Below are 57,671 nucleotides of genomic sequence, written 5' to 3' on the forward strand. Positions count from 1 at the left end.
GAATTTTTTAGAAGAAAGAGTTTTTTAGAAGAAAGAATTTTTTAGAAGAAAGAATTTTTTAGAAGAAAGAGTTTTTTAGAAGAAAGAGTTTTTTAGAAGAAAGAGTTTTTTAGAAGAAAGAATTTTTAGAAGAAAGAATTTTTTAGAAGAAAGAGTTTTTTAAGAAAGAGTTTTTATGAAAGATTTTCTGAGAAGAAAGAACTTCTGAGAAGTTAGTAATATAAAGAAGCGGAATTAGAAAGAAATTAAAATGTGAATAGCTCATAATGAGGGGAAAACAAATAGCTTTCAGAGAACAGGTATACATCTTATAAATACAAAAGGAAAATAAGGAGATAAAACTATGATAAGAGGAGTAATTTTTGATTTGGATGGAGTATTGGTATCAACGGATGAACTTCATTTTGAAGCCTGGAAGATGCTTGCTGTCGAGCTTGGTATCGATAAATTTACCAGAGAAGATAATAAGAAGCAAAAGGGTGTCAGCAGAATGGAATCCCTGGAGGTAGTATTAAGCAAGGGCAGTAAGATCTACAGTCAGGAAATGAAAGAAGAGTTTGCAGAGAGAAAGAATAATTACTACAAGAAATTGCTAGAGGAACTGGATGAAAGAGCAATCCTTCCGGGCGTGACGGAATGCCTTCGGATGCTTAAAAGCAATGGAAACCTTATTGGTATAGGTTCTGTAAGTAAAAACGCTCCACTTATACTTGAGAAAACCGGACTAATAAAATACATAGACAAGGTAAGCTGCGGGCTAGATATTACAAGGTCCAAACCTGATCCCGAAGTTTTTGAAGTAGCCGCTAATAAACTGGGACTCAAATATGAGGACTGTCTGGTAGTTGAGGATTCCCTGGCAGGTATCGTAGCCGGTAAGGCAGCCCATATGAAGACTCTTGGAGTGGGAAGTGAATATGAGCTGTTACGGGCAGATTACGAAGCAACAGGTCTTGATGCGGAGATAGATTGGAAAGCAATTCTTGAGGCTTAATTGAATGCTGGATTATGTGAATTATGGAAAAGCTTAATAAAACATAAAACTCGGCAAGGTAAAAACCTGGCAAACGAAATAGTTTATAAATTAATAGCTAAATAAACTTAACAGGCCAAAAATAGAGAAGGGTAAGCTAAAAGAAAATCTAAGAAAAGGTGCCACACATAATCTTTTGGCGAAAATTTGTGGCAGGGAGAGAGAATCTTCCTTAGGGGTGTCCAGATGGATAAGAAGAAAGGAATAGCTCTGGTACAATGGTTAGTAATTTTTGTTTTGGTTATTACAGCCGGAGTGGCAGGAAAAAACTTAAGAGACAGAAGTCTAGAGGTCAGTAGGATGATGAATTACGAGAATACAAAGCTGGTGCTTTATGAGGGGCCTGAATCCTTAAAAGATGCAACCGCTAAAGACCTGGTCAGTGCCAGCGAAAAGGAGAGAAATTATGCACTGCTGCATTGTACGGATACAGAGGTAAAGGTTAATGGCAATGACTGTTACGTATATGACACCAATGTGAATCATTCCAGAAAATGGTATCAGAATTATATGCCGCCCCAGTCCAGAACACCTATCACATATTTTGATTTTGAAGGTGTCGTTGAAATACAGGTCAGTCTTAAAGCCATGGAGTTGCAATCAGCAAAAATAAGTCCTTTAAGCAGTAATATAACACCTGTGGTAAACAAGCAGGAAGGAACGGTTACCTTCTCTGTGACAGAACCGGGCAATTATACTGTTACATATAATGACTCACCGGAACGTGCACTTCATATCTTTGCCAATCCCATAGATACAGAAGCTCCTACGGAGAGTACGGATACCATCAAGTACATAGGACCAGGGGAATGGAATATAGAAAATATCATCTTAGAGGATAACCAGACGTTATATCTGGCAGGAGGTGCAGTTGTACATGGCATTATCAATGCCAATTACGCAAAGAATGTCAAGGTAGCCGGCAGAGGTATCTTAGACGGCTCCGGTTTTGAGGGCTGGATGGGAAAGACGGCTTATGTGCCATTAAAATTCGATAACTGTGATGGTGTAACCCTTAAAGATATCATTGTCTTGAATCCCAATGCCTGGGTTTGTTCTGCAAAAAGTTCTACCAATGGAATTATCGATGGCATAAGAATCATATCTTCAAGACCAAACGGAGATGGAATAACACTGCAGTCCTGTACCAATTACCAGGTATCCAATTGCTTTGTAAGAAGCTGGGATGATTCATTGGTTGTGAAGAATTATGAAGGAAGCTCCTCTGACATAACCTTTCAGAATATGCAGCTATGGACGGATTTTGCCCAGTCAATGGAAATTGGTTATGAGACCAACAAAGGACAGGTAGAAGGGGTATCCATTACCAATATCAAATTTGATGGTATTACCATTCTGAACAATTTCCATAAGCCTGTTATATCAGTACATAATGCAGACGATGCAGCAGTGAAAGCTGTTACCTTTCAGAATATAACCGTTGAAAATGCGCAGATGGGATCAGGAGATGGAGATGAGATGCCGTATCTCATAGATCTGCATATACCAAAGACCTCAAATTGGACGTCAACTAAAGAAAGAGGGGTAATAGAGGGAGTAACTATTGATAATGTCAAAGTGCTTTCCGGAAAATTCAGTCCTTCCAGAATAGAAGGTTATGATGAAAACCATAAGATCAGCAATATTTCCATTCATAATCTTGAAATCCTGGGAGAGAAAATACTCAATTTTGAACAGGGTAACTTTGAGATAGATACTGCTACTACAGAAAATTTGACAATTCGGTAAGAGGTTCATAAGAATCCAGAAAGGTATGGTTACTAAGATGAAGATTGTACGTCCTGTATTAATAGTTCTGTTATTGACAGTCAACATTTATCTGATTGGTTTTGCACCTGACAGTATAAAAGAGCCGTCAAAGGAATTATCACCGGAAAATATCACCGTAAGAAACACCATAGAACAGACTGAGAGTATGGAGCATCCGGAGTTTAAGAAAGCAGAATATACATTGGTGCTTCCAGAAGGCACCAATATAGCCCTGAAAAAGAAAGTAATTGCCAGCAGCTTTGCAGATGTGTATACGCCCAGAAAGACAACAGATGGGATCGCAGTAGGAGTATCTTATTGGGAAGGTAAACCGGATTACCCCAATTACCTTACAGTGGATTTGGAAAAGAAAGAGAAGTTTCAGGCAATCAGATTAGCGCTGAGCCCGATGGCAGTATGGGGGAAAAGAACACAGACCATAGCTGTCAATATCAGTAAGGATGGAGAGACTTTCACACCTTTGGCAGAAGCAAAGCAGTATACCTTTGATCCGGATTTGGGTAATGAAGCACAATTGTTCTTTGACAATGCAGAAGCCAGATACATACAGCTTGTTTTTACAGAAAATACAGGATCAGGCGGAGGCCAGCTGGCGGAATTTGAAATCTACCAGAAATAAAGCACAAAGGGATATAACCCGTTGTGTTTATAATTTTATTAGGAGTGGTGAGCTTTTGGCTGGCATCCAGAGGTATGGTATCCAGTTATATTGACTCCAGTAAAGTAAGCCTGAACTATCAAAAAATCAGCAGATAAAGACCAAAAGGCATAAGAAGTCCAATCCAGTGAATATTTTGCTCCTGACATTATGAAACAGATGAATAGCAGCTCAAGTAATCTGTTTTAGGATAAAGCAACAAAATCCAGAGAAAAGGACTTCTAGTGCCTTTTCACACGCATTCATGCTTTAGCTAAACTGCAATTACGGTAATTCTTAGAGAAACTGTATATTTTGCTAATGAGATTATTTCTCAGATAAGTACTTGACAGATGAAGAAGAATGATGTATTTTTATCCTGTAGACACCCCACGGGGGTGTGGTAGTGAAATTTATCCGGAATAAAATAAACTATAAAAGCCCAAGGTTTTTATATCATGCTTTGTGAGATTCCGGGAATAATAAAAAGAAAGGACATCGCAGCAACCTGCGACAGGAGAGGTTTTATTATGAGTCAAAAATTTACTGTTACGGGAATGACCTGTTCGGCCTGCTCAGCAGCAGTTGAGAAGAGTGTTAAGAATGTGCAGGGGGTAAGCTCTGTAGTTGTTAATCTTCTTGGTAACAGCATGCTGGTAGACTACGATAAGGAGGTCACCAACGAAAATACCATAATTCAGTCTGTCGAGAATGCGGGCTACCATGCTTCTCTGTATGTAAAAGGACAGGAGGCGGCAGGCACCGAGAAAACGGAGAACAGAGTGCAGTCAGAACTTAAGGAAATGAAATTTCGAATCATTGTTTCTGCAATCTTTCTGATTCCTTTGCTTTATATTGCAATGGGACATATGTTTAAGTTTCCTCTGCCAGGTTTTCTACATGGAGATAAGAATGCAGTAACCTTTGCATTTATACAGTTTCTGCTGACCCTGCCTATTCTGTACGTTAACCGGAAATATTTTCAGGTGGGCTTTAAGACGCTCTTTAAGGGACACCCCAATATGGACTCCCTCATTGCCATTGGCTCCGGTGCAGCGGTGGTATATGGAGTATTTGCTATATTTATGATTGGCTATGGCCTTGGACATATGGATATGGATGCCGTTATGAAATATTCCATGGACCTTTATTTTGAGTCAGCCGCAACCATCTTAACCCTTATAACCCTTGGTAAATTCCTTGAAGCAAGATCGAAAGGCAAGACCTCTGAGGCAATCAGTAAACTGATGGATTTGTCACCTAAGACAGCAATGGTCATAAGAAATGGGGAAGAGAAAGAAATTCCCATTGAAGAAGTAGTAATCGGCGATATCCTGGCTGTTCGTCCGGGACAGAGCGTACCTGTAGATGGTGTTATCACAGAAGGCAGTACAGCGATTGATCAGTCAGCCCTCACCGGTGAAAGTATACCCGTGGAAAAGCTTCCCGGCGATAAGGTTATCGGTGCTACCATAAACAAGACCGGCTTCTTTAAATTCCGGGCAGAAAAAGTTGGAAATGACACAACACTGGCGCAGATTATCCAGCTTGTGGAAGACGCTAATTCCTCAAAGGCACCCATTGCCAAACTGGCTGATAAAATCAGCGGAATCTTTGTTCCGGTAGTAATCAGTATTGCGGTTCTATCGACTATTATCTGGCTGTTAACGGGTGAATCCTTTGAATTTGCATTATCTATAGGTATTGCAGTATTGGTTATATCCTGCCCCTGTGCCCTTGGTCTTGCAACTCCCGTTGCTATCATGGTAGGAACCGGAAAAGGAGCCACTAACGGAATATTAATCAAATCAGCAGAAGCCCTGGAAATCGCACATAAGGTCAATACGGTAATCCTTGATAAGACCGGTACCATTACAGAAGGGAAACCAAGAGTTACAGATATAGTTACGGCAGCAGGAATTACAGAAGAAGAACTGCTACAGGCAGCAGCAGCCATTGAGAAGCCCTCAGAACATCCATTAGCAGAAGCTATCTTGGAAAAAGCCAAAGAAAAAGGCATTAAATACGAGGATGTCAATGAATTCAAAGCTGTATCTGGAAGAGGTATTCTGGCTAAAATAGGCGGTGAAAATTATTATTCCGGAAACCTTGCATTAATGAAGGAACAGGGAATTGATATTTCTAAGCTTGAACAGAAAGCAGATGCTTTTTCTGAAAATGGTAAAACACCTCTTTATTTTGCTAAGGAAAACACGCTTCTGGGAGTTATCGCAGTAGCGGATGTTGTGAAACCCACCAGTAAGGCAGCCATAGAGGAATTAAAAGCTCTGGGCATTGATGTTGTAATGCTTACCGGCGATAACAAGAAGACCGCTGAAGCAATCAGAAAACAGCTTCATATAGACCGTGTAGTTGCAGAGGTACTTCCTCAGGACAAAGAAAGTGAAGTCAGAAAGCTTCAGGAAAAAGGGAAAAAAGTAGCCATGATAGGTGATGGTATCAACGATGCTCCAGCCCTTGCAAGAGCGGACGTAGGTATTGCTATTGGTGCCGGTACAGATATTGCCATTGAATCAGCAGATATCGTATTAATGAAAAGTGATCTGCTGGATGCAGTTACTGCCATTGAGCTTAGTAAAGCAACTATTAAGAATATCAAAGAGAATCTATTCTGGGCATTTTTCTACAATACTATTGGCATACCATTGGCAGCAGGTGTATTTTATGGTATACTGGAGTGGAAACTAAATCCTATGTTTGCAGCAGCAGCTATGAGTTTAAGCTCCGTTTGTGTTGTGACCAATGCTTTAAGGCTTCGTTTCTTTAAGCCTAAGAGAAGAAAGATTGGTGAAAGGAATAACCCGTAAGCTTTGCATATAAATTATTACATCCAATTTTATCTGAAATAGTCAGAATTTAAAGAATAAGAAAGGTACACCGCCATTGGTCCGTATACCAATAGTAAGCGGCATAGGTATAAGAATATGAAAAAAGTTATGAAAATTGAAGGTATGTCCTGTGGTCATTGTCAGGCAAGAGTAGAGAAGGCATTAGGTGCCATTAACGGAGTAAATGCTAAAGTTAATCTTGGAAAGAAAGAAGCCGTAATTGAATTTTCTTCCGATATCAGCGATGATGTATTTATCAATGCGGTAACAGAAGCAGGATATGAAGTAGTATCCGTAGCTGAGAAAAAAGGACTTTTTGGCAGATAAGAAAGAGGTTGTTATGAAAGCTGATAAAGATAAGATTACACGTCTGTTAAAAACTGCCAGGGGGCAGATAGACGGCCTTTTAAAGATGGTGGATGACGACAGATATTGTATAGATATCTCAAACCAGCTGTCGGCTACCCAAGCTATCTTGCAAAAGGTTAACAATGAAATCATCCAATCCCATTTAAAGAGCTGCGTCAAAGACAGCTTTGACACAGGCTCGGAAGAAGATAAGGATGAAAAAATCGAGGAAATCGTAAAATTACTGGATAAACTATCAAAATAGAAGATATTATTAATACTGTAAATAACAGGGCCATTCAATAGGATTATTCTATATTGAATGACCCTGATTCTCTGAAAAAAATATGTTTTAATCAGTTACTCACAATAAGATTTCCGTATCAGGTGGTATAATTCTTATCTGTCAAATATCGGTGTTATCATTTGCTCACTCCAGATCATAAGTTTTATTAGACGAGCTAGTTTTTTTGATTTTCAAGTACAGGCAATGTGGATAAATTGAAGCATGAATTCTTCTATTTATCCACATTGCCGTCCCTTGTTAAATAAAAATTTTCTTTTACAATTCTATTATTATTTAACATTAATTTTCTTGCATGATTCTTAAGGAAACAACAAATTATAAGGAATATAATACGTATTCATTAAGTTATTCTTAAATTTAAAAAATCCATTTTCTTTTTACAAAAAGCTGTGATATAATTGTTCGAGATTTACAAAAAACTTAACTAATCTAAATATTCCGTTTTCAGTTCATCGAAAACAGAATATCATTATGTTTCATACAGGAGTGTAGGGATGGATAATCAGGAGAAAGCCGACGATCAGGGGAAAAAGATTACTGCAAATAACAATTGGGATAATTATTCCGGGGGGCTGAACACTGCGGCCAGTTATAATGAGGAAGATGATTTTATGCAGGAAATAAAAGATTCTTTGGCACAGCAGATCAGTACGGAGATGGAGGATAACGATACGGATACTACAAATAATATAACGAAAAAAGGAAAATTTCCAAAGGGACTTAAGATATTTGCAATAGTGTTTTCAACCATTATGTTAGCACTGTTATTATTGGTACTGACACCGGGAGGACAAAAGCTTTTATTTACGATTGCAGGTAATTATATATATAATAAGCTGGATTACGAAGATATTAACCAACCAGTGGACAATAATACGAATACCAATGTAGTACCTACACAAGCTCCGATCAAAGTAGAAAAAGACGTTATAAATATTCTTCTTATTGGTGTAGAGGAGATCGGTGGTGCTTCTAATACAGATTCCTTGATGATTGCTTCCATGAATACAAAAGATAAATCTGTAAAACTTACCTCTATCATGAGAGATTTATATGTTGAGATACCGGGACATGATAATAATAAGATCAATGCCACTTATGCAATTGGTGGAATGGAGCTTTTATATCAGACGATCAGCAGAGATTTCGGAATTGACATTGACGGCTATGTAAAAGTCAACTTTGAAGCTTTCGAGAAAATAGTTGATCTGGTTGGCGGAGTTGATGTAACCCTTACTTCGAAGGAGGCATATTACCTTAACACTACCAATTACATTTCTAATCCTGCATATCGTAATGTCCATGAAGGAACGCAGACGATGAACGGTAATCAGGCGCTTGGTTACTGCAGAGTTCGTAAGGTATCAACAGGTACAGAAAATAATGACTTTGGAAGAACACAAAGGCAAAGAGCAGTCCTTAATAGTATTTTTGATAAAGTAAAAAATATGGATGTATTTAGTCTGGTAGGTTTAATGGATAAGTTTCTGACACAAGTTGATATCGACACGGATATAACAAATTCAGAATTTAATAATTATTTGCAATTAGGTGTCAGCTTAAAGTTAAAAGAACTTGAGAATTATAGAATACCTTCCGATGGTAATTACGGCTCTCAGCGTGTTCAGATTGGTAAATATAATGTGGATGTATTGGTTCCTACAGATTGGGAAGCAACCAGAGCAGAAATCCATGAGTTCATCTATGGAAGTGACAGCAGTGATACTGCAGATAACAGCACTACCGGGACCGGTGATGCCAATTCAGTGGAAGCTACCCCTACAGAATAATAAATAATAATATTATATTAGTGTCATGGAAATACCGTTGTAACGTTTCTGAGAATGAAAGGTTATGACGGTATTTTTCAATCAAAATTTAGGTTATTGAATTATTACAGAGACTTGTAATAAAAGGTTTATCAAAGCTTAAGAAAAGAGTGTGCTGGCTGTAATAACAGAACAAACGGAGGGATTATATGAGCATAACAGGTATATACAGACATTTTAAAGGCAACTATTATGAGGTTTTGGGAGAGGCAATTAATGATTCCAAGGAAACACTTGTATTCTACAGGCAAATGTATGAGCCATTTGGCTTTTGGCTGCGACCGAAGGATATGTTCTTTGAGAAGAAAGATACCGAACAAGGGAAAGTAGAGAGATTTATAAAAATAGGTGAGAGTTCGGAAAATATTATGGGTAAGATTGATGTAAGGAGTTTAAGGATAAGACACTCTGAAAAGGAGGAAATATATCAAATCCGCAGTTGGAAGGAGGAGGATGGGAGCTTTGAAGTAAGTAAAATAGAGTGAGAGAAAAGAACGGTGCTTAAATTTACCGCCATATTGAATAATTTCGTGATTATTATATAGTAAAACCGAAACAGTTACATAGAGTGGCAGAAAAAATAAATACAATTGTATTTATATGGAATATGCTAACGAAATCTGCAATACGATTTTGTTTGACTATCGGAATAAATGCAATTAAAATCATAGTCGAAGACAAGTTCTTCCGGTTTGGCGCTAACTGCATCTTTACTTAATCGATTAAGTCTTTTTAAGAGGGAATTATAAATAATTATTGAAAGGAGAGTTGTAGATGTTTCATAACAAAATAATTAAATTGTTCAGTACGGTAGGGCTCATATTCGTATTTGTCCTAACTGCGCTGTTTGGTATCAAGAACTCCGCTAAGGCAGACAGTTTGTGGAGTGACATCTATAGTCCCAGCAATTATGAGAATCCTTATGCTAAAGACAGGATCATTGTTGCATTAAAGAAGGGCGCCGACTACATGGTAATGCAGGAGAAAGAGGGATTGACTTTCGAGCGTAATTTATCCTCTGAGGACAGCCAATATGAAATTGTTCTGTATTCTGTCAAGGATAAGTCTGCTGAAGGTGTAATTGAAGCAATTAATGCAGTAAGGAGTGATTCTTCTGTTGTTTACGCAGAGCCGGATTACTATGTGACCGCAATAGGAACAGTTCCTAACGACCCTGGTTATTCCAAACTCTATGGAATGACGAAAATCAGTGCTCCTACTGCATGGGATACCCACACAGGGGCAAAAAATGTTGTGGTTGGTGTCATCGATTCCGGTGTTCAGTACACACATCCGGATCTTGCTTCTAATATATGGGTAAATCCTGGTGAAATCGCAGGAAATGGAATAGATGATGACAACAATGGATATGTGGATGATGTATATGGTTGGAATTTTGTAAATAACAATAACAATCCATTAGATGATAATGGACATGGAACACATGTAGCAGGGACCATCGGCGCTGTTGGTAATAACGGAACTGGTGTTGTTGGCGTTACATGGAACACACAGATTGCTGCCTTAAAGTTCCTTGATTCAACCGGTGGCGGTTATACCTCTGATGCCATTTTGGCAATCAATTATGCAAAGAAAATGGGATTTGCTATCCTGAATAACAGTTGGGGCGGCGGCGGTTACAGCTCAAGTCTGAAAAGTGCAATTGATGCTTACAGCGGTTTGTTTGTAGCAGCTGCAGGTAATACTGGTACCAATAATGACAGTACTGCTTCTTATCCTGCAAGCTATACTTCAGCTAATATCATTGCAGTAGCGGCTACTACCAGTACAGATGCCAGAGCAAGCTACAGTAATTACGGAAAGACAAGCGTTGACTTAGGTGCACCGGGAGATGCTATCTATAGTACCTATATGGGAAGCAGCTATGCAACCCTTAATGGCACTTCAATGGCGACTCCCCATGTTGCAGGAGCAGCTGCATTGCTCAAATCTTATAAAACATCGCTTACCACAGCACAGCTAAAAGCAGCTATTTTAAATAATGTAGATGCTGTTACCAGCTTGAAGAATCTTACAGTGACGGGTGGAAGATTAAACGTTGCTAAGAGTTTAGCATCCGTTAAGTAACTGCTGTTATCAATTTATGAAGAAAAATCCGGCAAGAATTTGCCGGATTTTTTTCGCTGATTTAAAAGAGATAAATAGGCACTGGACTATGATTTCAGATAAGTACATCAGTAGAAGATGCAGTTGACTTGGAGGAATATATAGTGTATGATGAAATAGATATTTAGATAATTATCTAAATATCTATTTTGTCTGAAAGGAGACAATAGTATGCTTCAGATTATTCATTTCAGTAAAAGCTATAATGGTGTCAAACAGGCAGTTGAGGATCTTACGCTTACGGTGAATTCCGGTGATATCTACGGTTTCATAGGGCATAACGGGGCAGGTAAAACAACAACACTTAAGGCTGTTTCAGGAATTCTAGACTTTGAAGGCGGAGATATCGTGATAGATGGTACATCTATCAAGAAGGATGCTTATACCTGTAAGAAAAAGATGGCATATATACCGGATAACCCGGATATTTACGAACACCTGACAGGAGAAGGTTATTTGAATTTCATAGGAGATATCTATGAAGTTCCTAAAGAATTACGAGTAAAGCGTATAGAAAAATATGGAGAGGCGTTTGAACTGTTACCGGTTTTAGGCGATTCCATCAGTTCGTATTCCCATGGTATGAAGCAAAAGCTGGTATTAATATCTGCATTCCTTCATAAACCTAAGCTACTGCTTTTAGATGAACCTTTTGTTGGATTGGACCCTAAAGCAGCTCATACCCTGAAAAAGCTTATGAAAGAGCTGTGTGAGGAAGGCAGTGCAATATTTTTTTCCACCCACGTTCTGGAAGTGGCTGAAAAACTGTGTAATAACATAGCAGTAATAAAAGGTGGAAAGCTAATAGCCAGTGGAAATACAGAAGAAGTAAAAGGAACTAACAGTCTAGAAGAGGTATTCCTTGAAATGACCAAGGAATAAGGGAGGACTTATTATGAAAGAATTTAAGATCTTAATAAGGCTTGTCTTAACGCAGTTCCCTAATGTCTTTGATTTGTCCTTTGCGAAAATAGGTAAAAATAAGAAAAATATAAGCAAAGCCTTTAAGTTCATAATACCAGTTGCATTCCTGCTATTATGCCTGTTTTCCTTTATATACAGTTATGGTGTGGGATTGGGATTACAAATGGCAGGAAGAGTTGAGATGCTTATGGAACTGGCGGCTTTAACAGCATCTGTAGCAATTTTCTTTACCAGCATATATAAGATCAGAGGTATACTTTTTGATTTTAAAGATTTTGATTTTGTTATGTCACTGCCGTTGAAATTTACTACGGTTGTACTCAGCAGATTACTTTTACTTTACTTAATAAATCTTCCGACAGCTCTGATAATAATGGGACCGGCAGGAGTTGCCTATTGTATGTTGACAGGATGGGATGGTATATCCTTATTCATGAATCTTGCGGGAGCACTTCTTTTACCATTCCTGCCAATTACCGGTGCAGCGGCAGTGGGTACGATAATCGCCTTTATTTCACAGGGATTTCGAAAGAGCAAGGTCATAAACATAATATTGATGTTTGCTGCACTCATTGGAATTATGGCTGCTTCTTTTTCTTTGAGTTCTGCAGGAAACAGATCTGCTCTGGCAGCCGCAGCTGGGAGCATAAGCAGTATTTATCCACCGGCAGATTTTTACGAGAAGGGAATATGGGAGAAGGACTTGGTATATTTGTTGTTGTTTCTGTTCGTATCACTTGGAAGCTTTCTCTTATTTCTTCTGGTATCCACAAAATACTTCCTGAGGTTGAATACACTGCTTCTTAAAAAGGCACCGTCCAGAGGTTATAAAACCGGTAAGATCAAAGGAGGAACACCCTTTCAAGCTTTGTTTATAAAGGAACTTAAGAGATATTTTGCATCTGTTAATTATGTTCTGAATACCGGTTTCGGACCGGTGTTGCTGACGGTTATGTGTATTGTACAGCTGTTTTTAAAACCAGAGCAGTTGGATGGATTCCTTGGTATGGATGGAGCTCTTGATTATCTTAGACATTTTCTTCCTCAGTTTATGGCATTTTGCATTGCTATGACATGTATCAGTGCAAGCTCCCTATCACTTGAAGGAAAGAATTTATGGCTGATGAAATCCCTGCCGGTTACAGCAAAAACTATCTTTAACAGTAAGATAGCCTTAAATCTGGTTATGACGATACCTTTTTGTATGCTTGATGGAATATTGCTGGCAATTGGCTTGAAACTGGGAACATCAGAAGTTTTGGCACTGCTGATGCTGCCCATAGCCATAAGCTTTTATACCTCAGTAGCAGGCTTATATTTTAATCTGTTATTACCTAAGTTTGACTGGAGTACAGAAATTACTGTAATTAAGCAGAGCATAGCGGTTCTGGTAACTATGTTCACCGGAGGTGGTTTGCTGATGCTTCCTGTAGCTACCGCTTTTATTCTGCCTGACATAACCTCACTGACTGCAATTGGTATATCTTCGGTACTGATAGTTATCGTTACCGGAATTTTGTATGCCTCACTTCAGAAAACGGGTCAGAAGAAGCTCATGCTGTTAGGGAGTAACTAGACCTATGGTTCGTATAATTATTTGCAGAAGAAAAGGCTCTGGTATTCCTTGAGGAAAATGAACAAAAACAATAGACCAAGGATATGAAATGTATCGTGAAAAGAGGTTGTAATGAATAATGTGTTTAAAGCCCTGTCCGACTCTACCAGGCGGAAAATACTGGAGTTGCTGGCAAATAGGGATATGAATGCGGGAGAGATTGCAGATTATTTTAATATCAGCAAACCATCTATAAGCCATCATCTTACTATACTGAAAAATGCAGATCTGATAAGCGATGAGAGAAAGGGGCAAAATATAGTATACTCTCTGAATACAACGGTATTTCAGGATGTAGTAAGATGGTTTTTCGATATAACAAAGAGTAACGGAGAGGAAGAAAAGAGCAATGAGTAAAAAAGGGCAGTTACTATTATGGTTTATTACGCTGGTATCCTTTGCAGGAATTCTGGCAGTGTATCATAAACTTCCTGACAGGGTTCCGATTCATTGGAACAGCAGCTGGGAGGTAGACGGAACCTCTGATAAGAATAAGATGTTTCTAATCGGCGCTGTACCGGCACTTGCTAACGGTTTATTTTATGTACTTCCTATTATTGATCCAAGAAGAAAGAACTATGATGCTAAAACATATGGATTAATAAGAGCGGTTCTTGTTCTTCTGTTGGTTTTTTTATCCTGGGCAACAGTAGTCACCGCTTTGGATCTGGGAGTTAATGATAAATTGATGTTATCATTAATAATCGGTATAACCTTTATTGCAATGGGAAATTATCTGCCGAAGGTAAAGAGTAATTTTTTTGTTGGAATAAAAAACCCCTGGGCATTGTCTGATCCCGTTATCTGGAGAAAGACGCATAAGGTAGGCGGTTATTTCTTTTTTATAATTGGGTTATTCATGCTTCCAATGGGAGTAATAGACACTGCACTGTACAGTAACATTGTTATCTGGCTGCTGCTTACAGGCATTCTTGGAGTAAATATTTATTCTTATCTACTATACAGGAAGAATTTTGGTGCTTAGCAAGTTTATCTTACCTTAGTCATTTCTTGTAGTATATCGTTTGCTTGTAATAACTGGCTGTTTAACAGTGTATAAAATTTGCTCGGTTAGCAAAGAGTTATATGGAATAAACCGATTGAGAATAAAACAGAGGATACATAAAAAAGCAGTTGAAGGTATATTGTACTGTGACCCGTTAAGTTAGATTAAATCTAAGAAAGGTCAGTGCATGATATATACTTTCAAGTGCTTTTTTATTACAGCTATATCTATAAATTACTTTCTGCGGACTTTTTAGTTTTGTGCCCCTTGGGACTTAATGATACTGTATAATTCATAGTTATCTATAGCGTTGATATATAGTTACTTTTTTATTTAAGACTATTTAAGAAATTTTCATTGAGTAAGATAGCGTCCTTCATGGCTTCTGTACCCGGTGCACCTTTTGTGTTGCGCTTTTCTACACAGGTCTTTAAAGATATGGCATCATAGATATCGGCTTCAAACACAGGTGAAACAGCTTTGAACTCATCGAGGCTTAAATCATCCAGTGAAACATTTTTGTTTATGCAGTAGATAACCAATTGACCGATAATACCATGAGCATCGCGGAAAGGGACACCATGATTAACAAGATAATCAGCAGCATCTGTTGCATTGGTAAATCCGCCTTTGGCGCTGGAGACCATGTTATCCCGGTTAAAGATGGTAGTCTGCAGCATATCTGTGAACAGCTTTAAGCACCCCTTTACCGTATCAATTGCGTCAAAAGTCAGTTCCTTGTCCTCCTGCATGTCCTTGTTATAAGCAAGGGGAAGCCCTTTCATTGTAGTTAGCAGTGATATAAGACTTCCGTATACCCTTCCGGTCTTACCTCTTATAAGTTCGGCAATATCAGGATTTTTCTTCTGAGGCATTATGCTGCTCCCGGTGGAATAGGCATCGTCCAGCTCGATAAATTGATATTCATTGGAATTCCATAGAATGATTTCCTCACAGAAACGGCTTAGATGCATCATGATTATAGAGAAGGCACTTAAACTCTCAATCAGATAATCTCTGTCTGATACTGAGTCCATACTATTGTTCGTTGCACCGTTAAAACCAAGGAGTTCTGCGGTATATTCCCGGTCCAGAGGATAGGTGGTTCCTGCCAGTGCCCCCGCTCCTAAAGGGGAATAATTAAGGCGTTCGATTATATCTGTCAGCCGCAGGTAATCTCTTTTAAACATCTCAAAATATGCCCCGGCATGATGCGCTAAAGTAACCGGTTGGGCTTTCTGAAGATGAGTAAAACCAGGCATATAGGTGTCAAGGTGTTCTTTCATAAGCTTTAAAAGTACCTCTAAGAGTTCTTTTGTAAGTTCTTTGATTCTAAATAGTTCTTTCCTGGTGTATAACTTCATATCAAGGGCAACCTGATCATTACGGCTTCTGCCAGTATGGAGTTTTTTACCGATATCGCCGGTACGCTCAATAAGAATTGATTCCACGAAGCTGTGAATATCTTCTTTTGATTCATCAAAAAGTAGTTTACCCTCGTTTATTTCAAACTTTATATGCTCTAATTCTTTTATTATAGTAATCTTTTCCTGTTCGCTCAGGATGCCCTGTTTGGCCAGCATGGTTACATGGGCTATACTGCCTTCTATGTCTTCTTGATAGAACTTGCAGTCAAAGGAGAGGGATGCATTGAAATTATGGACTAATTCATTGGTTTCTTTTGTAAAACGTCCGCCCCAGAGTTTCATGGTAGTACCTCGTTCTTTCTTTTATTGTTGTGAATGCTGATAAATTTAATTAATTATACAATAAATATTATAAATATACAAGTATCATTCGCGTATCACTGTCTTTATATAGCTTTAACTGCGGGAATACTGTTTATGGTGTTATAGAGTGAAAGACAGGCTCAAAATAGAATGAAGGAGTGCAGCGTACATTTTAACTTGTACAGCAGCACTCCAGCATCTGATAAACTATTTGGCCTATTGCAGTAATTAACAATAAGTAATTTTTAATCTAATTGATACAGCTTCGTATATTTATCAGTAAGATATGCAACAAAATAATCAGCATTTAAGTCTTCCTGCATCATATCAGTCAGAAGCTCAGAGGTATTCTTTGTAGCTCCGTACTTGTGGATGTGTTCCTTTAAGAAATCAAGAATAGGCTTTAGGTTTCCAAGGCGTAAGGTTTCTTCTACAGGAAGCTCCTTTTCCATATGACTGTATATCTGGGCAGAGATGGCACTGCCTAATGCATAGGAAGGGAAGTAGCCGAAGCTTCCGCCAGCCCAGTGGATATCCTGAAGAATTCCTTCTCCGTCATTAGAAGGTTCTATTCCTAAGTATTCCTTGTATTTTTTATTCCAGATCCCAGGTAACTCATCGACGGATAGATCTTCTTCAAATATCATTTTTTCAATCTCATAACGGATGATTACATGCAAGGAATAGGATAATTCATCTGCTTCTGTACGAATAAGGCCTGTTTCACTTTTATTGATTCCAGCTATGAACTGGTCTAAGGATACATCCTTTAATTGCACAGGAAAGGTCTCTTGTAATTTGGGATATACAGGAGTCCAGAAGGCTTTGCTTCTTCCCAGCATATTTTCAAAGAAGCGGGACTGAGATTCATGAATACCCATGGAACTGCCGCCGCCTACGGGAGTTAAGGAAATATCATCTGCTATGTTCATTTCATAAATACCATGTCCGCTTTCATGGATAACGGAAAAAATGGAACTCTCAAGGTTATTGGAATGAATATGGGTGGTTATGCGGACATCTTTATTGTGAAGGTTTGTGGTAAAGGGATGTGCACTTTCTGCAAGAACTCCCCTTGAATAATCATAACCTACATAAGCGCTGATGAATCTGGCGAACTCTAACTGTTTCTCTTTATCGAACTCCTTATAATTATAGGATTTATCAATAAGGTCTTTTTTCTCTTCAACCTTTTTCATAAGAGGCACTAAGGAATCTTTTATCTTATTGAAAAAGATATCCAGCTTATCCATGGAAAAGCCCTCTTCATAGTCGTTAAGCAGGATATCATAGAGTTTTTCATCACCTTTTTTACGATAAGAAGCAAATTTTTTCTGATATTTGATAATTTCACCCAGTGTGGGAGCAAATTCCTCAAAAGCTTTATTTTTCTTAGCCTTTGACCAGATTCCGGGAGCCATGGCGGTAAGCTCGCTATAGGCTCTGAATTCTTCCGGAGGAATGGATTCCATCTGTTCATAGGATTTTTTCAGATTTTTAACGATTGCTTTCTGATTGAAGTCAAGGTTACTCCATTCAGCTTCTTCTGAGAGATCCTTCAGCAGATCTTTCACTTCATCATTTATAAGGGCTTTGAAGTATTCAGTGGATATAACACCAATTGCTTTTGAAGTATTCTCTGCGGCACTTTCCGGTGCCAGAGTTTCATTATCCCACTCAAATAAGGTAAGGGCCTGACGAAAGGCCATTTGTTTCTCAATATATAAGTTTAATTTATCATATGCCTGACTCATAATAACATCTCCTTTAATGATTAATATTTTCCAGTATAACATAATTATTATTTTGTTCAACTGGTATTCTGTATAAAACATATAAGAAAGGGATAATCTGGAATAGACGGCACCGATTTCGTATATCATATGATTACCGCGCAAAATAAAATATATTCAGGTGCGAAAAAGTAGTAAAAACAAGATTCAATATATATTGGAAAGGAGTTATTTATGAAGAAGCATTTTGAGATTGAGAAAGTAATAGGAAGGGAAATACTGGATTCCAGAGGAAATCCTACAGTAGAAGTCGAGGTGCTCTTAGCAGATGGAAGCCTTGGCAGAGCAGCAGTACCCTCAGGAGCCTCTACAGGAGCATTTGAAGCCGTAGAACTTAGGGATAACGACAAAAAGAGATACTTAGGCAACGGTGTAAAAAAAGCAGTGGACAATGTAAATAAAGTCATAGCAAAAGAAATCACAGGTCTGAATGCCCTTAATCAGGTTGAGATCGACCGTAAGATGATTGAAGCAGACGGTACAGACAATAAGGGGAAATTAGGTGCTAATGCTATTCTTGGTGCTTCCCTGGCAACAGCCAAAGCGGCTGCCCAGTCCTTGCATCTCCCTCTCTACCAGTACATCGGCGGTGTCAATGCCAAGGTGCTGCCGGTCCCCATGATGAATATTATCAATGGAGGAAAGCATGCGGATTCCAGTTTAAATATACAGGAATTTATGATTATGCCTATCGGTGCAAAATGTTTCTCAGAGGGACTTGAGTGGAGCACAACAGTGTTTCACACCTTGAAGAAATTATTAAAGAGCCAGGGCTTTGTCACCGCAGTAGGAGATGAAGGCGGGTTCGCACCGAAGTTCGGTAGTGATGAAGAGGCCCTTAATTATATTGTAAGAGCGATAGGGGAAGCCGGTTATGAGTCTGGGAAGGATTTCTGTATCGCCATGGATGTTGCTTCTACCGAGATGTACGAAGAAGCGAAAAAGGCAGGCCGGGAAGGAGAGTACCTCTTCTGGAAAGCAGGTGAATATAAAAGTGTTGATACCATGATCGATTATTTGGAGGACCTATGTAACAGATATCCTATAATGTCCATTGAAGATGGTCTGGCAGAAGAAGATTTTAATGGCTGGGAGAAGCTGACGAAAAGACTTGGAAGCCGTATACAGCTGGTTGGTGATGATCTGTTCGTTACCAATACCAAAAGAATTGAAAAAGGTATCGACAGAAATATCTCCAATTCTGTTCTAATTAAATTCAATCAGATCGGAACCTTAACAGAAACACTGGAGGCCATTGAAATGGCCAAGAATAACAAATGGACCGCAATCGTATCCCATCGTTCCGGTGAAACAGAAGATGTTACCCTTGCAGATATCGCAGTGGCAACCAATGCCGGACAGATTAAGACAGGAGCACCATCAAGAAGTGACAGGGTCGCCAAATATAACAGGCTGTTAAGAATAGAGGAACAGTTAGGTGATATTAGTGTATATCCCGGAAAGAAGTGCTTTCAGATATAAATAGAATAAGAGAGGCTGTTGCAATTTAACCAATGTAGCGTTAAGAAGTTTCTTTCCGCTTTACATTTATATGCAACAGCCTCTCTTTTTATTGGTAGAATCATTACTTTAAGGGAACAGAGTAAACTTGACTTACATTACAGCGAAACCCCTTGATTATGTTACCGCTCACTAGCTTATGTGCATCCCTGGGGCATAGATCTACATCCATGGTATAAATGAGATGGTCGTAGATGGTGCTGATAAATAGCATACTGTCATCATAGGGAGCAAGATCTCTTCTTTTACGCAATTCGTATGCATCCATAATTATCACCCTTCTTATCTTAAGAAATAATGGTATACTTCCTTCATTTAATGACATTATAACTGTTCATCCTACAATTTTCAATCACCCTGTGTAATATTTACTACCTTATTTTCTTCCCTTTTGGATTTCTACCACAACAATTGGAAGAAATGACAGTACCAGTACCAGAGACCACTGTGCCGGTGTCAAAGGCACTACTTTAAAAATATCAGCCAGAGGTTTTACTGAAATAACAATTACCTGCAGGAAAGTACAGATAAAGAAAGAGAGCAGCAGTTTCATATTGGAGAACAGACCTATCTTCGTAAGGGAATGTTCACTTCTCATGTTAAAGGAATGGAACAGCTGTGACAGACTTAATACTGCAAAGGCCATGGTTCTTCCGACATAAGGAGTTGTCATTGCTGCTAATTCAACGGTTTTAGTTCCTTTTACGACCCCTCCTGGGAGGTTAGCGCTGTCAAAGAAACGAATACCGATAATAAATGCAAGAAGCGCCAGAGTACCGATTAAGATACCTTCTGTTATGATCTTAAAGGCCAAACCATCTGAGAACATACCTTTATCTGGCGGTATTGGTTTCTTCTTCATAATATCCTTATCCGCAGGCTCTACTCCAAGTGATATTGCCGGCAGTGAATCTGTTACCAGGTTAACCCACAGCAGCTGAACAGCCACTAAAGGAGAAGGGAGGCCAAAGAGAATAGCGGCAAAAATGGTAAGGATTTCACCAACGTTACAGGAAAGGAGAAAATGAACGGATTTCTTGATATTATCATAAATTCCTCTGCCTTCCTTCACCGCAGAGACAATAGTAGCAAAGTTATCATCGGTCAGAATCATATCTGCTGCATTTTTTGCAACATCTGTACCGGAGATGCCCATGGCACAGCCTATATCAGCTGCTTTTAAGGCTGGAGCATCATTGACTCCATCACCGGTCATGGCAACTACTTCACCCCTTGCCTGGAAAGCCTTAACGATTCGAACCTTATGTTCTGGTGAAACTCTGGCAAAAACCCGGTAATCTGTGATTTTTTCGATTAATTCGTCCTGGGACAATCTGGAAAGCTCTGCTCCTGTCATAGCACCTGACTGAAAGGCAGAGGGAGAGGTAGAAAGCTTTCCGGTAAATTCTGCAGCTCTTAATTTGGGAAGAGGTGCCTCTTTTGATAATATACCAAGATCTTTTGCAATGGCACAGGCAGTGCTGACATGATCTCCGGTTATCATTACAGGAGTTATGCCTGCCAGCTGACAGGTATAAACTGCATCCCTGACCTCCGGTCTTGGTGGATCGATCATTCCAATCAGGCCTGCAAAGGTAAGACCCTGCTCTAAGTTTTGCTGCTTATTTTTCCCTGATATACTGTAGGTTTTCAGCTTTTCAGGCAGGGAGCTGCCGGCGGGATAATCTTTGTAGGCTACAGCGATTACGCGTAAAGCCTTACCAGTCATACTCTCATTAAGGCGTATCAGCTGATCCTTTAATACCTGTGTCAGGGGAAGTTCTTTTCCTTTATCCACATTGCTGCACTCGGAAAGAAGGATATCAAAGGCACCTTTAGTAATCTGCCTGTAACCTCCGTCAGGCATTTTATGTACAGTCGTCATCTGCTTTCTGACTGAGTCAAAAGGGATTTCAAAAACTCTCGGATGAGTGAGATCCAACTGAGCTTTTATAAGTCCTGTTTGGTGGGCTGCCATTACCAGGGCATTTTCTGTAGGTTCTCCGGTTACAGATACAGACTGCTGCTTTCCTTTTCCGGTTATCTGTAAGATGGTATCATTACAGAGGCTTGCCAGGGTCAGCAGCTGCTTGCCGCCAGGGCTATCCGGCATTTCTTTTCCTTTTGAAGTGCAGATTTCGGTTACAGTCATCTTATTCTGGGTAAGGGTACCTGTCTTATCAGAACAAATTACGGTAGCGCTGCCCAAAGTCTCCACTGCAGGAAGCTTACGGATAACTGCATTTTTCCTTGCCATACGCTGCACACCCAGGGATAACATGATGGTTACGATTGCAGGCAGGCCTTCCGGGATTGCGGCAACCGCAAGGCTAACGGAGGTCATAAACATCTCAAATACCGGCCGGCTCTTTAAGATTCCGATAAAGAATATAATAATACAAATAACCAGTGCGGCAATGCCAAGGGTCTTTCCCGTTGAAGCGAGTCTTTTCTGAAGGGGGGTCAGAGGCGTTTCATCCTCCATAATAAGCTTTGCAATATGTCCGACCTCTGTATGCATACCGGTTGCCGTAACCACTGCGGTACCTCTTCCGTATGTAATAATACCTGTTGAGGCGACCATGTTAATGCGCTCAGCCGGCAAAATATCTTCTTTTAGAAGTACCTCTGCATCTTTTTCAATAGGATGGGATTCTCCGGTAAGAGAAGCTTCATCAATTTTCAGATTTACGGAGGTTAAAAGCCTTGCATCTGCCGGAACAAAATGACCAGTTTCGAGATATATAAGATCACCGGGAACCAGTTCCTTGGCATCCACACTTTCAAGAAGGTCATCTCGCATAACTAGTGCTGTAGGTGCGGACATTTTTTGGAGAGCTTCCAGAGATTTTTCTGCTTTACTTTCCTGTAAAACCCCCAGTATGGCATTTAAGGTGATAATAAAAATGATGATTGCCGGTTCTACGAAATCCAGTTCACCATGCAGTAAGGATACAAAAAAAGAAATCAGAGCGGCAAAAATCAAGGTTAAGATCATAAAATCCTTGAACTGGCTGATGAAGCGAAAGAACAGAGGCTTTTTCTTCTTTGCTTCAAGAACATTAAGGCCATATTTTTTTTGTCTTTTCAAAGCTTCTTTTTTTGACAGTCCTGAAAGTCCAGAGTCCAATTCCCGCAGGACCGCTTCTTTTGTAATACTGTGCCAATTGGTCGTCATTTTTTAACACCTATTGCATATCCCGAATTATGGACATGGGGATTTTGCTCCTTTCTCAATTACTTCTATAAGCTGATTTCATTCCATTCAAAGCTTCCATCTGAGTACTTTAATACTTGCAGAATCAAAGGGGGAGAAGGAGGCAGAGAGATCAAAAGATGATATACAGCTTATTTATACTCTGTGTCAAGTTAATTATATGATAAGCTTCTTACTTTTATTTCTATGGAAAAAACTGTTTGTGCTAAAGGGAATTCATAGAGGTGAGTAAAGGAAGATGGAATTGATATCCAGCGATAGAGCAGTAAGTGAATCAATTGCAACTAGATAAATTAGTTGTACTAATAAATAAATACATTTCATGCTTTTATATGATAAATCTAGGTATTTCTATTAACATTAAGATAAAAGAATGGTATAATTTAGTTTATGTTTGTTTAAAAGCAATCATTAGTTGGCAGAATATTAGAACTACGATAAGGTAGTTTCTGCATAATATGCTGTATAAGCCAATTTAAGGTGTGTCTGAAAATTCATTGTAACGTTCTGATTGCCCCGATTCCCGGCATTCAAACACACCATAGCGAGAACAAAGAAATGAGGTAGTATATGGGAAATATCAAACATTTTTTCAGGCCGTACAAAAAGCTTCTCATAATAGGACCTGCTTTTAAATTAATGGAAGCAATCTTAGAGCTGCTTCTTCCTTTTTTTATGTCCAAGGTTATTGATGTGGGTCTTAAGAACGGAGATAAAGCTTATGTATGGAAAATGGGCATGATCATGCTCATAACTGCAATAGTCGGAGTAGTCTGTGCTCTTATCTGTCAGTACAGTGCGTCGTTAGTGTCCCAGGGTATGGGTACTGATATAAGAAATGCTTTATTTAAGCATATGGAAACACTTTCAGGAAAGGAACAGGACAAATTCGGAACCTCTTCTTTGGTAAATCGTATAACCAATGATGTAAACCAGATTCAGCTGGCAGTGGCAATGTTCATACGACTGGTAATCCGAGCACCCTTTTTGTGCATCGGCGGGCTTATAATGTCCTTTGTACTGGATGTCAGCTTGTCCCTTATCTTACTTATTGTAATACCAGTGTTCATACTGATTCTGTATTATACCATGAAAAGATCAATACCTTTATATGGAAACGTACAGAAGAAACTGGATGAGATATCTTTGAAATTAAGGGAGAATTTAAGCGGCGTCAGAGTAATCAGAGCTTTTGCCAGAAAAGACAGAGAGAAAGAACGCTTTGACAGGATTAACAATGAATATGCCGTTAATGCCGTTAAAGTAGGAAAAATATCAGCCATGCTGAATCCACTGACAAGTGTTGTACTTAATTTTGCCATTGTGGCCATCATATGGGCAGGAGCGGTAAGGGTAAATAACGGGCTAATGGAAACCGGTGAGGTAATTGCAATTGTAGGTTATGTAACACAGATATTAGCTGCAATGATTGTTATCTCCAATCTGGTTGTAATCTTTACAAAAGCCTATGCCAGTGCAGGAAGAATTAATGAGGTTCTTGGAACACAGACCAGTATTACAAATCCTGAAAAGAGTCAGGAGCTGGTCGTTGATGAAAGGATACCGGCAGTTGAATTTAATTCAGTATTTTTTGCATATAAAGAGAACCCGGATAATATAAAAGATACAAGCAGTTATGCGCTTTCAGATATATCCTTCCGCATTATGAAAGGGGAATCCTTTGGTATCATCGGAGGTACCGGTTCCGGTAAATCTACGGTAATCAACCTCATACCGAGATTTTATGATAATCAGAAGGGCAGCGTTAAAGTTTTCGGCAAAGAAGTTAAGAACTATAATCTTAAAAAATTACGGGAGATTATCGGTCTGGTGCCGCAAAAATCAGTATTAATAACTGGAACGATAGCGGATAACCTGCGCTGGGGCAAGGAGAATGCTCCCTATGAAGAACTTAAGAAGGCAGCTGAAATTGCCCAGGCAGAGGAATTCATCAACAAACTTCCGGAAGGGTATGATACTCCCATCAGAAGAGGAGGAGTAAATGTCTCGGGCGGACAAAGACAGAGACTTGCCATAGCCAGAGCGCTGGTAAAGAAACCGGAAATATTAATATTAGACGATAGTTTCAGTGCATTGGATTATGCCACGGATGCGGCTCTTCGAAAAGCCCTGAAGGAAAAAGCAAAAAATACCACCGTAATCATTATATCCCAACGAGCGAGCACTCTAAGAAATTGTGATTCCATACTGGTACTTAACGAAGGAGAAACTGTGGGGCTGGGAACTCATGAAGAACTGCTGAGAACCTGTGAAGTATATCAGGAAATCTGTCGCTCCCAGGAAGTGGCAGGGGTTAATGAGACCGCATGACCTCGTACCGAAAAATCTGATTATTTGCAGGGGCAGTACCTGCCTCCCGGCAGAGGTGGTAGGTATTGGTAGGAAAAAACAATTCACAGGGAACTTTGCACCGGTGGTCCAAAGTTAACCGGCTGTGAGAAAGGCATGGTTATTAATTTGAAGAAAACAACAATAAATAGATTATGGGGCTATATTGGTAAAAGTAAGAAGCTTCTGGTAGTCGCGTTTCTTTTCTCCTTACTTGGAAATACCATGGCGGTATTTACACCGCTGCTGATGGGAAAAGCAATCGATCAAATTATTGGAATCGGAAACGTTGATTTTGGCGGCCTGCGTAACATTCTTCTGCTTTTGGCAATCTTATATGTGATAAGCAGCTTTTTCCAATGGCTGATGTCGGTAATCAGTAATATAGCAGCGAACAATACTGTAAGGGAATTGCGTAAAGATGCCTTCTATAAGCTGAACAGATTACCTGTAAACTATTACGACAGACATTCCCATGGAGATGTCATCAGCAGGCTTACCAATGATATCGATGCCATCACGGATGGCTTATTTCAGGGAATAACACAGATTATGACTTCTGTGGTAATAATTATCGGAAGTTTTATCTTTATGATGATTATAAGCCCGGTAATTACTTTGGCAGTTATAATAGTAACACCTTTATGTTTCTTTATCGCTTCTTTTATTGCAAAGCACTCCAGGCTGATGTTTGCCAAGCAGTCCAGACTGACAGGGGAGCTTAATGGATATGCAGAAGAAATCATAGAGAATCAGAAACTGGTTATGGCCTTTGGTTATGAAAACAAAGCCATGGAGAGCTTCGGGGCTATGAACAGCAGTCTTTATGAAGCCGGTCAGAAGGCACAGTGGTATTCTTCTTTAACCAATCCTACTACAAGACTTGTAAATAATATTGCTTATGTCATGGTAACCGTTATGGGTGGACTCTTAAGCCTGGCAGGTAACCTGTCTGTGGGTAATATTGCAAGTTTCTTAACTTACTCAAACCAGTTTGCAAAACCTATCAATGAAATTACGGCAGTGGCATCACAGATACAGGCTGCTTTTGCTTCCGCTGACAGAATTTTTGCACTTATGGATGAGGAGGAAGAGGTTACTGCAGCGGAACCGGTGGTGGAATTAAAGGATTGCCAGGGAAATGTGGAATTCTCCAATGTTTATTTCTCCTATAAGAAAGAAGTTCCTTTAATTCAGAATTTCAACCTGAAAGTGGAAAAGGGTAGCATGGTTGCAATTGTTGGTCCTACAGGTTCTGGAAAGACCACCCTGGTAAATCTGTTAATGCGTTTCTATGAATTAAATAGCGGGAAGATCTTTCTTGACGGTAAGGACATCAGCCATATGGATAAGGATAATCTTCGTAAATCCATTGGCATGGTTTTACAGGAGAGTTGGCTTACCAGTGGTACCATAGCAGAAAATATAGCCTATGGGCTTACGGATGTAACCCAGGAGAAAATTGTAGAGGCTGCCAAAGCAGTGAAGGCACATGGATTTATTATGAGGCTGCCTGAAGGTTATGATACGGTTATTGAAGAAGATGGTAGAAACCTTTCCCAGGGTCAGAAACAGCTGCTTACGATAGCCAGAGTACTTATCATAGATCCTCCTATGCTGATTCTGGACGAAGCGACCAGCAGTATTGATACCAGAACCGAAATCAAGATACAGGAAGCTTTCTTAAAGATGATGGAAGGAAGAACAAGCTTCGTAATCGCACATCGTTTATCTACCATAAAAGAAGCTGATACCATTCTTGTACTGAATAACGGAAATATTGTAGAACAGGGAAATCATAAGGAGCTCCTTGCAGAAAAAGGATTCTACTATAACCTGTACCAATCCCAGTTCTCGTCTTAATAGATTTGAAACAGTTTTGCCATATGATTAACACAAACTTTGCTTATGTTAGCAGTACCCGATTGTGCCAATTAATGGCAGTCGATTAAAGGAAAGGAGTCAGAATCGCTTATAATTAGGCTAATCTTTCGCATCTAATTTTATTGATGCGTATGAGACATATGGAGGAATGAGGTAATTCATGACATATTCATTGAAAACAATACGAAAGATTGTTATCTTAAGCATTGCATCACTTTTAATAGGTCTATTTACAAATGGAGTACGGGCGGAAGCGAGAGTTGATTATCCGTACTATATAAAGGTTAATAAACAACAAAATGTTGTTACAGTATACGAAAAAGATGAAAATGGAAAATATACGGTACCAGTACGCGCAATGGTATGCTCAGTGGGAGCTGATACTCCATTAGGTGTCTTTAAGACTCCGATTAAGTACAGATGGAAACTTCTTATGGGAGATGTATGGGGGCAGTATTCAACAAGAATCGTAAGAGGTATCTTATTCCATTCCGTTTGGTATTACAAAATGGATGCATCAACACTTTCTGCAACCCAATATAACAAACTGGGTACAACAGCTTCTCATGGCTGCGTACGCTTAACCGTTGAGGATGCCAAATGGATTTATGATAATTGTGCTGTAGGTACTACCGTTGAGATCTATAACGGGAAGGATCCGGGACCTTTGGGTAAACCCGTTGCTGCAAAACTTCCAGTAGGTACTGGCTGGGACCCTACAGATCCGGATGTCAATAACCCTTATAACAAGAAAGGTCCGGTTATTACTGGAGTTAAGAGTAAATCTGTTGAATGGGGCTCCAAAGTTGATCTGAAAGAGGGAATTAAGGCTGTTTCTATTACAGGAACAGATATAACAAAGGATATTAAGACCGTTGGTAAGATTGACACCTATAAAGCCGGAAAGTACAAAGTCAGCTATACGATAAAAGATCTGCTGGGAAAAGAAACAACAAAAACAGCAACCATTACAGTTAAGCAGAGCAAAGATGCTCCCGAAATCAAAGGTGTTGCAGACAAAATTGAAAGTACGGATACGGTTATTAACAGAGCTTATGCACTAAAAGGAGTATCTGCATATCTCTCCGTTAAGAAGCTTTCGGTAAAGGATATAAAAGTAACAATCACCAAAACAGAGGATGGCTCCTATAAACTTGCTTACAGTGTAAAGGCAGAAAATAATAAAACAGCCAAGGCTGTTGCGACTGTATTCGTAGATAATGAAGCACCGGTATTAACAGGTGTCAAGCATCGGACAATTACAAAAGAACAGCTTGCAGCTGGTGATAAAGAGATTCTTAAGCTTGCAAAAGAAGGTGTATCAGTAGCTGATAATTATACAGCCCTTACCCAAAAAGATATCAAGATTACAGTCCAGCCAATTGAAGACTATGGATATTTCGTAAATTATGAAGTTGCCGATAAATTTGGTAACGTTACGAAAGAAACGGTCCAGTATACTTATTTTAAAGATGTGCGAATAGAAGGTGCAGCTAACAGATATGATTTACCTGCAGATGCCACGATGGATGACATCTCTGCCCTTGCTAATGCAAAAGCTTACAGGGAAGACGGTATAGAGTGTACAGACCAGTTAATGGTGGGTATTGCCTATATCGATGATAAAACTTATGAAATAACTTACAGCTTGGATTTGCCGGAGGGCAAGGAAATTACTGTTACCTGTTATTTTTATCTCACGGCAGCAGCTCCAGTTGGTTCTGTAACAAACTAAATAAAGTGTTTAACCTCACTTGATAGAGATATCCATTGACTTTACTGGGAGAACTGATATGGTGTAAAAATGAAATAAAATAAAAGCCTGAAGACGGAAAGGAAAGATTCCTGGAAGTCTTCAGGCTTTTATAGCTTAACGGAAGTTTTTAGACATCTTTTTGATCATTTCTACTTTTTGCTTGTCGGCAGGGGACATGTCTTGTGTCAGGATTTCCACCAGTAGGTCATTTTCTTCTTTGGTAAACGTTAAATTCATTGCCTTTAGCTGGGTATTTGCTTTTACCAACAGAGGAACAACCTTATCCTGGGATTTGCCCTCAGCTTCTTTGGAAAGATCAATTAATATAGCCATTTTTCTGGGGTCAATGTTTTTCATTGCCGGATGATTCATCCAATTTAAATTATTCATACCTATACCTCCATAATATTAGTTTTCCTGCATCATATTAAACATCATGCTTAAATTATCAAAAGTACCTTTTTGCTCTGGTGACAGCATAGTACTAAGAAGCTCCATCATATTAGGGTTTAGCCCTGAACCAAAGCCATTGTTTGCTTCAGCGCTGTTCGTTTTATTTTCAGTACTGTTATCGGTAGTCTCAGCCTGGGAAGCCATCATACTGGAAAGTGCAGAGTAGGTTTCAAACATACTTTTCATATTCATGATGTTCAAAATACTGTCAATAATCTGTCTTTCTCTTGCATAACAAACCTTTCGGATGCTGTTCAATAATGCGACGATATCAATGTTCTGCTTTTGAAAGCTAAAGGCAGAAACACGGTCTTTGCTTCTGACTGATTGGAGGGTGTCCATGAGCTCAGTGGTCTGTATAATCAGACTTGCAGATTCCTGTGTTTCATTATCAAGATGCGGAAATGCAGCCTTCATGATATCCAGCATATGCTTTAAACTATTTTCGTTAGGTGGTATCTCTTCGGAATCAGGTTCGTGGGAATCATTAGAAGCAGTAGAATCAAAGTCAGCAGCCCCAGGTTGTGAACGACTTTCTGTGCTTTCGGAATTATCCTGATATGTAAAATCAAAGCCATTGTTATAAGCATTATTACTGTCATAGGTACCATCGTCAGCAGAAATATTATCTGATGCATTATTACCGGCCGAGTTATTATTATATGCGGAGGTATTCTTAAAACCAGATGCAGCAGGGTTTACAGCTCCGTTAAAATATCCGTATGGATATCCGCTACCATGATTTCCGGTATTGTAATTCCCAACAGAGTTAATGGTATTATTTTCAGGAGATGATGCACTGCCTGCTGTATTTGGATTGTTAACATTATCAGCATCCTCGTTGTTAAAAGAATTAGTCATACCGTAACCTTCCATAGCTTCTCCATTTCTTGTTTATCATTATACTATATTCAAATACAGGAAAAATATAACCACAGGGGATGCTGTTTCAGACAAGCAGAGAAGTAAAAAAAAGATAAGAAAAAGCTTCCTGATTATCATACATATAATGAAAATCAGGAAGCTACCTGGGGTAAAATACCAGTTCGATAAAATTGTTCAAGCAGGCTCTAGGTAGTGAACTTAGAGATTTCCTGCTGTAAGCTTTGCATGTTGTCTCTGGAAGCATTTACTTTATTCAAGACCTCCCCAGACATACTATTAATATCGGTTACCTTGTAAGCTATTTCAGCAGTGCCTTTTGCACCTTCACTGGAGGCAGCGGAAACACCGTCAATGGTTTCGAGCATATGGCTTACGTTTTCTGAAAGGTTACTGGCGGCCTGGTAGAAATCCTTCACTAAAGTATCAACAAAAGAAGCATCTTCACTGTACTTCTCCATGATATCAAGAAAAGAAGTGTAGTCATTGCGTACGTTTATATCCATAAAGGTCAGCAGAGAGTTGGAGTTCACGGCCAGATTATCAACAGACATGGTCACCTTATCTGTTATACCTTGAATTTCTTTTACCGCATTTTTGGATTCCTCCGCCAGCTTTCGTATCTCCTCGGCAACAACAGAAAAGCCTTTCCCGGCTTCCCCGGCCCTGGCAGCTTCAATAGCGGCATTTAATGCCAGAAGGTTGGTTTGATTGGTAATCTGCATAATAGATTCTGATAATACATTGATCTGTTGTACAATCTTAGATTCCTCGATGGAAAGTCTTAATTTGCCATTGACCTCTTCCAGCAGTTTATAGGTTCGCTCCTGAGATAGTATGATATGGGACTTTACATCCGCTGCCCGGGTGCTGATTTCATTCACTTTCTCAGCACCTTCAGCGGTTTTGGTGGCTATGGCATGAACGGTATTCTCTATATCCATCGCCGAGCTGGTCATTTCTTCGCCGGAGGCGGCTGTTTCTTCCATTCCTGCTGACAATTCCTCTGTAGTAGCTGAGATGTCTTCAATGGTATTGCTTAAGGATAACATATTTGATTGAACTTCTACTACCAGATAATCTGTGCTGGCAGAATAGTGGCTGACATTCTCAATGATTTCCCTAATATTTCCGATGAATTTATTTATGCTGATTGACAGCTGGCTGATTTCGTCTTTCGTTTTAATATGTATTGTTTTGGTTAAATCACCACCCTGTTCCGCAAGGGTATTTAGTTCTGATTTTAATAAGTTCATTGGTTTCAGAATGGAATTGATAATAACGGTCATCATAAGAAGGCTTACAACAGAAAGGGCAAGAACAATAATCATACTGTTTCTTGTTGCATTTTGGTAAAGTTCATTGCTTGATTTCAATTCAGTGGCGGCAGTATTCTTACTATAATCAACCAGTTTTGATAAAAGGGCGGATATTGTATCAAAGGCTGTTTTTGTATCATTGTTCATCATTTCAAGGGCTGAATCAGTATCGAGATTTCTGCTAAAACTTATTGTCTTATCATGGAGGGCTATATAACTATTCCAACTTGTGATAATTTGATTATATAGAATTTCATAATCAGAGGTATGTATATACTGTCTGTATTCTTCTAATTTACTATTTATGATGTCTTTTCTTGCATTTAGATCTTTTTCCAGTTCGAGTTTGGAGGCTAATACATTGTTAAGAATATGATTATATTCCTGAATTCTATAATTAGAGGTCATTGTGTTAAGATCTTCTGATAGAACGATGCCAGGCAGCAGTTCATTATTCGTACTCTGAAGTTTTAGATTGATAGTTTTCATTGTATGTATGAAATAAAAACTGAGGATCATTAGCATAATAAGAATGCTCATAATAAGAAAAATTAGTTTACTTTTTATTGTCTTTAGCAAGTCATTACCTCCGGTATGTGTGAGTATTTATGAAGAAAAATCATTAGTTATACATTTTGATAATTTTATCATGCCTATAGAAAAGATGCAATATCCTAATAATGCATTAAAAAGTACGAAAATAATGGATTTTACAAGACATTATTACACCATACAGAAATTAAGTTACTTTCCTTGACAGAGGAATTCATCCATAATACAATAATATAAGCAATGTTGTTGAGAATGGTGTTATAAGGAACTTCGATATGTTTGAGTTTAATGAATTATTAGAGGGTGAAATATCGCATTGGAAATTCTTGAAAAAGACCTGATCTCATCAGCAAAAATAATAATATAAAAGTATATAAGTATGCAATCAACTTATATAGGTTTAAAGAAAGGGGTTCATGAAACAGTAATTTTAATATAGAAAGGAAGACAAGTATTTGAGTGTATTTATTGAAAAATTTAAAGAAGTACTAACATCGGTCTTACCCATAACAGCAATAGTCGTATTACTTAACTTTACTTTAACACCCATTGAAACACCTATAATGATTAGATTTTTAATAGGAGCAGTATTTGTAATTTTAGGCCTGACAATCTTTCTTATTGGAGTAGATACTGGTATTACACCGATAGGTAATAACATGGGTAGTGCAATTACAAAAAGCAATAAGCTTTGGGTTGTTGCAATTGCAGGTCTAGTGTTAGGTTTTATTGTATCTATCGCAGAACCTGACCTTCAGATTTTAGCAGGACAGATAGATCAGGTAACTTTGGGACTGATATCAAAAAATAGTATCGTTTTTATTGTCTCAATAGGAATAGCCATACTTCTTTCGGTAGGTTTAATAAGAATTGTATATAATTTTCCTCTTTATAAATTGTTGACTGTTTTGTATGGTATTATCTTAATTCTCGGCATCTTTACTTCTAGAGAGTTTTTAGCCATATCTTTTGATGCTTCTGGGGCAACTACAGGAGCTTTGACAGTTCCATTCATATTATCTCTGGCAATCGGTGTATCCAAATTAAAAAAAGATAGCAAAGCTTCTGAAAAAGATAGTTTTGGACTGGTAGCAATCGCTTCTACCGGTGCAATTATTTCTGTAATGATAATGAGTATATTGTCAAAAACAGATAAGATAACAGGCAGTCTTAAGCAGGAAACTATTTCGGATTCAATATTTTATCCTTTTATACATGAATTCCCAAAGGTAGGTTTAGAAATTTTTATTGCACTTTTACCTATTCTGGTGATTTTTCTTATTTTTCAAAAAAAACATTTCGGACTATCTAAAAAAGAAGTAAGAAAGATTCTTTTTGGTATATTGTTTACGCTAATTGGGCTTGTTATGTTTCTGGTAGGAGTAAATGCAGGTTTCATGAATGTTGGAACTGTCGTAGGATATAGTATTGCATCTTTAGATAACAAAGCATATGTTGTAGTAATCGGATTTGTGTTAGGTATTGTAACTATTTTGGCAGAGCCGGCTGTTTATGTACTGACACATCAGATTGAGGATGTAACAAGCGGATATGTAAAGAGAAGTGTCGTTATGATAACCCTTTCCCTTGGAGTAGGAATGGCGGTGGCATTATCCATGATACGCATACTTATTCCTGAATTACAGCTATGGCAATATATCTTGCCAGGGTATATAATATCAATTGCAATGAGTTATTTTGTACCGAAACTATTTGTAGGTATTGCTTTTGATTCCGGAGGAGTTGCCTCTGGACCTATGACGGCTACTTTCATTCTTGCTTATGCACAAGGTGCGGCAGAAGCAATCGAAGGTGCTGATGTTTTGGTTGATGGATTTGGAATGATTGCAATGGTTGCTATGACTCCTTTAATTGCATTGCAGATACTAGGTTTTATATTTAAATTAAAATCAAAAAGGAGTGAATGATAATGGGTATTAAAAATGTTAATATAGAATTGATACGTATCATTGTTAATTTAGGAATGGGTAGTAAATTATTAAAGACAGCGAAAGAGAATGGCATCTCGGGGGGAACAGTACTGTTAGCTCATGGTACTGCGAGTAATACGATATGGGATTACCTGGGGTTATCAGATGTGCGTAAAGAGGTGGTTTTACTATTAGCTGACAGCGAAACTGCCCAACGTTCTTTGGAAATAATGAATAAAGAATATAAATTCGATAAGCCGAATCATGGAATCGCATTTACAACATCTATTAGTGCTGCCGTAGGATCCAGAAGCTGTTCCTGCAACAATATGGAAAATGAAAGAGGTGTGAGTAATACAATGTATCATATAATTACAACTATAGTTGAAAAAGGTAATGCAGAGAAAGTTATCGATGCTGCAACAAAGGCAGGGTCTAAAGGGGGAACAATTATCAATGGAAGAGGCTCAGGAATTCATGAGACCAGCAGGCTGTTTTCTATGGATATTGAACCAGAAAAAGAAATTGTATTGATTCTATCCGAGGCCGCTGATACAGAAGCAATTGTTAATTCCATAAAAAATGATTTGAAAATAGATGAGCCTGGTAATGGAATTATTTATGTGCAAGATGTCAACAGAACTTTTGGAATTTATAAATAATCCCAATCAAGTGAATAAATTTAAAAGGGCTGATGCCATGGCATATAAATAACCTGGCATCGGCCCATTTGTATTTATCATTCTGGATAGTTAAGGTGTTCCTCTGTAATACCGTTTAATATTTCCTGTAAAAATTTATTAGCAAGATATTTTGCCATATTCAAGTTCATATCTAGGTAATTACCACAGTTAAAAGCGGCTGCTCCTGGAACCTCGCCTGTAAAATCACGTACGAAGGTAAACATTTCCGTAATCAATGGGACTACATCTCTTGAAGCATAATCCCCTGCCAGTATCAGATAGAATCCTGTACGACAGCCCATAGGTCCAAAATATATGGTTTTATCCGTATATTCAGGATGATTTCTTAAAAACGTTGCACCCAGATGCTCGATGGTATGAATCTCGGCAGTATTCATTACCGGTTCAAAATTGGGTCGGGTCATACGTATATCGAAAGTGGTAAGGATCGTGTCACCAGCATTATCTTTTCTTGATACGTAGATACCCGGCAGTAATCTCAGGTGGTCTATTGTAAAGCTTGCAATCTGCTCCATAACATACTCTCCTTCAGTAAATAATTTTGACTTATTATAACATAGATAAGATACAGTTAAAAGTAAAAAATTATCTTTACATTGGTGTTGCATTACCACACTTAAGAAAAAGTAGTATACTACAACAGTTTTATCAGATATAATAAATTAACAGGGATATCATAGGATTACTTTTGATACTGCTTCTGTAGAAGAATTAGGAATACAATGTATTTTACTACCCAGAAAGGCCTTTCTCTTTGAAAGGCAGCAATAGTTTAAAGGAGAGCATTATGACGGACAGTATAATATTTGATCTAGATGGAACACTATGGGATGCAACGGATGGAGCAGCAGTAGTATGGCAGGCTGAAGCAGCAAAATACAGTGACGTTAAGGATGTTATAACAGCCGATAAATTAAAATCTTTATATGGACGGCCTTTAGAAGAAATAGCAGTCAAGTTGCTTCCCAGTGCAGAGACAGAGACTGCTCTTACTATTATGAGAGAGAGCGTTATCAAACAATGTCCTTACCTTGAGAAGGACGGAGGTATCCTGTACCCTGGACTAATCAGTACCTTAAAAGAGCTTAAAAAGAAATATAAACTGTTTATTGTAAGCAATTGTGAGGAAGGTTATATCCAGTGTTTTTTAAATGCTCATAACTTATGGGATATCTTTGAGGATTTTGAATATCCCGGCCGAAGTGGTAAATTAAAAGCTGAAAACATTAGACTTGTTATAGAGAGAAACCATCTGCAATCACCAGTATACCTTGGAGATACAGAAGGAGACCAGTTAGCTGCAAAGAAAGCGGAAATACCGTTTATTTATGCAAGATACGGTTTTGGCGATGTGAAGGAATACGACAAAGCAATCGATAGTTTTGCAGAGCTGCTGAGCAATATTTGATATTGACTTTGGATTGCTTCATGGAGTATACTAAATATAGAAAAACAAAAAGCCGATGATTAAGAGTAGTAAGCAGAAGATTTGTTATCAGAGAGCTGTCGCAGGGTGGAAGACAGTAGCAGAATCTGTATGAATGGACTTATAGGCTCGGGAGGAAAGGAATTATTCCAAGTAATGCCCGACGGGGTCTTCAGCCGTTATCAATGAAGCATATATTACAGTATATGGATTGAGTGGGCGCTTATGCGCCAAACCGGGTGGTACCGCAGAAGTGAACATGACTTTTGTCCCAGTGATATTACGAGAGTAGTATTCTGTGGCAGAGGTCTTTTTTTGTTAGAGAATTAGCACCTAATAATGGGGATAGCACCTTGTAATGGGAAAAGCACTTGGTAATGGTAACAGTACCTTGGTAATGGGAATGATACTGAGTAATAGGAATAGTGCATGGTAAAGGAATAACACCCATTATATAAAAAAGGACTACCAGAAGAAGTGCCACATGTCACACCTAAGGAAATGTGTCGCTAGGATGACTGCGTTTCAGCCCATGAGTCAGGAAAGTCGGACTCTTGTTCTTTCGTAGTAAGAAATTTTTAGAGAATGAAAAGTAAGCGGAGGTAAAAATCAATGTTAGACGGAAAAAAAGTACTATTTAGCGGAATGCAGGCAACGGGGAATATTACCCTGGGAAATTATATGGGAGCTCTAAAGAATTGGATTGATTTGAATAATGATGATAGTTACCAGTGCTTTAATTGTGTGGTTGATCTGCATTCCTTAACAGTAAGACAGGACCCGGCAGAACTTCGTAAGAGAGCGAGAACGCTTCTAAGCCTTTATATTGCTGCCGGTCTGGATCCCGTTAAGAACTGCATTTATTATCAGTCACATGTGTCCGGCCATGCAGAACTAAGCTGGATCTTAAACTGCTTTACTTATATGGGAGAATTAAACCGTATGACACAGTTTAAAGATAAGTCAGCAAAACACGCCGACAATATAAATGCCGGACTTTTCACCTATCCTGTACTTATGGCTGCTGATATCCTGTTGTTCCAGACGGATGTAGTACCTGTAGGTGCAGACCAGAAACAGCATCTTGAAATAACCAGAGATATCGCCGAACGTTTCAATGGGGTATACGGAGATGTATTTACCATTCCTGAGCCTTATATTGGTAAGGTAGGTGCCAAAATCATGAGTCTTCAGGAGCCGGATAAGAAAATGTCCAAGTCCGATGAGAATGTTAATGCTACCATTTATCTGATGGACGATCCGGATACAGTTATTCGTAAGTTTAAGAGAGCTGTAACCGATTCTGATAATGAAATACGCTATACCGAAGAGAAACCGGGAATCAAGAATCTTATTGATATCTACTCCGCAGTTACGAATAAAACATCTGGAGAAGTTGAAAGAGAATTTGACGGCAAAGGTTATGGAGAGTTCAAACTTGCTGTAGGAGAGGCCGTTAACAGTGTTTTGGTGCCCATCCATCTGAGAATGGATGAATTATCAAAGGATAAAGCCTATATTGACGGAATCATAAAAGAAAACAGCGATAAAGCCAACTATTTTGCAACGAAAACACTTCGTAAGGTTCAAAAAAAGATTGGCCTGCCTGAAAGAGTACGATAACTTTAATTTGAAGGAAAGGCTGTTTGAATATGAATATAATTTTTTTGGAAACAGATACCTTAGGCGATGACGTTGATTTATCAGTCTTTGAAACCTTAGGAAAGGTAACGAAATATAATAAAAGTGAGCCTTTGCTGAATAGTGAGAGAATCAAGGAAGCAGACATCCTTGTTGTCAATAAGATTCCAATGAATGAAGAGAACCTTAGAGCTGCTGTTAATCTAAAGCTTATATGTATTACAGGCACCGGAACCAATATTGTTGATTTTCCTTATGTGAATGGCAGAGGAATTGCAGTAGCAAATGTAAAGGGATATTCCACACAGTCTGTAGTACAGCATACCTTTGCTCTTTTATTTTACCTTTATGAGAAGTTAAGTCATTATGACCACTTTGTCAAATCCGGCGGATATGTAAGCAGTGATATCTTCAGCTGTTTTGATGAGAAATTCAATGAACTGTATGGAAAGACCTGGGGAATAATAGGCTTGGGCAATATCGGTAAAGGAGTTGCCTCCATTGCCAAAGCTTTCGGCTGCAAAGTAATCTATTACTCAACCTCCGGCAGGAATCAGAATGAGGAATATGAGAGAGTTGATTTTGACACTTTGCTAAAAGAAGCCGATATTATTTCAATTCATGCACCGCTTAATAAGGAAACTGAAAATCTCATTGGAGAAGAAGCCCTTAATAAGATGAAATCCACTGCTCTGCTATTAAATCTTGGAAGAGGACCTATTGTTGATGAAGCCGCTCTCAGTAAAGCCTTATCGAATAACTGGATTGCGGGTGCTGGGCTTGATGTTTTAAGACAGGAGCCAATGGCTGCGGATAATCCTCTTCTTGCTATTCAGGACAGCAAAAAGCTTATAATAACTCCGCATATAGCCTGGGCTACGGTTGAGGCCAGGAGAAGATGTGTGGCTGAAGTATATGAGAATATGAAAGCATTCTTAAAGGGTGAGGATAGGAATATTGTAAAGGAATAAATAACTCAATTGTAGTATTTTTGTGATTCCTCCTGTGTTTAAAATGATTTGAGTGGCAAAAGGGTGGGTTTTTCACAAGGGGACGGCAAAATTGCGCAAACCAGAAGAACTCATGCTTCGATTTCAAGGTATAAGAAGTCCTAATTCTCTGGATTTTTTGTGCTTGACATCTTCTAAAACAGATAACTCGCTTCGCTCAAACAATCTGTTTTAGAAGATAGCACAAAATATCCAGAGAAAAGGGCTTCTAATACCTTTCCATAGGCGCATTCATTCTTCTGGTTTGCACAATTTGCCTGAAATCGATTGGGAATAATACATTTGTTGAATAAAATTATGAAGTATCAATGTCTGTAAATAAAAAAAGGACAAAGGAATGAGATATTTTTCATTCATTTGCCCTTTTTTAGGGTTCTGTACAAATAGTTGGGGTGTGAACACATTTCTAACTTTTGACACAGAGTTTTTATTAATTGGAAGTAGGGTAGGGGGATTCGTTATTAATATTTACCTACTGCGTAGATTTTACTTCATTCCATTTCTGAATATAGAGAGCGTCCATATCTTCACCAAGATAATGATAGGTGGAGCAGCGATCCAGAACATCAGTAGAAGGAAAAGCAACGGTACTGTTTTTGATTGCTTCGTCCTGGATTAATTCTCTGGCGGCTTTGTTTGGTGTGGAGTAAGTTATATATTCGAAATTCTTTAATGCAATTTCCGGTTCGCACATAAAGTTAATCCACTTCTCGGCATATTCTTTGTTTGGTGCATTCTTGGGTATTACCCAGCCGTCGATCCATACATTGGAGCCTTCTTTTGGGACAACATATTCCAGGTCAGGATTCTCTCTTTGGGTAAAGATAGCTTCTCCGGAGTAGATTACACCAATTGGATTGTCTCCACCAATCATTTTATCTCTTACCTGATCTACTACATAAGCATCAACCATTGGTTTCTGAGATTGCAACAATGCCTTTGCTTCCTCTAACTGTGCTTCATCGGTAGTATTTATGGAGTAACCGAGGTAACTTAAAGCAATGGCAAATGCATCTCTTACACTGTTAATCATAAGGATGTCACCGTTGTAACCATTTCTCTCAATGAAATCTTTATCAAAGAGAGCAGCCCAGCTGTCAATGGGTTCCTTGATCATAGTTTTGTTATACAATAGACCCACTGTTCCCCAGCAATAAGGTACACTGTATTTATTTCCGGGATCGAACTCCGCAGCACTTTTTAGATAAGCCGGATCAATATTGGAGATATTGGGTACATTGTCATAATTGATTTCAGCAAGTAAATCTTCCTCGATCATCTTTTGAATCATATAGTCTGAAGGACATACCACATCATATTTGACGGAACCATTTTTGATTACCGGATACATATCCTCATTCTGTTCGAAGTATTTCAAAACAACCTTGATTCCCGTTTCCTTTTCAAAGAGGTCTACTACATCGGGATCAATGTACTCGCCCCAGTTGTAAACATAGATTTTTTCTCCGCCTCCGCTTGAACAGCCAGTCAGAGTCGCAGTTCCTGTTAAGATCAGTGTGCACAGAAGAAGCAGTGATAGCATTCTTTTCATTGTTTATACCATTGCATATCGCAGGCTGGCTGCGATACTGCCACAAATAATAAGGAGTGAAAGAATCTCGATGTGGCATCCTTTCAATTTATAATTTTCTTTCACTCTTTTCTACTTTAATGTGTTATATAGATTGGCAGCAATTATTATGCTTTGCCAGGAGCTTTTCCTGTATTATCCCTGTCATTTTTGCGATTGATTAAAACCAGCAGAATCAGAATACTTACAAACAGCAGAGTGGATAAAGCATACATTTCAGGTTTAATTCCCTTGCGTACTTCCGTATAAATAATGGTCGATAAGGTATCAACACCAGCACCATTGGTAAAGTAGGTTATTACGAAATCGTCCAGTGACATGGTAAAGGCTAATAAGAAGCCTGAAAATATACCAGGGAAAATATCTGGAAGTATAATCTTAAAGAAGGCATAGGATTTGGTTGCCCCAAGATCCAGTGCTGCTTCGTAAAGACTGACATTCTGTCTGGCAAGCCTTGGCATAACGCTTAATATAACGTAAGGAATATTAAAGGTTATATGGGAAAGCAATACGCTGGAAAAACTTAAGGGATAGCTTAATGCAATAAACAGAAGCATTAAGGATATACCGGTAACGATATCTGCATTCATCATGGGGATGTTGGAGATACCAAGTAAGATTGTTCTTGGCACCTTTCTCATGTTATTGATGGCTAGGCAGGCACAAGTTCCGATTATAGCAGCAATCAGGGCAGATAGAAATGCTATGATCAAGGTATTTGTCAGTGCCTCCATAATGGCTTGATCCTGAAACAGACTGTTATACCAGCTTAAGGTAAAGCCACCCCATTTGGAACGGGATTTTGACTTGTTAAAGGACAAAACGATCAATATAAAGATGGGTGCATATAAAAATAAAAGGATTAGCCCTAAATAAAATCGGGACAGAAATTTCTTTATCATATCTTCGTGCCCTCCGATTCTTTGTCATATTTGGCAAGGACAGCCATACTTAAGAAGATGAATACCATCAGAACCAGAGAAAGACCGGAACCGGTATGCCAGTTATTAACCGTCTTAAATTGCTGTTCTATGATATTTCCGATTAGCACTACCTTGCTGCCGCCCAGGATGTCTGAAATAACAAAGGTGGTGAGGGAAGGCACAAAAACCATGGTTATACCGCTGACAACACCGGGCAAAGTCATAGGCAGTATGATTTTTATAAAAGTTACAAAGGAATTAGCACCTAAATCTCTGGCTGCATTGACATAATCATCACTTATCTTTGCCAGGGAATTATAAATAGGCAGTATCATAAAGGGAAGAAAATTATAAACCATACCGAATATAATTGCTCCCGGGGTATTGATCAAATCCAGTGCGGGCAGATGGAAAAACTTAAGCAGGGTATTGATAACACCCGTTTTCTCCAGTATATTCTGCCAGGCCAGTGTTCTGAGCAGAAAGTTCATCCACATAGGAAGTATAAATATCATAATAATAAAGGAATTATTTTTTAATTTCATACCATGCAGTATCAGGGAGAGCGGATAAGCAAGGATAAGGCATATCACCGTACTGATAATGGACAGCTCAAGGGAAAGCCACAGGGCTTTCAAATTAATAGGGTCCATAATCAGTGCCAGATTACTTAAGGTAAGACCTCCCTCTTTGGCGGTAAATCCATAGTATATTATGATAAATAGCGGAACAATCACAAATATACCCATCCAAAGTGAATATGGATAGGAGAGCCATTTCTTAGTTTTCATCCGATGTCACTGCCTCCTCATCCTCAGATTGAGGTTTGTTCATAATATGAATATCAAAAGGATCTACTTTAATCCCTACATTACTTCCGACCGGACTCAGATCGGTACTGTGAACCAGCCACTCATGTCCGCCTGCAAGAACCTCCATTTCATAATGAACGCCCTTAAAGATCAGGGAAGTAACTACACCGTTAAGAGTTCCTTCGGTTTCTTTGACAAGGTCGATGTCCTCCGGTCTGATAACCACATCTACGGGCTGATTCTTTCCAAAGCCCTTGTCCACGCAGGCAAATTTGGAACCAAGGATACTTACAAGTCCGTCCTCGATCATTGTGGAGGAGAGAATATTACTCTCACCGATAAAGTCTGCTACAAAGGCATTTTTGGGCTCATTGTATATCATTTCCGGTGTACCCACCTGCTGGATATAACCCTGGTTCATGACTACGATCGTATCGGACATGGTAAGGGCTTCCTCCTGGTCGTGGGTTACATAGATAAAGGTTATTCCCAGTTCATTCTTAAGACGGATAAGCTCGTATTGCATATCCTGTCGTAATTTTAAATCCAAAGCGCCTAAGGGTTCATCCAGGAGAAGTACCTTTGGTTCATTAACAATTGCTCTGGCTATAGCTATACGCTGCTGCTGACCGCCGCTTAAGGAATCGGGTGTACGGTTCTCGAAACCTTCAAGATTAACCAGCTTTAAGGCATATTTTATCTTATCCTGTATGTAGGCTTTGCTTTTCTTCTTTATTTTTAATCCAAAGGCAATGTTCTCTGAAATAGACATATGAGGGAAAAGGGCATACTTCTGAAATACAGTATTTAACGGTCTTTCGTTGGGAGGCAATTTGGTAATATCTTTGCCGTCAAAAAGTACTTTACCGTTGTCAGGATTTTCAAATCCTCCAATAATACGTAGAGTAGTGGTCTTACCGCAGCCGCTGGGTCCTAGCAGCGTTAGGAATTCATTTTCCTTTATATAAAGGTCCAGATTGTCCAGAACAACATTGTTGTCAAATTTCTTGGTTATGCCTATCAGATCAATAAGTTTATCGCCAGACATGTTTAATCCTCCTGTGTATATTGTAAAATAAGGTTCATTTCACACCAGCTTAATATAATCATACATATTTACGCATATGATTTTACTTAAAAGCTTGGTGGTGTGGATATCCACAATAGACTGGCGCCTTGCTTATCGGAAGCAGAAATATAATGATTCTTGCCAGCTTTATAATAAAAGGATTCACCCTTTTTTGCTTTATAGGTTTTGTTCCCTATATGAAGAATAATACTGCCGTTTAATACATATCCGAATTCTTCCCCTTCATGAGGATTGTCCGGATAGGTGGAACCTCCAGGTTCCAAGGTCAGGAGAATGGGTTCCAGCATGTTCTTTTGTGCATTTGGGATAATCCATTGGATACAGTTCTTAAGTTCCGGATCTATCTTCTCAAAATAATCACTTTTCTTAAATACTACCTGTTCTGTTGAAGTATCGGAAAAGAACTCTTCCAGATTGGTTCCAAGACACTGTAAAATATCAACTAAGGTAGCTATGGACGGGCTGGTCAAATCTCTTTCCACCTGGGAAATAAAGCCCTTTGAGAGCTCCGCCCTGTCTGCTAATTCTTCTTGGGTCAGATTCTTTTGTACTCGAAGTTCCTTGATTTTTTCACCGATTTTCATCCTGTGCTCCTTAATAAAATTAAACTCAAAGTTTAGTGTTGCTAAACAGCATAATCATTATTATACACAGAATTAATGTCCTGTCAATGGCTTATTTATTTTTATACAGGAAAATGAATAGTAACAGAAAAAAGCTTCATAAACCCTTACAAATACTGTATGCGTATAAAACAGCAGACTGTATATTTAAGGTTTATGAAGCTTTCGGATAGCGTATTTTATGAATACGAAAAAAGTAAGGACCTGAATAACAAAGAATCAGGATCTGTTTAATCCCATGGACATACGGGAGAGTATCTTATATATTTCTCTTCCAAGGCTAACGGCAACAACGGTAGTTACCAGATCTTTTGCCAGCATCAGAGGAACAGAAGGCAATAACCAGGTACCGGTTATCTGATAATAGAACAGAAGTCCCATAACATGGCATATCAGTAAGCCTATGATACTGAAGCTAATTCCCATAGGATAAGTTTTTCTGCTTCCAAGGCCAGTGAGAAAGACCATGGGAAGGAAACCGAACAGATAACCGCCGGTAGGTCCGACCAATGCGTCGATACCTCCGCCGAAGTTGGCAAATACAGGAATACCAACCATTCCGATGAGAAGATAAAGGAAAACGGACAGGAAACCTGATTTTTTACCAAGAATGGTACCAATAAGAACGATACCAAAGGTCTGAAGAGTTACCGGGATACCTCCCGGAAGCATAAAGGATATCTGGGACAGTACCGCAAGGATTGCAGTAAAAAGTGCAATTTGGACCATTTCCTGAGTAGTCAGGAATTTTCTTTTCATAGATTACTCCCATCTGCGTGCTTTTGTACGCGTGAAATCAAAGAGGTGTGAAAATGCTTTTGTTATCTGAAAAATTTGACAATTGAATCCATTCTGGAGGTGATACTTACAAACAACATGTCTACTAAGGTAACGGCTGCCATGGATTCAACAACAACGACAGCTCGGGGAACAATAACCGGATCGTGGCGGCCTTTGATGTTTATGCTGATATTCTCACCGGCTTTATTGATCGTTCTCTGGGTTTGGGCAATAGAGGCTGTAGGTTTTACGGCAGCCCGGAATACAATTTCCGAACCATCGCTTATACCGCCTAGGATACCACCTGCATTATTTGTTAATTTGCTGATCTTTCCATCCTCCGTGTATATAAAAGGGTCATTGTTCTGTGCACCGGTTTTTTGAGCAGCAGAGAAACCGGAGCCGAATTCAATTGCTTTTATAGCTCCGATGGAGAGGATAGCTTTTCCAAGGTTGGCATCCAGCTTGTCAAAGACCGGCTCTCCGATACCAGCTGGTACACCGGAGATGATACATTCAATTACACCGCCTATGGAATTCTGCTCCTCCATTTTCTCCTGCATCAGTGCCTCTGCAGCTACAGAAGCTTCAAGGTCCGGCATAAAGAAAGGACTTAACGGAATGTTATCTCTGTTGCATTTGGTATAATCTATGTTAATGTTACCAATGGATTTGGTGTAGGCGCAAAGGCTGATACCAAGCTCCTTCAGAATAGCAGAAGCAATTGCTCCGGCAGCGACTCTGCCGATCGTTTCTCTTCCGGAGGATCTGCCGCCGCCTCTATAATCGCGGAAGCCATACTTGGAATCATAAGTATAATCTGAATGACCTGGGCGGTAAAAGCCGGATATTTCAGAGTAATCCATGGAAATCTGATTCGTATTGAGAACAGCCAGGGATATGGGCGTGCCAGTAGTTTTTCCTTCAAAGACACCGGACAAAATCTTAACGGTATCTGCTTCATTTCTTGGGGTAGCATATTTGGTCTGACCTGGGCGTCTTCTGTCAAGAAAAGCCTGAATAGTTTCTTCCTCAAGAGGAAGTCCTGCGGGACAGCCATCAATAACAACACCTATTCCTGAACCGTGGGATTCTCCCCAGGTAGTTATGCGAAACATGGATCCAAACGTTGAACCTGCCATATAAAACCTCTTTCCGATTTATATTTTTATTTCTGATAAAGATTATCTTTGTTTTAGAGTTTTACACGTTAACGTAAAAAACTTTAATGAATTTATATAAGTATATAAGAAAACTATTTGTTAATCAATATCTTTTGAGGACATTTTAAAAATACAATTCATATATTGTAATGATTGGTAAAAAAAATAGCTTGAGAATAATTTACCTGAGGTACCAGGATGAACGTCTTTTATTCTTAATCCATCTATTAATTCTTAAAAATCCAATTTTTATAATCCCGGCTGTTTTAGGGCGTTCTATATAAAGTGAATGCAGCGCTGATATAAAAGGGCTGAAATTCAGCTTATGTAATAGTATAATTTACAAGGAGGTTACTATGCCAAATTATTATTATGCAAACAGAGGTAATGACAACCAAAAGGCAAAAAGTATGCAGGATAACGGGATTAATCCGGGTTATTCATATATAGACAAGAAGAATGAGAAGGTTGAAAAGTCATCAAGAGATTTGGTTATAGATGGGAATTCAGTTTATGAAATAGATCAGGACTGTTATGAAAGAGTAAGACAGAACAGACATAATGCAAGACAGGACTGGAATAGAAGATAGAACGAAAAAAAGCTGCCGTGAGGCAGCTTTTTTCTGTTTGATGTAGCTTCTAACTGATAAAGAATAATTAGAAGGAGTTTCCGCATAAGCAAAGGATTAAGATGATCCAAATAATTGAGCCGCATCCGTCATTGCCGCCGCATCCGCATCCATTGTTACCAAAGCCGCCACCAAAGAATCCGTTACCACCACCGCCACAGCAGCAAAGTAAAAGGAGAATAAGAATCCAGGAACTATTATTGCCACATCCGGAACCGCAGTTAGTTGCTGTTAAATCACTCATGTAAGAGCCTCCTATTTGTTATTACAATGTATCATATGAATCTGAGCTTGCCCTATTTCCTATATTTATAGAAGAAATTGTTGTGTTTTTCCGACAGAAAATTACAGAATTGCATGGTCCTTTACAGAAATACTGAAGATGGAGGCCAAAACTCAGAGAAAAGGCTTGTAAAGTTTAAGTTGTCTCAGCAGTTCCCTATTGTTATAATATGGGTAATTTATGATAAGGAATAAAATTTGTGCCTGCCTCCTTAAGGTTGCAGGCAGGAGGAAGGTATGGACAGATATGAGAATATTAGCGGAAGAATCAATGGCACTACTTGTTGATATACAGGAAAAGCTGGTTCCTGTAGTGAAGGATAGAGAAGCGTGTGTAAGAAATATAACACTACTGCTGGAGGGCTTTAAGCTGCTTCAGATTCCCTTTCTCGTGACACAGCAGTATACCAGAGGTTTGGGTATGACAATACCGGAAGTAAAGGACAGGGTGGATAACTTTCAGTATCTGGAGAAAATAAGTTTCAGCTGCTATGAGGATAGCAGGATAAAAGAAGAGATAGATAAACTGCAAAAGAAAAATATAATTTTGTGCGGTGCAGAAGCGCATATCTGTGTGCAGCAAACTGCCATAGATTTAAGAGCAGCTGGTTATAATGTAATTGCCGTTACCAATTGTATCGGTTCAAGAAAAACCGAAGATAAGGAAGCAGCACTAAAACGTTATGAATATGAAGGCATCATTGCGGCTACTTATGAATCCATATTATTCGAATTAACAAGAAAAGCAGGCAGTGATATCTTTAAAGCTATTTCCGCCCTGATAAAATAAAAGGAATAATCTTCTTTTCTAACTAATATAAATAATCGGTATTCTTTTTTTGATTTCCGGGAAGCAGACTTCTTTATTGTTAAAATAGCATTTCTGATACTAAAATATCTGATTTTGCCATACCTGATTTTACGGAACGATACAATGACATTTCAGTTTATATGGAAAAATCAAGATAAAAGTCATGCTAAAATGTGAAACGGATGATGATATAAGATAATTTCTGGATAAAATTATTATTTATAAATAATAATAAAGAAAACGATAATTATTATTGAAATTCAGATAAAAATGAAGTATAATATAGTCAGATTTTAGAAAAGGAGGAGAACTATGTACAATTTATTATTAGGCGGTGCAGCAGGTCAGGGCATTGACACCACTGTTGCAATTCTGGAGAAGCTGTTAAAGCACTCCGGTTATTATATATATACCACCAGGGATTTTATGTCCCGTGTACGCGGCGGCCACAATTTTTCTATGATCCGTTTTGGAACCGAGAAGATCAACTCTCACAGTGACAGAATTGATGGTATTATTGCACTAAATGATGAAACCATTCATCTGCATAAAGATAAACTAACTGAGAAGGGATTTATCCTGTGTGACAGCAGCTTGGAATATAGTGACGACAGAATAATCAAGCTGGATATGGATAAGAAAGCGAAGGAGCTTGGAAATCTTAGAGCATCAGGCAGTATTGCTATCGGTGCTATTTTAAAGCTTTTTGGTGAACCGTTTACATATGTGGAAGAAGTTATGCCACGAGTCATAAAAAAAGATTTTTTAGAAGTGAACTTAAAAGCAATTCAGATTGGATACGACAGCGTTGAACCTGTCTTTGAACATCTGGAGGGACCTTTTAAGGATTATATGCTGATTTCCGGCAGTAAGGCAGTTGGACTGGGAGCAGTTGCCGGCGGGCTTAAATTTTATTCGGCTTATCCCATGTCACCCTCCACCGCAGTAATGGAATATCTGGCTTATATCGGTAATGTCTCAGGGGTCCTGGTGGAACAGGCAGAGGATGAAATCGCTGCTATCAATATGGCTCTTGGTGCTTCCTATGCGGGAGCCAGAGCAATGACGGGTACCAGCGGAGGCGGTTTTTGTTTAAAAGTAGAGGCTTTAGGCTTTTCTGGTATAGCAGAGATTCCTCTGGTGGTAATAGATGTTCAAAGGCCGGGACCTGCAACAGGGCTTCCCACCAGAACCGAGCAGAGTGATTTGAAATTTGTAATTTCTGCAGCACAGGGTGAGTTTCCCCGTATGGTTATAGCACTTAGAAATCATGAAGATTCTTTCTATCAAACAATCAGAGCGCTGAATCTGGCGGAAAAATATCAGATACCTATAATCCTGTTAAGTGATCAATATCTTGGCGATACCACAGCTTGCGTAAAACCCTATAATCTTGAGGATATTACACTGACTGAACCTGCAAAAGAGGCAGAAGGCGAATATTTACGTTATCGAATTACCGAGAATGGTATATCTCCAAGGCTCATACCAGGTTTAACCGAACATCTGGTGACAGCAGACAGTGACGAACATGATGAGAGAGGCTGGATAACAGAATCTGCTGAAGTCAGAAATAATATGATGGATAAGCGAATGAGAAAGCTTGAAGGACTGACCCTGGAATTACAGGAACCGGAATTTATCGGTGAAGAAGACTGCAAGGTACTGCTCCTTGGCTGGGGTTCCACCTATGGTCCCATTAGCGAAGCAGTTAGCCGCTTAAATAAGTCGGGAAAAGGAAGTTATGGTGCATTGGTATACGGTGATATCTATCCTCTGCCTAAACAGAATCTTGAAAAGTATTCAAAAGGAAGAACCTTAATAAATGTGGAACAGAATGCAACCGGACAGCTGGCATCCCTTATCAGGGAACAGACCGGCATCAGCTGTGACAGGAGTATATTAAAATATGACGGCAGACAGATTTCCGGTGAAGAGATAGAATCACAGGTACTGGAAGGAGGTCTTGACTGATATGGGAAAATTTACGACTTACGAAACAGCCTGGTGCCCTGGCTGCGGTAATTTTGCAATTTTGAATAGCTTGAAAACAGCCTTGGAAGAGCTTGATAAAGATCCAAAAGAGGTACTGATGGTAGCCGGAATCGGCCAGGCAGCAAAGACACCTCAGTATATCAGTGCCAATAGCTTCTGCGGACTTCATGGAAGGGCCTTACCGGCTGCAGTTGCTGCCAAGATAGCAAATGAAAAACTAACGGTTATAGTGGATTCCGGCGACGGTGACTCCTATGGTGAAGGAGGAAACCACTTTATACATAACATACGAAGAAATGTAAATATTACACATTTTGTTCATGATAATCAGATCTATGGACTTACCAAAGGTCAGGCATCCCCAACCAGTAAGGAAGGTCATGTAACCGAAGTACAGACAGATGGAAGCATGAATACGCCTTTAAATCCCGTATTAATGGCAATAGCTGCCGGTGCAGGTTTTGTAGCCAGAGGTTTCAGCGGTGATGCAAAACAACTGGTAACCCTTATGAAGGAAGCCATCTCTTATCCAGGTTATGCATTTGTGGATATCCTCCAGCCGTGTATCAGCTTTAATAAGATCAACACCTTTGCTTACTACAAGAGTAAAGTTGCACCCTTAGGAGAAGAGTACGATCCCTCAAATAAAGCTGCAGCTATTATGACTGCAATGGAAGGGGAAGAACGAATTCCCACCGGTATTATCTATAGAGAAGATAAACTGGATTTTCATAGGAAGCATAACCTTTTAAAAGACGGTAAGACTTTAATTGAACAGGAGAGGAATACAAAAGTTATCGAGGCGTTAATCAACCGATTTGTATAAAGTTCGTTTAACTTATATCATATGGTTAATCCTATAAATTGTAATATTGTGGTTAAATAGTGTGTTCAGTAAAAAAAGCGGGAATACACCTAAGCCTGGTATAATTCTCTGGTGAAACCGGTACAGAGTTCATGCAGGGAGTATGACAGGTTTAGGAGTAGACCTACTTTTTCAATAAATTCCTAAGGAGGTTAGAAATGGCAGTTAAGAATGCAATGACAAGTGATTTTCTTCATTCCGCTTACGGTGGAGAGAGCATGGCCCATATGAGGTATTTGACCTGGGGAACCATGGCTGAGAAAGAGGGCTTTCCGAACATAGCTAAGCTGTTTGAAGCCATAGCTTATGCAGAAAGGGTACATGCTAATAATCACTTCAAGGAAATTGGAGGAGATACTGCTGATGCTACTGTTGTTGCGGGAGCAGTATTTGGAACAGGAAAAACAGTGGATAATCTGCAGGGAGCAATTAACGGTGAACTCCATGAGGTAGATCAAATGTATCCGGTGTATCTGAATGCAGCAGAATTTCAGGAGGAAAAGGGAGCACAAAGATCCTTCCATTTAGCACTGGAGGCTGAAAAAATTCACGCGGAATTGTTTAAACAGGCTCAGGATGCAGCAAAAGGCGGACAGGATATCAAACTGGAATCCGTATATGTCTGTCCAATCTGCGGACATACAGTTCTTGATGGTGCACCTGATAAATGTCCTGTATGCGGTGCAAAACAGGATTTATATAAAAAGTTCTGATTCTGCTGTTTCACGGAGTAAAATGTTTTCTTTGCTCCGTAAAGTGGAACATAAAGACTGTAAAAAATGTACCACAACAAAAAATATGGCAGAACTTACCATGAATACAGAGAGACAGTTTTTGAAGGAACATGTCTGCTGAATACAGGGTAGGTTCTGCCGTTTTCGTTATTGAAGAAGCCTTTTTATATTTAACAGACCCCAGCCCTGCTTTGACCAGGGATAACCAAGGTCAATTGCGCAGTCCCGCAGCTTCAATTTAACATCTTTGTTGCTTAAAGACGGATATACAGAAAGTAAAAGAGCGATAGCACCGGTAACAATGGGGGTAGCCATGGAGGTGCCGCTCTTAACAGTATACATTAGGTTGGTGTAATCATTTCTGGGATTATTAAGTACATTGTATCTGTATCTTTGGTAATTCTTCATGGTACCACAGGATACAATATTAGATCCGGGTGCCACGATATCAGGTTTTTTAACACAGGAGGCTGTAGGACCTCTTCCGGAATAATCCATGGTTTTATTTCCAAAGAGTTCAACGGTTATTCTGTCATCGGAAGAACCGACGGTAATTACCTTTCGGCTGATACCGGGAGTTGAAATGGACATTGGACTGGGGCCATTGTTTCCGGCAGCTACCACCACTACGATACCCGCATCCCATACAGCGTTTACACCTTTCACCAAAAGTGAATTTTCATCGGCATTGTCTTTTGTTGTTGTACCAACTGAAATGTTAACAACTCTTATATTGTGTTTTACTTTATTATCAATTATCCATTGTAAGCCTGCCAGTACATCTGAAATATTACCGTCACCTTTCTGGTCCAGTACCTTGATTCCAATCAGGTCGCATTTGGGGGCTATTCCGGTATATTTGCCATTTGAGAGAAAGCCGCTGCCGCCGATAATTCCGGAGACGTGACTGCCGTGGCCGTTATCGTCATAAGGCTCGATTCTCCCGTGTATCAAATCATGAAAGGCCTTTATTCTATTTTTTCCTTCTGTAAAATCTTTGTGCATACAGATGCCGGTATCTACAACTGCAACTCCTACATTTTCACCTGTAATATTTCTATCGTGTGCCCAATTTAAGTCTATGATATCAGCTACACGGTTCATTTGAGCGGTTATGTGTGTATCCAGCTCGAAACTCCAGAGGTGATTCTCAGACTGGAGATTACTTAAAGCATCCGGTGCCACCTCTACAACATAAGAGTCAATCATAGGCAATTTATATTTGAGCTTACCCATTGAAGCAATTTCATTGTAATTGTTCTCGTAATCACTGCATCGTACAATAATCTGTACTCTTTCCTGTTTGTTCATAGCAGCCATTCTTTCCTTTTGGTCTTAGTAATTTTATGAGGATTCCTCTTGTCTTTATGACGAATATCAATTAAACCATTGCAATTTTCTGTCAAAGGTTTAAAATATAGAGGATTATGTAATTATATGGTATAACAAAAAGCCTTAAATATCTAACTGGCTGATATGTCTAATGAAAGAAAGAGGAAAGGTAATGAGAAAAATAAAAAAGCTGACTGCTATTCTAATAATTCCCGCTCTGTTATTAACAGGATTTTTAAGAAGCCAGACGAGTACTGCCGCAGAAATGCCAGCAACAGAAGAGACAGAGCCTGCGCTTGCGACGGAGAACGATAACCAGAACACGAGTGTAATAGTGAAGCAGTACGGAATCCTTACGGTAGACGCAAAAGGTATTTATTCCTTTTGGGATTTCTCCAAAGATACTGATGGGAGAATTGAAACCACTGACAAAGGCAATATCATGATTCCTTTGAAAAAAACAGCGGCACAGTTGACAGAACTTAAGCTCAGCTATAATAAAACGACTAAAAAAGCAACTGTGACCAATACAGTGAATAAAAAGAAAATCACCTTTACCCTGGGCAGCAGTACTTTTTATTATTATTCCTCCTCCAAGGCCAAAGGGGTAAAAAAGACGATGGCTTCACCTATGTATATCTCCAAGGAAAGTAAAGCACTTATGGTACATATGGCAGCACTTAAATGGGTCCTTTTAAAAACAGAAGGAGTGAAATCCTATAAAGTATCGGATATGCAGGCAAAAGGATACGATACCACTGCTTTAAGCGGGGTTATCGTGTACAATCCATATGGCAAAGTCACAAGCCTTGTAGAAGCCTCTAAAGTAAGTAATATAGGAAGAACAGTAAAAGTTACCATACCGGAAGGTTATTCATTGCCTCAGGTATTTACCCTCTTGGTTCGGAAAGGGGTATGTGCCTCAGAGGAGGTTTTGTATAAAGCGATGGAGGAATATGATTTTACCAGGGATTACTCTTTAATTGATGCGCTGGAGGATAATCCTGACCGCTGTTATCTGCTGGAAGGATATCTGTATCCTGATACCTATGAGTTCTACCGGTTGAGTAAAGGTGAAGATGCTATAGGAAAATTTTTACGTAACGGAGATGGAAAAATAACAGAAGCTGATAAGAAAAAGGCAGCAGAACTCGGATTGACCATTAATCAGATACTGACCATTGCGTCACTGGTGGAAAAAGAAGGGAAGGATAAAGAAACCAAATACAATATTTCTTCTGTGATCCATAACCGGTTAAAGATAAACATGAAACTGCAGTTAGATGCGAGCATCCATTATGTGGAAAAATATATAAAACCTTTTATAGATGGGGATATCAACCGTTACAATAGCTTTTACAATACCTATAAATGCCCTGCTTTACCGGCAGGACCAATCTGTAATCCTGGCAGAGAAGCAATCAATGCGGCACTTAACCCTCCGCAGACCGATTATCTTTATTTCTATAGCGATGAACAAAAAAATTACTACTTCTCCAAGGAGTATCATAATCAGTAAGATATCTCCATACAAACTCCACAAAGGAATGGTATTATAAGGTATCATTTTATGGAGTGGAGGAGAAATTTATTAAAAAGAAGCAGTTATCTATTAAAAACATAACTACAGTTGCAATTGGTGCAGTATTGCTGTTTCTGCTCGTTGTCTTTGTAGTAAAGAACGTATCAAAGGGAACTGATACTGACAAAGGGGAAGAAGTACAAAGCGCTGGAATTACTCTCAACGCTAATAGTGACATTGTTATTGATACTTCGAAAATATCGGACAAAGCATCCTTTTTCGAAACGGAAGCCGGTGGCATGACAGTAGGTTTATTTGCAGTCAAGGCAAGCGATGGGAGCATTAGAACCGCTTTTAATACGTGCCAGGTGTGCAACGGCAGCCCTTATGCTTTTTTTAAACAGACAGGTGACAACTTCCAATGTCAGAACTGTAAGAATGTCTTTCCAACAGACAAAATAGCCCAGGAACGTGGCGGCTGCAACCCGGTGCCCATCCTGGAAGAACAAAGAACAGAGAGCAATGGTGAAATTATAATCTCTTCTGCATTACTAGAAGAGAATTCCATCCGTTTCCAGAATTGGAAGCAATATTAAGAGATTGTAAAGGATTTTATCTTTAGAAGGACTGCTTGACAGGTGATTCTGTCGAAAGCAGTCCTTTTGTTTTACATAGAATTTACAATCCCGCCATAATGGGTTTACATGAGATTGATAGATTTAGCTTAACAGAAGACAGGTTAATGGAGGTTGTATGAAAAATACAAAGGAAAAGAAGAATCTTAACATGAAAAAGAAAGTTAGGTTGAAATCTATTAAAAATATGATAGATCAGATATATAGTATGCCTATCGGAAGGAGACTTAAGTTCACTTTTGGCTGCATGGGTGCGGTAATGTTATTAATGGTCATTGTCTCATTGGTAAATATTATGGCTTTAAGAAACATGACCAATGAGTTTCATTCACAGATCTATCAAACAGAAGAGAAAGTAATAAAAGCGCAGGTATCTATGAAAATCATTGAAAATAACATTTACCGCAGCTACATAACACAGAATAAAGAACTTTGTAGTAAATATATTGAAGAATCTGAACAGCAATATGATTTACTGGAAGCGTACATAACAGATTTGTCCGCCATACCTGCAATAAATAAAGGAGAACAGAGGAAGATTATAGAAAGCTTACAGGTTGAATCAGGAAAAGGAGCACGTTACAGAGAACAGATTCTTACCAGTGCCAGAGAATTTGACCAGAAGAAAATCTATAATATTTATAAAAATGATTACGTTCCCATTCACAGTCATATGGTGGAGGAATTAGAAGAACTGGAAGCTTTTACAGCCACATATGCCAAGCAGTATATAAACAGCATAAATATAAAAGTAGTCGTAAGTATTGTGTTATTTCTCCTGCTCTTTATGATCGGTGTCTTAAGCTGTATGAGAATACTGTCAAAGACAATAAAGAGTATTATTCACCCCGTGGATAATATTATGGCTGTTATGAATGAAATGGCAGCAGGTAATTTAGAGGTGGACCTCCAATATTCATCTGCGGATGAAATGGGCAGCCTGTGTCAGGGAATTACTCAGACCATAGATAAACTTAAAAATTATATTAACAACATAACATATGTAGTAAGAGAATTGGAACAAAAAAACCTGACAGTATCTGTCGGAATAGAGTATGAAGGTAATTTTACACCCATTAAATCATCTCTTGAAAATACAATAATATCTCTTAAAAATGTAATTGAGGCGATATCAACGGCTGCTGAAGGGATTTCCTTAGGAGCCGCACAAATTGCGGTAACGGCAAAGACAGTAGCAGACGGAAGTGTAGAGCAGAATAACCGTATAAATAATCTGGTAGGTGAAGTAGAGGCAATTGTTGATATGATTAATATAAATACCGACCAGACGAAAAATGTGACAGGACTTTCAGAAACAGCAGTAACTGCTGCAAGAGAAGGCAATATCAGTATGAGAAAAGTACTGGAAGCCATGGGAAGCATTGAACAGAGGTCAGGTGAAATCTCTCAGGTTATTTCAGTAATTGAGCAGATTGCGGAACAGACGAATCTCTTATCTTTAAATGCATCCATAGAAGCCTCAAGAGCAGGAGAAAACGGAAGAGGATTTGGGGTTGTAGCATCTGAAATCGGTAAACTTGCAGCCAGATGTACCCAAGCTGTACAATCAACTTCAGGACTGATTAACAGTACAGTAAGCGCAATACATTATGGGTCCCTGATGGCGAATAATACCGCAGGGAATTTTGAGCGTATTGTAAAAGTTTCCGAGGAGACAAATTATGTAATGGAACAGCTGGCGTATAATACAAAATTAGTACAGAATGAATTGCAAAAGACACATGTGTTCCTAAAAGATATTACTCCCATTATAGAAAAAAATGCTGCTGCCGCTCAAGAAAGTGCAGCTATGAGTGAGGAATTTATTATGCAGGCGGACAAACTGGAAAAGTATATTAAGGAATATTCGCTAGCATAGTAAAAAACTGGAACAAAACAGCGTATCTATCATATTTATATGGTAGGAAGCATAGAAAGCTTCCTTTATACTAATTGTCAGGGATTTGCCTGGCAATTGGACATAATGCAGGAAAGGAGCTTTATGCATGAACGCTGGTTTTAATTCATCTGAGTTCGATAAATCAGGAAGGCGACAAAGGGAAGATAAATCTAATGTTTCAGCAGCTAATTTTAATGGTGGCTGGAACAATGGCCGACCCGGTGACTTTAACGGACAGGGGCAGCCTTGTCCACCTCCTCCATGCCCGCCGAAACCTTGTCCGCCACCCGGACCTCCTGGACCTCCCGGACCTCCCGGACCGCAAGGCCCACAAGGACCAATAGGCCCGCAAGGACCATCCGGCCCACAAGGACCAATAGGCCCAACAGGACCTAGAGGACCCGCAGGACCCGCAGGGCCACCCGGACAACAAGGACCTGCAGGAGCCACAGGAGCTACAGGAGCAACCGGCCCGGCAGGAGCACCTGGAGAGATTGGACCTACAGGCCCTCAAGGTGAACAGGGACCCATTGGTTTAACAGGAGCAACAGGATCCACAGGTCCTCAGGGACCCCAGGGAGTACAAGGAGAACCAGGTCCGGAAGGTCCGCAAGGGGAAGCAGGTCCGGCAGGAGCCCAAGGCCCGGCAGGAGCTACAGGTCCCCAAGGTCTTCAAGGGGAAGCAGGTCCGGCAGGTCCGGCAGGAACAACGGGAGCCACAGGTCCCCAAGGTCCGGCAGGAGCCACAGGTCCCCAAGGTCCCCAAGGTCTACAAGGCCCGGCAGGTCCACAAGGTGAAACGGGAGCCACAGGAGCCACTGGTCCTATCGGCCCACAGGGAGAACAGGGAGTAGCAGGACCAACGGGAGCCACGGGAGCTACAGGAGCTCAAGGTCCGGCAGGAGCTACAGGTCCCCAGGGTCCTCAGGGTGAAGCAGGTCCGGCAGGAACAACGGGAGCAACAGGAGCACAGGGTCCGGCAGGAGCCACAGGTCCGGCAGGTCCTCAGGGAGAACAGGGAGTAGCAGGTCCGACAGGAGCAACCGGAGCCACAGGTCCGCAAGGTCCGGCAGGAACCACAGGTCCCGCAGGTCCCCAGGGAGAACAGGGTGAAGCAGGTCCGGCAGGAGCTACAGGAGCAACAGGAGCAACCGGAGCCCAAGGCCCGGCAGGAGCCACAGGTCCCGCAGGTCCCCAGGGAGAACAGGGTGAAGCAGGTCCGGCAGGAGCCACAGGAGCAACAGGCTCGCAAGGTCCGGCAGGAGCTACAGGTCCCGCAGGTCCCCAGGGAGAGCAGGGAGTAGCAGGTCCGGCAGGAGCCACGGGAGCAACAGGCCCACAAGGTCCGGC

48 protein-coding genes and 1 other annotated feature (1 of these 49 running past the window's edge) are annotated in these 57,671 nt (G+C 39.5%); of the genes, 31 read left to right on the forward strand and 17 right to left on the reverse strand.

Features of this window, described 5'->3' with window-relative positions:
* Positions 1-343: 343 nt before the first annotated feature.
* The 13 genes from pgmB (at position 344) to R2R35_RS21125 (ending at position 14,445) form a co-directional block, all read left to right on the forward strand.
* Positions 344-994 carry a beta-phosphoglucomutase gene (gene pgmB, locus R2R35_RS21065; protein ID WP_317731834.1) on the forward strand — a complete coding sequence of 217 codons (651 nt, stop codon included), beginning with the start codon at positions 344-346 and terminating at the stop codon, positions 992-994.
* Positions 995-1,219: 225 nt separating this feature from the next.
* The gene (locus tag R2R35_RS21070; protein WP_317731835.1) at positions 1,220-2,782 is read left to right on the forward strand and encodes a glycosyl hydrolase family 28 protein; all 1,563 of its coding nucleotides are present in this window, start codon (positions 1,220-1,222) and stop codon (positions 2,780-2,782) included.
* A gap of 37 nt (positions 2,783-2,819) precedes the next feature.
* Positions 2,820-3,443, forward strand: coding sequence for a discoidin domain-containing protein (locus R2R35_RS21075; RefSeq protein ID WP_317731836.1), 624 nt, complete (start codon positions 2,820-2,822; stop codon positions 3,441-3,443).
* 548 nt (positions 3,444-3,991) lie between these two features.
* Positions 3,992-6,289 carry a heavy metal translocating P-type ATPase gene (locus R2R35_RS21080; RefSeq protein WP_317731837.1) on the forward strand — a complete coding sequence of 766 codons (2,298 nt, stop codon included), beginning with the start codon at positions 3,992-3,994 and terminating at the stop codon, positions 6,287-6,289.
* Between the two features lie 117 nt (positions 6,290-6,406).
* A complete protein-coding gene (locus R2R35_RS24780; protein WP_317731838.1) occupies positions 6,407-6,637 on the forward strand; it encodes a heavy-metal-associated domain-containing protein in 231 nt (76 codons plus the stop codon).
* A 13-nt stretch (positions 6,638-6,650) separates the two neighbouring features.
* Complete coding sequence (locus tag R2R35_RS21090; protein WP_317731839.1) at positions 6,651-6,923, forward strand: metal-sensing transcriptional repressor; 273 nt, start codon at positions 6,651-6,653, stop codon at positions 6,921-6,923.
* Positions 6,924-7,459: 536 nt separating this feature from the next.
* Positions 7,460-8,755: an LCP family protein gene (locus tag R2R35_RS21095; RefSeq protein WP_317731840.1), complete on the forward strand. Its 1,296-nt coding sequence runs from the start codon at positions 7,460-7,462 to the stop codon at positions 8,753-8,755.
* A gap of 188 nt (positions 8,756-8,943) precedes the next feature.
* Positions 8,944-9,279 carry a DUF1653 domain-containing protein gene (locus tag R2R35_RS21100; RefSeq protein WP_317731841.1) on the forward strand — a complete coding sequence of 112 codons (336 nt, stop codon included), beginning with the start codon at positions 8,944-8,946 and terminating at the stop codon, positions 9,277-9,279.
* A 289-nt stretch (positions 9,280-9,568) separates the two neighbouring features.
* On the forward strand, positions 9,569-10,882 hold the full coding sequence (locus R2R35_RS21105; RefSeq protein WP_317731842.1) for a S8 family peptidase: 1,314 nt from the start codon (positions 9,569-9,571) through the stop codon (positions 10,880-10,882).
* Between the two features lie 210 nt (positions 10,883-11,092).
* Positions 11,093-11,803, forward strand: coding sequence for an ABC transporter ATP-binding protein (locus tag R2R35_RS21110; RefSeq protein ID WP_317731843.1), 711 nt, complete (start codon positions 11,093-11,095; stop codon positions 11,801-11,803).
* Between the two features lie 13 nt (positions 11,804-11,816).
* Positions 11,817-13,421 (forward strand): hypothetical protein, encoded by a 1,605-nt coding sequence (locus R2R35_RS21115; RefSeq protein ID WP_317731844.1) that lies wholly within the window; start codon positions 11,817-11,819, stop codon positions 13,419-13,421.
* A 111-nt stretch (positions 13,422-13,532) separates the two neighbouring features.
* Complete coding sequence (locus tag R2R35_RS21120) at positions 13,533-13,817, forward strand: autorepressor SdpR family transcription factor (RefSeq protein ID WP_317731845.1); 285 nt, start codon at positions 13,533-13,535, stop codon at positions 13,815-13,817.
* A complete protein-coding gene (locus R2R35_RS21125; RefSeq protein ID WP_317731846.1) occupies positions 13,810-14,445 on the forward strand; it encodes an SdpI family protein in 636 nt (211 codons plus the stop codon). Before R2R35_RS21120 ends, R2R35_RS21125 begins: the two co-directional genes overlap by 8 nt.
* Positions 14,446-14,795: 350 nt before the next feature.
* On the opposite strand, the gene argH is transcribed toward R2R35_RS21125, so the two are convergent.
* Both argH and R2R35_RS21135 read right to left on the reverse strand, forming a co-directional pair.
* On the reverse strand, positions 14,796-16,175 hold the full coding sequence (gene argH, locus R2R35_RS21130; RefSeq protein ID WP_317731847.1) for an argininosuccinate lyase: 1,380 nt from the start codon (positions 16,173-16,175) through the stop codon (positions 14,796-14,798).
* Positions 16,176-16,441: 266 nt separating this feature from the next.
* Positions 16,442-17,950 carry a carboxypeptidase M32 gene (locus tag R2R35_RS21135; RefSeq protein WP_317731848.1) on the reverse strand — a complete coding sequence of 503 codons (1,509 nt, stop codon included), beginning with the start codon at positions 17,948-17,950 and terminating at the stop codon, positions 16,442-16,444.
* A gap of 213 nt (positions 17,951-18,163) precedes the next feature.
* On the opposite strand from R2R35_RS21135, the gene eno reads away from it, so the two are divergent.
* Positions 18,164-19,471, forward strand: a complete 1,308-nt coding sequence (gene eno / locus R2R35_RS21140; RefSeq protein ID WP_317731849.1) for a phosphopyruvate hydratase — start codon at positions 18,164-18,166, stop codon at positions 19,469-19,471.
* 103 nt (positions 19,472-19,574) lie between these two features.
* Here the strand turns inward: eno and R2R35_RS21145 are convergent, their stop codons facing one another.
* Positions 19,575-19,778 (reverse strand): hypothetical protein, encoded by a 204-nt coding sequence (locus tag R2R35_RS21145; protein WP_317731850.1) that lies wholly within the window; start codon positions 19,776-19,778, stop codon positions 19,575-19,577.
* 108 nt (positions 19,779-19,886) lie between these two features.
* Positions 19,887-22,688 carry a cation-translocating P-type ATPase gene (locus tag R2R35_RS21150; RefSeq protein WP_317731851.1) on the reverse strand — a complete coding sequence of 934 codons (2,802 nt, stop codon included), beginning with the start codon at positions 22,686-22,688 and terminating at the stop codon, positions 19,887-19,889.
* A gap of 609 nt (positions 22,689-23,297) precedes the next feature.
* Here R2R35_RS21150 and R2R35_RS21155 point away from each other — a divergent pair.
* From R2R35_RS21155 to R2R35_RS21165, 3 genes are all read left to right on the forward strand, one after another.
* Positions 23,298-25,058, forward strand: a complete 1,761-nt coding sequence (locus R2R35_RS21155; RefSeq protein ID WP_317731852.1) for an ABC transporter ATP-binding protein — start codon at positions 23,298-23,300, stop codon at positions 25,056-25,058.
* A 135-nt stretch (positions 25,059-25,193) separates the two neighbouring features.
* Positions 25,194-26,939 carry an ABC transporter ATP-binding protein gene (locus R2R35_RS21160; RefSeq protein WP_331670169.1) on the forward strand — a complete coding sequence of 582 codons (1,746 nt, stop codon included), beginning with the start codon at positions 25,194-25,196 and terminating at the stop codon, positions 26,937-26,939.
* A 181-nt stretch (positions 26,940-27,120) separates the two neighbouring features.
* On the forward strand, positions 27,121-28,695 hold the full coding sequence (locus R2R35_RS21165; protein ID WP_317731853.1) for a L,D-transpeptidase family protein: 1,575 nt from the start codon (positions 27,121-27,123) through the stop codon (positions 28,693-28,695).
* A 135-nt stretch (positions 28,696-28,830) separates the two neighbouring features.
* On the opposite strand, the gene R2R35_RS21170 is transcribed toward R2R35_RS21165, so the two are convergent.
* The 3 genes from R2R35_RS21170 to R2R35_RS21180 all read right to left on the reverse strand — a co-directional run bounded on the left by R2R35_RS21170 (position 28,831) and on the right by R2R35_RS21180 (position 31,949).
* Entirely contained in the window at positions 28,831-29,106 is a 276-nt protein-coding gene (locus R2R35_RS21170; RefSeq protein ID WP_317731854.1) for a hypothetical protein, read from the reverse strand.
* Positions 29,107-29,124: 18 nt separating this feature from the next.
* Entirely contained in the window at positions 29,125-30,030 is a 906-nt protein-coding gene (locus R2R35_RS21175; RefSeq protein ID WP_317731855.1) for a hypothetical protein, read from the reverse strand.
* A 209-nt stretch (positions 30,031-30,239) separates the two neighbouring features.
* Positions 30,240-31,949, reverse strand: coding sequence for a methyl-accepting chemotaxis protein (locus R2R35_RS21180; protein WP_317731856.1), 1,710 nt, complete (start codon positions 31,947-31,949; stop codon positions 30,240-30,242).
* 428 nt (positions 31,950-32,377) lie between these two features.
* On the opposite strand from R2R35_RS21180, the gene R2R35_RS21185 reads away from it, so the two are divergent.
* Entirely contained in the window at positions 32,378-33,850 is a 1,473-nt protein-coding gene (locus tag R2R35_RS21185) for a DUF1538 domain-containing protein (protein WP_317731857.1), read from the forward strand.
* 2 nt (positions 33,851-33,852) lie between these two features.
* A complete protein-coding gene (locus tag R2R35_RS21190) occupies positions 33,853-34,515 on the forward strand; it encodes a P-II family nitrogen regulator (RefSeq protein WP_317731858.1) in 663 nt (220 codons plus the stop codon).
* A gap of 77 nt (positions 34,516-34,592) precedes the next feature.
* On the opposite strand, the gene R2R35_RS21195 is transcribed toward R2R35_RS21190, so the two are convergent.
* Complete coding sequence (locus R2R35_RS21195) at positions 34,593-35,072, reverse strand: S-ribosylhomocysteine lyase (RefSeq protein WP_317731859.1); 480 nt, start codon at positions 35,070-35,072, stop codon at positions 34,593-34,595.
* A 272-nt stretch (positions 35,073-35,344) separates the two neighbouring features.
* Between R2R35_RS21195 and R2R35_RS21200 the strand changes: the two genes are divergently transcribed.
* The 3 genes from R2R35_RS21200 to R2R35_RS21210 all read left to right on the forward strand — a co-directional run bounded on the left by R2R35_RS21200 (position 35,345) and on the right by R2R35_RS21210 (position 38,595).
* Positions 35,345-35,965, forward strand: a complete 621-nt coding sequence (locus tag R2R35_RS21200; protein WP_317731860.1) for an HAD family hydrolase — start codon at positions 35,345-35,347, stop codon at positions 35,963-35,965.
* Between the two features lie 46 nt (positions 35,966-36,011).
* Positions 36,012-36,260 (forward strand) — a binding site (T-box leader).
* Positions 36,261-36,595: 335 nt separating this feature from the next.
* The gene (gene trpS / locus R2R35_RS21205) at positions 36,596-37,606 is read left to right on the forward strand and encodes a tryptophan--tRNA ligase (protein ID WP_317731861.1); all 1,011 of its coding nucleotides are present in this window, start codon (positions 36,596-36,598) and stop codon (positions 37,604-37,606) included.
* 29 nt (positions 37,607-37,635) lie between these two features.
* Entirely contained in the window at positions 37,636-38,595 is a 960-nt protein-coding gene (locus R2R35_RS21210) for a D-2-hydroxyacid dehydrogenase (RefSeq protein ID WP_317731862.1), read from the forward strand.
* A gap of 511 nt (positions 38,596-39,106) precedes the next feature.
* On the opposite strand, the gene R2R35_RS21215 is transcribed toward R2R35_RS21210, so the two are convergent.
* The 7 genes from R2R35_RS21215 to aroC all read right to left on the reverse strand — a co-directional run bounded on the left by R2R35_RS21215 (position 39,107) and on the right by aroC (position 45,595).
* Positions 39,107-40,186 carry an ABC transporter substrate-binding protein gene (locus tag R2R35_RS21215; protein WP_331670170.1) on the reverse strand — a complete coding sequence of 360 codons (1,080 nt, stop codon included), beginning with the start codon at positions 40,184-40,186 and terminating at the stop codon, positions 39,107-39,109.
* A 146-nt stretch (positions 40,187-40,332) separates the two neighbouring features.
* On the reverse strand, positions 40,333-41,127 hold the full coding sequence (locus R2R35_RS21220) for an ABC transporter permease (protein WP_317731863.1): 795 nt from the start codon (positions 41,125-41,127) through the stop codon (positions 40,333-40,335).
* A complete protein-coding gene (locus R2R35_RS21225; protein WP_317731864.1) occupies positions 41,124-41,939 on the reverse strand; it encodes an ABC transporter permease in 816 nt (271 codons plus the stop codon). Before R2R35_RS21225 ends, R2R35_RS21220 begins: the two co-directional genes overlap by 4 nt.
* Positions 41,929-43,008, reverse strand: a complete 1,080-nt coding sequence (gene potA, locus R2R35_RS21230; RefSeq protein ID WP_317731865.1) for a spermidine/putrescine ABC transporter ATP-binding protein — start codon at positions 43,006-43,008, stop codon at positions 41,929-41,931. Before potA ends, R2R35_RS21225 begins: the two co-directional genes overlap by 11 nt.
* 86 nt (positions 43,009-43,094) lie before the next feature.
* A complete protein-coding gene (locus R2R35_RS21235; protein WP_317731866.1) occupies positions 43,095-43,634 on the reverse strand; it encodes a cupin domain-containing protein in 540 nt (179 codons plus the stop codon).
* Between the two features lie 258 nt (positions 43,635-43,892).
* Positions 43,893-44,432: a biotin transporter BioY gene (locus tag R2R35_RS21240; protein ID WP_317731867.1), complete on the reverse strand. Its 540-nt coding sequence runs from the start codon at positions 44,430-44,432 to the stop codon at positions 43,893-43,895.
* Positions 44,433-44,494: 62 nt separating this feature from the next.
* Positions 44,495-45,595 carry a chorismate synthase gene (gene aroC / locus R2R35_RS21245; RefSeq protein WP_317731868.1) on the reverse strand — a complete coding sequence of 367 codons (1,101 nt, stop codon included), beginning with the start codon at positions 45,593-45,595 and terminating at the stop codon, positions 44,495-44,497.
* Positions 45,596-45,972: 377 nt separating this feature from the next.
* Here aroC and R2R35_RS21250 point away from each other — a divergent pair, with 377 nt between their 5' ends.
* The gene (locus tag R2R35_RS21250; protein ID WP_317731869.1) at positions 45,973-46,206 is read left to right on the forward strand and encodes a hypothetical protein; all 234 of its coding nucleotides are present in this window, start codon (positions 45,973-45,975) and stop codon (positions 46,204-46,206) included.
* Positions 46,207-46,273: 67 nt separating this feature from the next.
* Here R2R35_RS21250 and R2R35_RS21255 read toward each other — a convergent pair whose 3' ends face one another.
* Complete coding sequence (locus R2R35_RS21255) at positions 46,274-46,489, reverse strand: chorion class high-cysteine HCB protein 13 (RefSeq protein ID WP_317731870.1); 216 nt, start codon at positions 46,487-46,489, stop codon at positions 46,274-46,276.
* Between the two features lie 219 nt (positions 46,490-46,708).
* On the opposite strand from R2R35_RS21255, the gene R2R35_RS21260 reads away from it, so the two are divergent.
* From R2R35_RS21260 to R2R35_RS21275, 4 genes are all read left to right on the forward strand, one after another.
* Positions 46,709-47,317, forward strand: a complete 609-nt coding sequence (locus R2R35_RS21260) for a hydrolase (protein WP_317731871.1) — start codon at positions 46,709-46,711, stop codon at positions 47,315-47,317.
* 333 nt (positions 47,318-47,650) lie between these two features.
* The gene (locus R2R35_RS21265; protein ID WP_317731872.1) at positions 47,651-49,312 is read left to right on the forward strand and encodes a 2-oxoacid:acceptor oxidoreductase subunit alpha; all 1,662 of its coding nucleotides are present in this window, start codon (positions 47,651-47,653) and stop codon (positions 49,310-49,312) included.
* Between the two features lies 1 nt (position 49,313).
* The gene (locus R2R35_RS21270) at positions 49,314-50,159 is read left to right on the forward strand and encodes a 2-oxoacid:ferredoxin oxidoreductase subunit beta (protein WP_317731873.1); all 846 of its coding nucleotides are present in this window, start codon (positions 49,314-49,316) and stop codon (positions 50,157-50,159) included.
* Positions 50,160-50,356: 197 nt separating this feature from the next.
* Positions 50,357-50,911 carry a rubrerythrin family protein gene (locus tag R2R35_RS21275; RefSeq protein ID WP_317731874.1) on the forward strand — a complete coding sequence of 185 codons (555 nt, stop codon included), beginning with the start codon at positions 50,357-50,359 and terminating at the stop codon, positions 50,909-50,911.
* A gap of 168 nt (positions 50,912-51,079) precedes the next feature.
* On the opposite strand, the gene R2R35_RS21280 is transcribed toward R2R35_RS21275, so the two are convergent.
* Positions 51,080-52,036 (reverse strand): S8 family peptidase, encoded by a 957-nt coding sequence (locus tag R2R35_RS21280; protein WP_317734833.1) that lies wholly within the window; start codon positions 52,034-52,036, stop codon positions 51,080-51,082.
* A 400-nt stretch (positions 52,037-52,436) separates the two neighbouring features.
* On the opposite strand from R2R35_RS21280, the gene mltG reads away from it, so the two are divergent.
* From mltG to R2R35_RS21300, 4 genes are all read left to right on the forward strand, one after another.
* Complete coding sequence (gene mltG, locus R2R35_RS21285) at positions 52,437-53,783, forward strand: endolytic transglycosylase MltG (protein ID WP_317731875.1); 1,347 nt, start codon at positions 52,437-52,439, stop codon at positions 53,781-53,783.
* 56 nt (positions 53,784-53,839) lie between these two features.
* A complete protein-coding gene (locus R2R35_RS21290; protein WP_317731876.1) occupies positions 53,840-54,382 on the forward strand; it encodes a DUF2318 domain-containing protein in 543 nt (180 codons plus the stop codon).
* Positions 54,383-54,539: 157 nt separating this feature from the next.
* Positions 54,540-56,300 carry a methyl-accepting chemotaxis protein gene (locus R2R35_RS21295; protein ID WP_317731877.1) on the forward strand — a complete coding sequence of 587 codons (1,761 nt, stop codon included), beginning with the start codon at positions 54,540-54,542 and terminating at the stop codon, positions 56,298-56,300.
* Between the two features lie 127 nt (positions 56,301-56,427).
* On the forward strand, positions 56,428-57,671 hold the 5' portion of the coding sequence (locus R2R35_RS21300; RefSeq protein ID WP_317731878.1) for a collagen-like protein. Its footprint extends 844 nt past the window's final position; the window shows 1,244 of its 2,088 coding nt (coding positions 1-1,244); its start codon is at positions 56,428-56,430; its stop codon lies off the right edge, out of view.

It is taken from the genome of Anaerocolumna sp. AGMB13020 (assembly GCF_033100115.1).
Taxonomy (GTDB): Bacteria; Bacillota; Clostridia; order Lachnospirales; family Lachnospiraceae; genus Anaerocolumna.

Coding starts and splice junctions, on each gene's coding strand:
- pgmB (WP_317731834.1), top strand. CDS start 344: ATGATAAGAGGAGTAATTTTTGATTTGGATGGAGTATTGGTATCAACG.
- R2R35_RS21070 (WP_317731835.1), top strand. CDS start 1,220: ATGGATAAGAAGAAAGGAATAGCTCTGGTACAATGGTTAGTAATTTTT.
- R2R35_RS21075 (WP_317731836.1), top strand. CDS start 2,820: ATGAAGATTGTACGTCCTGTATTAATAGTTCTGTTATTGACAGTCAAC.
- R2R35_RS21080 (WP_317731837.1), top strand. CDS start 3,992: ATGAGTCAAAAATTTACTGTTACGGGAATGACCTGTTCGGCCTGCTCA.
- R2R35_RS24780 (WP_317731838.1), top strand. CDS start 6,407: ATGAAAAAAGTTATGAAAATTGAAGGTATGTCCTGTGGTCATTGTCAG.
- R2R35_RS21090 (WP_317731839.1), top strand. CDS start 6,651: ATGAAAGCTGATAAAGATAAGATTACACGTCTGTTAAAAACTGCCAGG.
- R2R35_RS21095 (WP_317731840.1), top strand. CDS start 7,460: ATGGATAATCAGGAGAAAGCCGACGATCAGGGGAAAAAGATTACTGCA.
- R2R35_RS21100 (WP_317731841.1), top strand. CDS start 8,944: ATGAGCATAACAGGTATATACAGACATTTTAAAGGCAACTATTATGAG.
- R2R35_RS21105 (WP_317731842.1), top strand. CDS start 9,569: ATGTTTCATAACAAAATAATTAAATTGTTCAGTACGGTAGGGCTCATA.
- R2R35_RS21110 (WP_317731843.1), top strand. CDS start 11,093: ATGCTTCAGATTATTCATTTCAGTAAAAGCTATAATGGTGTCAAACAG.
- R2R35_RS21115 (WP_317731844.1), top strand. CDS start 11,817: ATGAAAGAATTTAAGATCTTAATAAGGCTTGTCTTAACGCAGTTCCCT.
- R2R35_RS21120 (WP_317731845.1), top strand. CDS start 13,533: ATGAATAATGTGTTTAAAGCCCTGTCCGACTCTACCAGGCGGAAAATA.
- R2R35_RS21125 (WP_317731846.1), top strand. CDS start 13,810: ATGAGTAAAAAAGGGCAGTTACTATTATGGTTTATTACGCTGGTATCC.
- argH (WP_317731847.1), bottom strand. CDS start 16,175: ATGAAACTCTGGGGCGGACGTTTTACAAAAGAAACCAATGAATTAGTC.
- R2R35_RS21135 (WP_317731848.1), bottom strand. CDS start 17,950: ATGAGTCAGGCATATGATAAATTAAACTTATATATTGAGAAACAAATG.
- eno (WP_317731849.1), top strand. CDS start 18,164: ATGAAGAAGCATTTTGAGATTGAGAAAGTAATAGGAAGGGAAATACTG.
- R2R35_RS21145 (WP_317731850.1), bottom strand. CDS start 19,778: ATGGATGCATACGAATTGCGTAAAAGAAGAGATCTTGCTCCCTATGAT.
- R2R35_RS21150 (WP_317731851.1), bottom strand. CDS start 22,688: ATGACGACCAATTGGCACAGTATTACAAAAGAAGCGGTCCTGCGGGAA.
- R2R35_RS21155 (WP_317731852.1), top strand. CDS start 23,298: ATGGGAAATATCAAACATTTTTTCAGGCCGTACAAAAAGCTTCTCATA.
- R2R35_RS21160 (WP_331670169.1), top strand. CDS start 25,194: ATGGTTATTAATTTGAAGAAAACAACAATAAATAGATTATGGGGCTAT.
- R2R35_RS21165 (WP_317731853.1), top strand. CDS start 27,121: ATGACATATTCATTGAAAACAATACGAAAGATTGTTATCTTAAGCATT.
- R2R35_RS21170 (WP_317731854.1), bottom strand. CDS start 29,106: ATGAATAATTTAAATTGGATGAATCATCCGGCAATGAAAAACATTGAC.
- R2R35_RS21175 (WP_317731855.1), bottom strand. CDS start 30,030: ATGACTAATTCTTTTAACAACGAGGATGCTGATAATGTTAACAATCCA.
- R2R35_RS21190 (WP_317731858.1), top strand. CDS start 33,853: ATGGGTATTAAAAATGTTAATATAGAATTGATACGTATCATTGTTAAT.
- R2R35_RS21195 (WP_317731859.1), bottom strand. CDS start 35,072: ATGGAGCAGATTGCAAGCTTTACAATAGACCACCTGAGATTACTGCCG.
- R2R35_RS21200 (WP_317731860.1), top strand. CDS start 35,345: ATGACGGACAGTATAATATTTGATCTAGATGGAACACTATGGGATGCA.
- trpS (WP_317731861.1), top strand. CDS start 36,596: ATGTTAGACGGAAAAAAAGTACTATTTAGCGGAATGCAGGCAACGGGG.
- R2R35_RS21210 (WP_317731862.1), top strand. CDS start 37,636: ATGAATATAATTTTTTTGGAAACAGATACCTTAGGCGATGACGTTGAT.
- R2R35_RS21215 (WP_331670170.1), bottom strand. CDS start 40,186: ATGAAAAGAATGCTATCACTGCTTCTTCTGTGCACACTGATCTTAACA.
- R2R35_RS21220 (WP_317731863.1), bottom strand. CDS start 41,127: ATGATAAAGAAATTTCTGTCCCGATTTTATTTAGGGCTAATCCTTTTA.
- R2R35_RS21225 (WP_317731864.1), bottom strand. CDS start 41,939: ATGAAAACTAAGAAATGGCTCTCCTATCCATATTCACTTTGGATGGGT.
- potA (WP_317731865.1), bottom strand. CDS start 43,008: ATGTCTGGCGATAAACTTATTGATCTGATAGGCATAACCAAGAAATTT.
- R2R35_RS21235 (WP_317731866.1), bottom strand. CDS start 43,634: ATGAAAATCGGTGAAAAAATCAAGGAACTTCGAGTACAAAAGAATCTG.
- R2R35_RS21240 (WP_317731867.1), bottom strand. CDS start 44,432: ATGAAAAGAAAATTCCTGACTACTCAGGAAATGGTCCAAATTGCACTT.
- aroC (WP_317731868.1), bottom strand. CDS start 45,595: ATGGCAGGTTCAACGTTTGGATCCATGTTTCGCATAACTACCTGGGGA.
- R2R35_RS21250 (WP_317731869.1), top strand. CDS start 45,973: ATGCCAAATTATTATTATGCAAACAGAGGTAATGACAACCAAAAGGCA.
- R2R35_RS21255 (WP_317731870.1), bottom strand. CDS start 46,489: ATGAGTGATTTAACAGCAACTAACTGCGGTTCCGGATGTGGCAATAAT.
- R2R35_RS21260 (WP_317731871.1), top strand. CDS start 46,709: ATGATAAGGAATAAAATTTGTGCCTGCCTCCTTAAGGTTGCAGGCAGG.
- R2R35_RS21265 (WP_317731872.1), top strand. CDS start 47,651: ATGTACAATTTATTATTAGGCGGTGCAGCAGGTCAGGGCATTGACACC.
- R2R35_RS21270 (WP_317731873.1), top strand. CDS start 49,314: ATGGGAAAATTTACGACTTACGAAACAGCCTGGTGCCCTGGCTGCGGT.
- R2R35_RS21275 (WP_317731874.1), top strand. CDS start 50,357: ATGGCAGTTAAGAATGCAATGACAAGTGATTTTCTTCATTCCGCTTAC.
- R2R35_RS21280 (WP_317734833.1), bottom strand. CDS start 52,036: ATGAACCGTGTAGCTGATATCATAGACTTAAATTGGGCACACGATAGA.
- mltG (WP_317731875.1), top strand. CDS start 52,437: ATGAGAAAAATAAAAAAGCTGACTGCTATTCTAATAATTCCCGCTCTG.
- R2R35_RS21295 (WP_317731877.1), top strand. CDS start 54,540: ATGAAAAATACAAAGGAAAAGAAGAATCTTAACATGAAAAAGAAAGTT.